This is a genomic window from Blastococcus capsensis (assembly GCF_030165005.1).
Classification (GTDB): domain Bacteria; phylum Actinomycetota; class Actinomycetes; order Mycobacteriales; family Geodermatophilaceae; genus Blastococcus; species Blastococcus capsensis.
This window is the reverse complement of sequence record NZ_JASNNW010000015.1, coordinates 56,396-112,768: the sequence shown is the minus strand read 5'-3', so window position 1 is coordinate 112,768 and position 56,373 is coordinate 56,396. Positions and strand designations below refer to the sequence as shown.

General features: G+C 73.8%; 53 protein-coding genes and 2 pseudogenes (2 of these 55 only partly in view). 22 read left to right on the top strand and 33 right to left on the bottom strand.

Annotated elements, in window-relative coordinates:
* On the top strand, positions 1–393 hold the 3' portion of the coding sequence (locus QOZ86_RS14050; protein WP_284492598.1) for an acyl-CoA dehydrogenase family protein. The gene continues 765 nt to the left of window position 1, outside the view; the window shows 393 of its 1,158 coding nt (coding positions 766–1,158); its start codon lies beyond the left edge, outside the window; it ends in the stop codon at positions 391–393.
* Positions 394–474: 81 nt separating this feature from the next.
* On the opposite strand, the gene QOZ86_RS14045 is transcribed toward QOZ86_RS14050, so the two are convergent.
* The gene (locus QOZ86_RS14045) at positions 475–1,311 is read right to left on the bottom strand and encodes an HDOD domain-containing protein (RefSeq protein WP_284492597.1); all 837 of its coding nucleotides are present in this window, start codon (positions 1,309–1,311) and stop codon (positions 475–477) included.
* Positions 1,308–3,383, bottom strand: coding sequence for a putative bifunctional diguanylate cyclase/phosphodiesterase (locus tag QOZ86_RS14040; RefSeq protein ID WP_284492596.1), 2,076 nt, complete (start codon positions 3,381–3,383; stop codon positions 1,308–1,310). The genes QOZ86_RS14045 and QOZ86_RS14040 overlap by 4 nt, the downstream gene beginning before the upstream one ends.
* Before the next feature lie 291 nt (positions 3,384–3,674).
* On the opposite strand from QOZ86_RS14040, the gene QOZ86_RS14035 reads away from it, so the two are divergent.
* The 5 genes and pseudogenes from QOZ86_RS14035 (at position 3,675) to QOZ86_RS14015 (ending at position 8,248) form a co-directional block, all read left to right on the top strand.
* Positions 3,675–5,237, top strand: coding sequence for a Re/Si-specific NAD(P)(+) transhydrogenase subunit alpha (locus QOZ86_RS14035; protein WP_284492595.1), 1,563 nt, complete (start codon positions 3,675–3,677; stop codon positions 5,235–5,237).
* Complete coding sequence (pntB, locus tag QOZ86_RS14030) at positions 5,234–6,649, top strand: Re/Si-specific NAD(P)(+) transhydrogenase subunit beta (RefSeq protein WP_284492594.1); 1,416 nt, start codon at positions 5,234–5,236, stop codon at positions 6,647–6,649. Before QOZ86_RS14035 ends, pntB begins: the two co-directional genes overlap by 4 nt.
* Positions 6,646–7,097: pseudogene (locus QOZ86_RS14025) on the top strand (MEDS domain-containing protein); the annotation flags it as partial. The gene pntB and the pseudogene QOZ86_RS14025, both read left to right, overlap by 4 nt.
* Entirely contained in the window at positions 7,086–7,490 is a 405-nt protein-coding gene (locus QOZ86_RS14020; protein ID WP_431521223.1) for an STAS domain-containing protein, read from the top strand. The pseudogene QOZ86_RS14025 and the gene QOZ86_RS14020, both read left to right, overlap by 12 nt.
* Positions 7,491–7,810: 320 nt before the next feature.
* A complete protein-coding gene (locus QOZ86_RS14015) occupies positions 7,811–8,248 on the top strand; it encodes a hypothetical protein (RefSeq protein ID WP_284492592.1) in 438 nt (145 codons plus the stop codon).
* Here the strand turns inward: QOZ86_RS14015 and QOZ86_RS14010 are convergent.
* Complete coding sequence (locus QOZ86_RS14010; RefSeq protein WP_284492591.1) at positions 8,242–8,643, bottom strand: hypothetical protein; 402 nt, start codon at positions 8,641–8,643, stop codon at positions 8,242–8,244. The two genes, QOZ86_RS14015 and QOZ86_RS14010, sit on opposite strands and share 7 nt — an antisense overlap.
* Before the next feature lie 320 nt (positions 8,644–8,963).
* Between QOZ86_RS14010 and QOZ86_RS14005 the strand changes: the two genes are divergently transcribed.
* Positions 8,964–10,154 (top strand): glycoside hydrolase family 3 N-terminal domain-containing protein, encoded by a 1,191-nt coding sequence (locus QOZ86_RS14005; protein ID WP_284492590.1) that lies wholly within the window; start codon positions 8,964–8,966, stop codon positions 10,152–10,154.
* Between the two features lie 103 nt (positions 10,155–10,257).
* Here QOZ86_RS14005 and QOZ86_RS14000 read toward each other — a convergent pair whose 3' ends face one another.
* The 5 genes from QOZ86_RS14000 to QOZ86_RS13980 form a co-directional block, all read right to left on the bottom strand.
* On the bottom strand, positions 10,258–11,169 hold the full coding sequence (locus QOZ86_RS14000; protein ID WP_284492589.1) for an aggregation-promoting factor C-terminal-like domain-containing protein: 912 nt from the start codon (positions 11,167–11,169) through the stop codon (positions 10,258–10,260).
* A gap of 452 nt (positions 11,170–11,621) precedes the next feature.
* The gene (locus QOZ86_RS13995; RefSeq protein ID WP_284492588.1) at positions 11,622–12,275 is read right to left on the bottom strand and encodes a class I SAM-dependent methyltransferase; all 654 of its coding nucleotides are present in this window, start codon (positions 12,273–12,275) and stop codon (positions 11,622–11,624) included.
* A gap of 58 nt (positions 12,276–12,333) precedes the next feature.
* Positions 12,334–13,347 (bottom strand): GNAT family N-acetyltransferase, encoded by a 1,014-nt coding sequence (locus QOZ86_RS13990; protein ID WP_284492587.1) that lies wholly within the window; start codon positions 13,345–13,347, stop codon positions 12,334–12,336.
* Between the two features lie 42 nt (positions 13,348–13,389).
* The gene (locus QOZ86_RS13985; protein WP_284492586.1) at positions 13,390–14,232 is read right to left on the bottom strand and encodes an SDR family NAD(P)-dependent oxidoreductase; all 843 of its coding nucleotides are present in this window, start codon (positions 14,230–14,232) and stop codon (positions 13,390–13,392) included.
* Entirely contained in the window at positions 14,232–15,734 is a 1,503-nt protein-coding gene (locus QOZ86_RS13980; RefSeq protein WP_284492585.1) for a flavin-containing monooxygenase, read from the bottom strand. The genes QOZ86_RS13985 and QOZ86_RS13980 overlap by 1 nt, the downstream gene beginning before the upstream one ends.
* Positions 15,735–15,876: 142 nt before the next feature.
* Between QOZ86_RS13980 and QOZ86_RS13975 the strand changes: the two genes are divergently transcribed.
* Positions 15,877–16,530, top strand: coding sequence for a TetR/AcrR family transcriptional regulator (locus QOZ86_RS13975; RefSeq protein WP_284492584.1), 654 nt, complete (start codon positions 15,877–15,879; stop codon positions 16,528–16,530).
* 302 nt (positions 16,531–16,832) lie between these two features.
* Here the strand turns inward: QOZ86_RS13975 and QOZ86_RS13970 are convergent, their stop codons facing one another.
* Positions 16,833–17,345 carry a universal stress protein gene (locus QOZ86_RS13970; protein WP_284492583.1) on the bottom strand — a complete coding sequence of 171 codons (513 nt, stop codon included), beginning with the start codon at positions 17,343–17,345 and terminating at the stop codon, positions 16,833–16,835.
* A 91-nt stretch (positions 17,346–17,436) separates the two neighbouring features.
* Positions 17,437–18,327, bottom strand: a complete 891-nt coding sequence (locus QOZ86_RS13965; RefSeq protein ID WP_284492582.1) for a hypothetical protein — start codon at positions 18,325–18,327, stop codon at positions 17,437–17,439.
* A gap of 254 nt (positions 18,328–18,581) precedes the next feature.
* Between QOZ86_RS13965 and QOZ86_RS13960 the strand changes: the two genes are divergently transcribed.
* Together QOZ86_RS13960 and QOZ86_RS13955 are read left to right on the top strand one after the other, a co-directional pair.
* Positions 18,582–19,727 carry an LLM class flavin-dependent oxidoreductase gene (locus tag QOZ86_RS13960; protein WP_284492581.1) on the top strand — a complete coding sequence of 382 codons (1,146 nt, stop codon included), beginning with the start codon at positions 18,582–18,584 and terminating at the stop codon, positions 19,725–19,727.
* Between the two features lie 52 nt (positions 19,728–19,779).
* Positions 19,780–20,418 carry an FMN reductase gene (locus tag QOZ86_RS13955; RefSeq protein WP_284492580.1) on the top strand — a complete coding sequence of 213 codons (639 nt, stop codon included), beginning with the start codon at positions 19,780–19,782 and terminating at the stop codon, positions 20,416–20,418.
* 100 nt (positions 20,419–20,518) lie between these two features.
* On the opposite strand, the gene QOZ86_RS13950 is transcribed toward QOZ86_RS13955, so the two are convergent.
* From QOZ86_RS13950 to QOZ86_RS13930, 5 genes are all read right to left on the bottom strand, one after another.
* Positions 20,519–20,680, bottom strand: coding sequence for a hypothetical protein (locus QOZ86_RS13950; protein WP_284492579.1), 162 nt, complete (start codon positions 20,678–20,680; stop codon positions 20,519–20,521).
* Between the two features lie 126 nt (positions 20,681–20,806).
* Complete coding sequence (locus QOZ86_RS13945) at positions 20,807–22,381, bottom strand: FMN-binding glutamate synthase family protein (RefSeq protein WP_284492578.1); 1,575 nt, start codon at positions 22,379–22,381, stop codon at positions 20,807–20,809.
* Positions 22,382–22,515: 134 nt separating this feature from the next.
* Entirely contained in the window at positions 22,516–24,042 is a 1,527-nt protein-coding gene (locus tag QOZ86_RS13940) for a GntP family permease (RefSeq protein ID WP_284492577.1), read from the bottom strand.
* A 30-nt stretch (positions 24,043–24,072) separates the two neighbouring features.
* The gene (locus QOZ86_RS13935) at positions 24,073–25,626 is read right to left on the bottom strand and encodes a gluconokinase (RefSeq protein ID WP_284492576.1); all 1,554 of its coding nucleotides are present in this window, start codon (positions 25,624–25,626) and stop codon (positions 24,073–24,075) included.
* Positions 25,627–25,750: 124 nt separating this feature from the next.
* Complete coding sequence (locus QOZ86_RS13930) at positions 25,751–27,082, bottom strand: MFS transporter (RefSeq protein WP_284492575.1); 1,332 nt, start codon at positions 27,080–27,082, stop codon at positions 25,751–25,753.
* 111 nt (positions 27,083–27,193) lie between these two features.
* Here QOZ86_RS13930 and QOZ86_RS13925 point away from each other — a divergent pair, with 111 nt between their 5' ends.
* Together QOZ86_RS13925 and QOZ86_RS13920 are read left to right on the top strand one after the other, a co-directional pair.
* Entirely contained in the window at positions 27,194–27,691 is a 498-nt protein-coding gene (locus tag QOZ86_RS13925) for a cupin domain-containing protein (RefSeq protein WP_284492574.1), read from the top strand.
* A 117-nt stretch (positions 27,692–27,808) separates the two neighbouring features.
* A complete protein-coding gene (locus tag QOZ86_RS13920) occupies positions 27,809–30,688 on the top strand; it encodes an FAD-binding and (Fe-S)-binding domain-containing protein (RefSeq protein WP_284492573.1) in 2,880 nt (959 codons plus the stop codon).
* A 10-nt stretch (positions 30,689–30,698) separates the two neighbouring features.
* Here the strand turns inward: QOZ86_RS13920 and QOZ86_RS13915 are convergent, their stop codons facing one another.
* From QOZ86_RS13915 to QOZ86_RS21335, 13 genes and pseudogenes are all read right to left on the bottom strand, one after another.
* Entirely contained in the window at positions 30,699–31,322 is a 624-nt protein-coding gene (locus QOZ86_RS13915) for a GDSL-type esterase/lipase family protein (protein ID WP_284492572.1), read from the bottom strand.
* Between the two features lie 48 nt (positions 31,323–31,370).
* Entirely contained in the window at positions 31,371–32,138 is a 768-nt protein-coding gene (locus tag QOZ86_RS13910; RefSeq protein WP_284492571.1) for a crotonase/enoyl-CoA hydratase family protein, read from the bottom strand.
* A gap of 131 nt (positions 32,139–32,269) precedes the next feature.
* The gene (fabG, locus tag QOZ86_RS13905; RefSeq protein WP_284492570.1) at positions 32,270–33,043 is read right to left on the bottom strand and encodes a 3-oxoacyl-ACP reductase FabG; all 774 of its coding nucleotides are present in this window, start codon (positions 33,041–33,043) and stop codon (positions 32,270–32,272) included.
* Between the two features lie 102 nt (positions 33,044–33,145).
* Positions 33,146–33,589: an ATP-binding protein gene (locus QOZ86_RS13900; protein ID WP_284492569.1), complete on the bottom strand. Its 444-nt coding sequence runs from the start codon at positions 33,587–33,589 to the stop codon at positions 33,146–33,148.
* Between the two features lie 32 nt (positions 33,590–33,621).
* Positions 33,622–34,899: an AI-2E family transporter gene (locus QOZ86_RS13895; RefSeq protein WP_284492568.1), complete on the bottom strand. Its 1,278-nt coding sequence runs from the start codon at positions 34,897–34,899 to the stop codon at positions 33,622–33,624.
* A 62-nt stretch (positions 34,900–34,961) separates the two neighbouring features.
* Positions 34,962–35,360 carry an ankyrin repeat domain-containing protein gene (locus tag QOZ86_RS13890; RefSeq protein WP_284492567.1) on the bottom strand — a complete coding sequence of 133 codons (399 nt, stop codon included), beginning with the start codon at positions 35,358–35,360 and terminating at the stop codon, positions 34,962–34,964.
* A gap of 63 nt (positions 35,361–35,423) precedes the next feature.
* On the bottom strand, positions 35,424–36,176 hold the full coding sequence (locus QOZ86_RS13885; protein ID WP_284492566.1) for a dienelactone hydrolase family protein: 753 nt from the start codon (positions 36,174–36,176) through the stop codon (positions 35,424–35,426).
* A gap of 109 nt (positions 36,177–36,285) precedes the next feature.
* Positions 36,286–36,828 carry a hypothetical protein gene (locus QOZ86_RS13880; protein WP_284492565.1) on the bottom strand — a complete coding sequence of 181 codons (543 nt, stop codon included), beginning with the start codon at positions 36,826–36,828 and terminating at the stop codon, positions 36,286–36,288.
* Positions 36,829–37,012: 184 nt separating this feature from the next.
* Positions 37,013–37,252, bottom strand: coding sequence for a hypothetical protein (locus QOZ86_RS13875; RefSeq protein ID WP_284492564.1), 240 nt, complete (start codon positions 37,250–37,252; stop codon positions 37,013–37,015).
* A gap of 100 nt (positions 37,253–37,352) precedes the next feature.
* Positions 37,353–38,429: an NrfD/PsrC family molybdoenzyme membrane anchor subunit gene (nrfD, locus tag QOZ86_RS13870; protein WP_284492563.1), complete on the bottom strand. Its 1,077-nt coding sequence runs from the start codon at positions 38,427–38,429 to the stop codon at positions 37,353–37,355.
* A complete protein-coding gene (locus tag QOZ86_RS13865; RefSeq protein WP_284492562.1) occupies positions 38,426–39,463 on the bottom strand; it encodes a 4Fe-4S dicluster domain-containing protein in 1,038 nt (345 codons plus the stop codon). The genes nrfD and QOZ86_RS13865 overlap by 4 nt, the downstream gene beginning before the upstream one ends.
* Positions 39,460–42,180, bottom strand: a pseudogene (fdh, locus tag QOZ86_RS13860) (formate dehydrogenase); the annotation flags it as partial. The gene QOZ86_RS13865 and the pseudogene fdh, both read right to left, overlap by 4 nt.
* Before the next feature lie 12 nt (positions 42,181–42,192).
* On the bottom strand, positions 42,193–42,753 hold the full coding sequence (locus QOZ86_RS21335) for a hypothetical protein (protein ID WP_489433518.1): 561 nt from the start codon (positions 42,751–42,753) through the stop codon (positions 42,193–42,195).
* Positions 42,754–42,937: 184 nt separating this feature from the next.
* On the opposite strand from QOZ86_RS21335, the gene QOZ86_RS13855 reads away from it, so the two are divergent.
* Both QOZ86_RS13855 and QOZ86_RS13850 read left to right on the top strand, forming a co-directional pair.
* Positions 42,938–44,407: a phytoene desaturase family protein gene (locus QOZ86_RS13855; protein WP_284492561.1), complete on the top strand. Its 1,470-nt coding sequence runs from the start codon at positions 42,938–42,940 to the stop codon at positions 44,405–44,407.
* An 86-nt stretch (positions 44,408–44,493) separates the two neighbouring features.
* On the top strand, positions 44,494–44,898 hold the full coding sequence (locus QOZ86_RS13850) for a phage holin family protein (RefSeq protein ID WP_284492560.1): 405 nt from the start codon (positions 44,494–44,496) through the stop codon (positions 44,896–44,898).
* Positions 44,899–44,908: 10 nt separating this feature from the next.
* Here the strand turns inward: QOZ86_RS13850 and QOZ86_RS13845 are convergent, their stop codons facing one another.
* Positions 44,909–45,826 (bottom strand): cytochrome c oxidase assembly protein, encoded by a 918-nt coding sequence (locus tag QOZ86_RS13845; RefSeq protein WP_284492559.1) that lies wholly within the window; start codon positions 45,824–45,826, stop codon positions 44,909–44,911.
* A gap of 207 nt (positions 45,827–46,033) precedes the next feature.
* Between QOZ86_RS13845 and coxB the strand changes: the two genes are divergently transcribed.
* From coxB to QOZ86_RS13805, 8 genes are read left to right on the top strand one after another with little or no spacing between them, the layout of a single operon-like run.
* Entirely contained in the window at positions 46,034–46,993 is a 960-nt protein-coding gene (gene coxB / locus QOZ86_RS13840) for a cytochrome c oxidase subunit II (protein ID WP_284492558.1), read from the top strand.
* A complete protein-coding gene (gene ctaD / locus QOZ86_RS13835; RefSeq protein ID WP_284492557.1) occupies positions 46,990–48,894 on the top strand; it encodes a cytochrome c oxidase subunit I in 1,905 nt (634 codons plus the stop codon). The genes coxB and ctaD overlap by 4 nt, the downstream gene beginning before the upstream one ends.
* A complete protein-coding gene (locus QOZ86_RS13830) occupies positions 48,891–49,499 on the top strand; it encodes a cytochrome c oxidase subunit 3 (RefSeq protein WP_284492556.1) in 609 nt (202 codons plus the stop codon). The genes ctaD and QOZ86_RS13830 overlap by 4 nt, the downstream gene beginning before the upstream one ends.
* On the top strand, positions 49,496–49,981 hold the full coding sequence (locus QOZ86_RS13825; protein ID WP_284492555.1) for a hypothetical protein: 486 nt from the start codon (positions 49,496–49,498) through the stop codon (positions 49,979–49,981). Before QOZ86_RS13830 ends, QOZ86_RS13825 begins: the two co-directional genes overlap by 4 nt.
* Positions 49,982–49,994: 13 nt before the next feature.
* Positions 49,995–50,387, top strand: a complete 393-nt coding sequence (locus QOZ86_RS13820; protein WP_284492554.1) for a c-type cytochrome — start codon at positions 49,995–49,997, stop codon at positions 50,385–50,387.
* Positions 50,384–51,256, top strand: a complete 873-nt coding sequence (locus QOZ86_RS13815) for a c-type cytochrome (protein ID WP_284492553.1) — start codon at positions 50,384–50,386, stop codon at positions 51,254–51,256. The genes QOZ86_RS13820 and QOZ86_RS13815 overlap by 4 nt, the downstream gene beginning before the upstream one ends.
* The gene (locus tag QOZ86_RS13810; RefSeq protein WP_284492552.1) at positions 51,253–52,059 is read left to right on the top strand and encodes a QcrA and Rieske domain-containing protein; all 807 of its coding nucleotides are present in this window, start codon (positions 51,253–51,255) and stop codon (positions 52,057–52,059) included. Before QOZ86_RS13815 ends, QOZ86_RS13810 begins: the two co-directional genes overlap by 4 nt.
* Complete coding sequence (locus QOZ86_RS13805; protein WP_284492551.1) at positions 52,056–53,357, top strand: cytochrome b N-terminal domain-containing protein; 1,302 nt, start codon at positions 52,056–52,058, stop codon at positions 53,355–53,357. Before QOZ86_RS13810 ends, QOZ86_RS13805 begins: the two co-directional genes overlap by 4 nt.
* A gap of 66 nt (positions 53,358–53,423) precedes the next feature.
* Here QOZ86_RS13805 and QOZ86_RS13800 read toward each other — a convergent pair whose 3' ends face one another.
* The 4 genes in view from QOZ86_RS13800 to QOZ86_RS13785 are tightly spaced (at most 5 nt apart) and all read right to left on the bottom strand, a layout consistent with a single transcriptional unit that may run on beyond the window.
* Positions 53,424–53,798: a hypothetical protein gene (locus QOZ86_RS13800; protein ID WP_284492550.1), complete on the bottom strand. Its 375-nt coding sequence runs from the start codon at positions 53,796–53,798 to the stop codon at positions 53,424–53,426.
* Positions 53,795–54,979, bottom strand: a complete 1,185-nt coding sequence (locus QOZ86_RS13795; protein WP_284492549.1) for a cytochrome c-type biogenesis protein CcmH — start codon at positions 54,977–54,979, stop codon at positions 53,795–53,797. The genes QOZ86_RS13800 and QOZ86_RS13795 overlap by 4 nt, the downstream gene beginning before the upstream one ends.
* A gap of 5 nt (positions 54,980–54,984) precedes the next feature.
* Positions 54,985–55,563, bottom strand: coding sequence for a TlpA family protein disulfide reductase (locus QOZ86_RS13790; RefSeq protein ID WP_284492548.1), 579 nt, complete (start codon positions 55,561–55,563; stop codon positions 54,985–54,987).
* Positions 55,560–56,373: the 3' end of a heme lyase CcmF/NrfE family subunit gene (locus tag QOZ86_RS13785; RefSeq protein WP_284492547.1), read on the bottom strand. The gene runs 1,199 nt beyond the window's last position; 814 of the gene's 2,013 nt are visible here — the last part of the coding sequence; its start codon lies beyond the right edge, outside the window — the gene reads right to left on this strand; it ends in the stop codon at positions 55,560–55,562. The genes QOZ86_RS13790 and QOZ86_RS13785 overlap by 4 nt, the downstream gene beginning before the upstream one ends.

Sequence of the window (56,373 nt, the reverse complement as noted above, 5' to 3'; positions counted from 1 at the left end):
GCCGACTACCTCAAGACGCGCAAGCAGTTCGGGGTCACCCTCAACCGCTTCCAGGCGCTCACGTTCCGCGCTGCGGACATGTACGTGTCCCTGGAACTGGCCCGCAGCACCGCGCTGTGGGCGTCGATGGTGCAGGAGGCCGGCGGCGACGTCGTCTCCGCCGCCGACCGGACCCGGCTGCAGAGCAGCCGCGCCGGACGGCACGTCGGCAAGGAGGCGATCCAGCTGCACGGCGGGATCGGGGTGACCGCGGAGTACTCCGTCGGCCACTACACCAGCCGGCTGACCGCGATCGACCACCTGCTCGGTGACGGCGGCTTCGCCGTCGCCCGGCTGGCCGAGCACGTCGGCGAGCGGGAGACGGTCGACCCGCTGGGCGCCCCGTACGCCTGACGCCGCGCAGACGCTGTGCGCAGATGAGCAGTTCGTCACCGCGATCCTGCTCGTCTGCGCACAGCGATCCGGGCGGGGCGTTCAGTCCCCCAGCATCGCGCGCCGGAGCTCGTCGGCGTCGGCCCGCACCGCGTCCAGCACCGGCACCAGGTCGTCCTCGCGCAGCTGACCACAGGTGAGCCGGACGATCGGCACGGTGTCGTAGTCCTCGGTGGTCAGCCGGGCCGCGACCTCGAAGGCCCCACGGAGCAGGGCTCCCTCCATCGACGTGAAGTCGTCGACCTGGTTGAGCCGGCTGGTCATGCTGTGCGGGAAGCCCCACTGCTCGAGGGCGACGGCGGTCAGCCGGAGGCTGTTGATGCCGTACCGACGCAGCTCCGCGGTCCGCCGGGTCGTGAAGTCGTGGTGCTCGGCCATCAGCTCGGCGTAGCCCTCGGCGTCGTTGTGGTGCAGCAGCGCCGTCCCCATCTGGGCGAGCAGGCCGATGCACAGCGCGTCCTGCGGCCGTTCGCCGAAGCGCGGCGCCAGCGAGGAGCAGGCCAGGGCCAGGCTGGTCGTCACGTCCCAGAAGTTCTCCGGCAGGCGGGACTCGTCGTCCAGCTCGGTCAGCGCCACCGTGGCCATGGTCCGCACGGTGGTGAACCCGACGACCGTGACGGCGAACTGCAGCGAGGTCACCCGCCCCCGCATGCCGAAGTAGGCGGAGTTCGCCAGCTTCATGACCCGGCTGGCCAGGGCGACGTCGGAGGCGAGGATGCGGGAGAGCACCTTCGCGCTGGTGTCGTCGGAGTTCGCCACGGAGACGATCTGCGCCGCCACGGGACGCTGGGCGGCCATGGTGTCGATGCTGCTGAGCACCTTCTCCAGGTCGAACTGGGGTGCGGCCTCGGCTCGGGCCGGGAACGGGGTGACGGTCATGGGGTCGACTCTCCCTGCGATGCGAACCAGACGGCAGTGCGGGGACCGGTCATGGGTTGGCTGAGGCTGAAGCCCTGCAGGTACGTCGCGCCCAGGCGGGCCAGCTCCGCGGCCTGTTCGGCGGTCTCCACCCCCTCGGCGACCGTGCTGAGGTTCAGGTTGCGGGCCAGCGCGATGACCGCGGAGGCGATCTCGGTGTGGCCGTGGGCGAGCTCCGCGACGAAGGACCGGTCCACCTTCAGGCAGTTCACCGGTAGGTGCCGCAGGTAGGCCAGCGACGAGTAGCCGGTGCCGAAGTCGTCGATGGCCAGCTCGACGCCCTGGTCGCGCAGCTGGTGCAGGAGCTCGCGGGCCGCGTCGGGATCCTTCATCAGGGCCGACTCGGTGATCTCGATGCTGATCCGGGACGGGTGCAGTCCGTGCCGCTCCAGCGCGGCGGCGACCTGCGAGGGCAGGTTGCCGTCCAGCTGCAGCGCGGAGACGTTCACGTTGGCGCGCGGCGGTGCGGCGGCCCCCATGAGCCGATCCCACTCGGCCAGCTGCCGGCACGTCTCGTCCAGGACCAGCAGCCCCAGGCCGGCGATGAGGCCGCTCTCCTCGGCCAGCGGCACGAAGACGGCGGGACTGAGCGGCCCCCGCTCGGGGTGCGTCCAGCGCGCCAGCGACTCGACCGCCACGGGCCGGCCGTCCGCGGTGCTGAAGATCGGCTGGTAGAGCAGCGTGATGTCCCGGCGCTCGATCGCGTCGCGCAGCTCGGCGACGAGGCGCAGCTTGTCGCGCGCCTGCTCCCGCGCCCGCTGGTCGAGGACGGTGATGCGGCCCTTCCCGCCGGCCTTGGCCTGGTACATCGCGATGTCGCAGTCGCGGATGAGCTCCTCGGCGAAGGAGTGCTCCTCGGTCTGCACGGTGACCCCGACGCTGGCGTAGGGGCGGACGTCCACGCCGCCGAGCCGCACGGGGCGGGCCAGCTCCACCGAGATCCGTTCGGCGAGGGCCACGGCCGCAGCCTGGTCGACGTTCTCGCAGACCACCACGAACTCGTCGCCGCCGAACCGGGCCACCAGGTCGCCGGGGCGGACCACCGAGCCGAGCCGGGCGGCGACCTCGGTGAGCAGCTCGTCGCCGGCCGTGTGCCCCAGCGAGTCGTTGACGACCTTGAAGTTGTCCAGATCGAGGAAGAGGCAGGCCAGTCCCCCGGTCCCCGGGGTGAAGCGGTCCGCGACGTACTGCGCCAGCAGCGTGCGGTTCGGCAGCCCGGTGAGCGGGTCGTGGTTGGCCTGGTGGGCGAGCTTGGCCTCGAAGGCCAGGCGGTCGGTGATGTCCTCGATCGTGCCGACGAAGCCGGCGCCCACCCCCGGCGTGAACACGTGGGCGAAGCGGATCACCGTGGTCCGGATCCCGCCGTCCTCCCGCACCAGGCGGGCCTGGATCTCCGCCTCCTCGCCGTCCAGAGCAGCCGACACCTGCTCGATGACCGCCTCGAGGTCCTCGTCGTGCACGGTGTCGATCCACCCGGTGCCCAGCAGCTGCTCGGCGCGACGCCCCACGAGGCTGCAGAACGCGTCGTTGACGTGCGCCAGCCGCATGCCCTGCTCGGACAGCAGCGTCGGTACCGGGGACCGCTCGGTGAGCGTCGAGAAGCGGCGCTCGTGGGCGTCGGCGGTGGCCCGCAGCGCCCGCTCCTGCTCGTTGGTCGTGGAGACGATGCGGATGGTCCACATCCGGCCACCGGGTGAGGGCGTGGTGGTGACCACGGACTGCACCATGGCCCCGCTGGCGGTCCGCACGGGGAGCGTCATCCGGGCCGAGCGCTCGCGGCGCAGCAGGAGCTTGAGCTCCCCGCCGCCGAGGCTCGGGAAGAGGTGGTCGACCGGCAGGGCGCGCATGTCGTCCACCCCGTAGCCCAGCAGCTCGACCGCTCCGGTGTTGGCCCAGGTCACGCCGGCGCGCCCGGCCACCATCTCGGCGACCACCAGGGCGAGGCTGTCGCTGACGCTGGCGCTGTAGAAGACCGATGCCACGACCGCCGGTGGGACACGGTCGTCGTCGGGCTCGCTGATGATGACGGACACGGTCCTCCCCTCGTCCACACAGGCGCCGACGCTCGGGCCCGCCGCGGACTACTTCGGTCGATGCCCCCTGCCGCCTTCACCCGGGTGCGTGCGAGGCCCCCCGTTCGGGGGAGTACGGCGGCGCGCCCGTATCCCGCCACCCGACGGCCCATGGGCTCGCTCGCATCCGCGGAGCCGAACGCGCGGCGATCCGTCACCAGGCAAGATTCCTCCCGATCCACCAGCACCGCGAACGACCCCACCGCAGGCGGGCAGGCGACGAGGTCTGCCTCCGAGGAACGGAGCGCCACGATGCAGCTCGGAGTCCCGCGCGAGACGCGGCCCCGCGAGACGCGGGTGTCTGCGACACCGGCGACGGTGACCCAGCTGGTGGCGCTGGGCTACGACGTGGTGGTGGAGAGCGGGGCGGGTGCGGCCAGCAGCTTCCCCGACGAGGCCTACGCCGCTTCCGGCGCACGCATCGGCACGGCCGCCGACGCCTGGGGTGCCGAGGTGGTGCTGCGGGTCAACGCCCCGGCGATCGAGGAGATCGACCGGCTGGCCGACGGCGCGATCCTGATCAGCCTGCTGTCGCCGGCACTGGACCCGGAGCTCGTCGACGCGCTCGCCACGCGGCCGATCACGGCGCTGGCGATGGACGCCGTTCCCCGGATCTCCCGGGCCCAGTCGATGGACGTGCTCTCGTCGATGGCCAACATCGCCGGGTACCGGGCGGTGATCGAGGCGGCGAACGTCTTCGGCCGGTTCTTCACCGGTCAGGTGACGGCCGCCGGCAAGGTGTCCCCGGCGAAGGTGCTGGTGGCCGGAGCGGGTGTCGCGGGCCTCGCCGCGATCGGGGCGGCCTCCAGCCTGGGCGCGATCGTGCGGGCCACCGACGTCCGGCCCGAGGTGGCCGAACAGGTTCGCTCGCTGGGCGGCGAGTACGTCGCCGTCCCCAGCGCGGAGGCACAGGTGAGCACCGACGGCTACGCCCGCGAGATGGGCGAGGACTTCAACCGGCGGGCCGCGCAGATGTACGCGGAGCAGGCGACGGACGTCGACATCGTCATCACCACCGCGCTCATCCCCGGCCGGCCGGCGCCGCGGCTGGTCACCGAGGAGATGGTCGCCTCGATGCGCTCGGGTTCGGTGATCGTCGACATGGCCGCCGCACAGGGCGGCAACGTCGCGGGCTCGGTGCCCGACGAGGTGGTGGTCACGCCCAACGGGGTGTCGATCATCGGGTACACCGACCTGCCCGCCCGGCTGCCGGCGCAGGCCTCGCAGCTGTACGGCACGAACCTGGTCAACCTGCTGAAGCTGCTGACCCCCGGCCAGGACGGGCAGCTCGTCCTCGACCTCGACGACGTCGTGCAGCGGACCATCACCGTCGTCCGCGCGGGCGAGAAGACCTGGCCCCCGCCGCCGGTGCAGGTCTCGGCCGCCCCGGCGGCGCCGGCGCCCGTCGCCCCGAAGGCGGAGCCCGCTCCCCCACCCGAGCCTCCCGGACCGGGACGGCGGTTCGCCCTCGTCGGCCTCGGCGCGGCGCTGCTGTTCCTGCTCGCCGCGTTCTCCCCCGACGAGCTGGTCCAGCACTTCACCGTGTTCGCGCTGGCCGTCGTCGTCGGGTTCTACGTGATCGGGCACGTGCACCACGCCCTGCACACGCCGCTGATGAGCGTCACCAACGCGATCTCCGGGATCATCGTCGTCGGCGCGCTGCTGCAGCTCGGCAGCGACGACGGCGTCGTCCGGGCACTGGCGTTCATCGCCACCCTCGTCGCCAGCATCAACGTCTTCGGCGGCTTCGCCGTCACCCGCCGCATGCTGGGCATGTTCTCCCGCGGGCCGAGCGGGAGAGGCGCGACCCGATGACCGCCACCACCGCCGCGTCGGCGGCCTACATCGTCGCCGGCCTGCTGTTCATCCTCAGCCTGGCCGGCCTGTCCAGGCACGAGACGGCGAAGGCGGGCAACGCCTACGGCATCGCCGGCATGGTCATCGCGCTGGCCGCGACCGTCGGCCTGGCCACCCGGGACACCTCGGCGACCGGGCTCGTCCTGCTCGTGGTCGCCGTGGCCATCGGTGCCGCGATCGGGCTGTGGCGGGCGCGCAAGGTCGAGATGACCGGCATGCCCGAGCTCATCGCGCTGCTGCACAGCTTCGTCGGTCTGGCCGCGGTCCTCGTGGGCTGGAACGGCTATCTGTCGGTCGAGGGCGCCGCGGGGCAGGACGGCGGCCCGGTGCTCGACGGGGCCGAGGCCGGGATCCACTCGGGCGAGGTGGTGGTCGGCGTGTTCATCGGCGCGGTCACCTTCACCGGCTCGATCGTCGCCTTCCTCAAGCTGTCGGCGCGGATCAAGAGCAACCCGCTGATGCTGCCGGGCCGCAACTGGCTGAACCTGGGTGCGCTGGCGCTGTTCGTGGCGTTCACCGTGGTGTTCGTCGTCGAGCCGAACCTGGTCGTGCTGTCGGTGGTCACCGTGCTGGCGCTGGCCCTGGGCTGGCACCTGGTGGCCTCGATCGGTGGAGGCGACATGCCGGTCGTCGTCTCGATGCTCAACAGCTACTCGGGCTGGGCGGCCGCTGCCTCGGGCTTCCTGCTGGGCAACGACCTGCTGATCATCACCGGCGCCCTGGTCGGCTCCTCGGGTGCCTACCTCTCCTACATCATGTGCAGGGCGATGAACCGGTCGTTCCTGTCGGTCATCGCCGGTGGTTTCGGCAACGAGGGCAGCGTGGGCTCCGCCGACGTCGACCACGGCGAACACACCGAGATCAGCGCCGCCGACACCGCCGAGCTGCTGCGGGACGCGAAGTCCGTGGTGATCACCCCGGGCTACGGCATGGCCGTCGCACAGGCCCAGGGTCCGGTCGCCGACCTCACCCGCAAGCTCACCGAACGCGGCGTCGAGGTGCGGTTCGGCATCCACCCGGTCGCCGGACGGCTGCCCGGTCACATGAACGTGCTCCTGGCCGAGGCCAAGGTGCCCTACGACGTCGTCCTGGAGATGGACGAGATCAACGACGACCTCGCCGCGACCTCCGTCGTCCTGGTGATCGGCGCCAACGACACGGTGAACCCGGCCGCCACCGACGATCCGGGCAGCCCCATCGCCGGCATGCCGGTGCTGCGCGTGTGGGAGGCCGAGCGCGTCGTGGTCTTCAAGCGGTCGATGAACACCGGCTACGCGGGGGTCCAGAACCCGTTGTTCTTCCGGGACAACACCAGGATGCTCTTCGGTGACGCGCGCGAGCGGGTGGAGGACATCCTCAGGGCGCTGTGACGGCTGGGCCGTCGGGGGACGAACGGGCGCACGACCACGTCTGCTGGGTGTACCTCGACGAGCGCGAGCTCGACGAGGTACCGCTGGACTTCCTCGGTGGCGGGCTGGCCCGGGGGGAACGGCTGCTCTGCGTCGGGGACCGGGTGGTCGAGGGGCTGCACCGCTTCGCCACCGCCTTCGGCGGCGTCGCCGCACTGATCGAGCAGGGCACGCTGCAGACCCTCACCGTGGCCGAGGCCTACGCCGCCGCCGGCGCCTCCAGTGCCGAGCGGCAGCACGCCTTCTGCGATGCCGCCACGGCGCAGGCGCTGGCGCTGGCTACCGAGGGCTGCGCGTCCTCGCCGAGGTCGGTGCGCTGGCCGCCGACCCGGAGGTCCAGCCGGAGCCGGTCCGCTGGGAGCACGTCACCGACGAGTTCGTCGCGCACGGGCCCGGCATGACCGCGATGTGCGCCTACCGCGCCGATCTCCCGGCGAACACGCTGACCGAGGCCTCCGCGGTGCACCCGGTGGTGCGCGCACCAGGTGCTCCCCCGGCGTTCCAGGTCTTCTTCGACCAGCAGCGGGTCGTGCTCGTCGGCGACGTCGACGCGCTCGGCGCCGAGCAGTTGGCCAGGGTGCTGGCGACCTCACCGGTCACCGGCGGCACGTGCCCCCTCGACGTCTCGCAGTTGCAGTTCGCCGACGTGGCCGGGTGCCGGGCGATCGCCGTGTGGGCCCGCAGCCTGACCCAGCGGGGAGTGCGGCTCGAACTCTGGGACGCGCCGGCGCTCATGCGGCGGACGTGGCAGGTCCTCGGGCTCGACGAGTGGGCGTCGGTGTCGTTCGCCCCCGCTGCCTGAATCTGGCGACCACCGAGCAGGCCACGTGCATCCTGCCAGCGGAGTTCGCCGCCGAAGCCGCGGGGAACGGCTGCGACAGCGTGTCCTCCTGCCCCTGATGGTGCAGGACGCCGGAGAACGAGCCGAGTCCTGAGCCCGGTCGGACCGGGTGGCAGCACCGGGGCATGCGCGAGCCGTCGAGTGGGCACCCACGCGTCACGGCAACCGGTGCCGCGCGCAGCACCGGACGGCCCAGATCCAGCGGTCGAGCACACGGCCGCTGGGTCGCCCCTCCGGCCGGTCGGGTTGCGTCCCGGGCACCGGTCGTCGACGGTCGTGGGGTGGATCCCTTCCGCGGCCTCGGCATTCCCCGCATCCCCGGGTTCGCCGAGCTGCTCTCCCTGCTGCAGACGCAGACCGAAGCGCTCGCCCAGCTCCCCCGCACCCTCGCCGACCTCAACGGCACGGTGCGCGAGCTGACCGCCGCGACGACGTCGGCCCGCGAGACCATCGCGTCGGCGCAGCGGATGGCCGAGCGCCTGGAGTCGCTGGTCGAGGAGCTCGAGGAGCCGGTGCGGGCCCTGCGCCCCGGGATCGAGCGGGTGAGCCGGGTGCTCGACGACCCGGCCGTCGACACGGTCCCCGACACGCTACGCCGGATCCACGACGACCTGATGCCGCTGATCTCCGGGCTGCGGCAGGCGCAGACCAGGATGGGCTCGGTGACCGGCCTGCTGCGCCGTCGACCCCAGCCCGGGGACGAGGACGACGGCTACTGAGCCCGCTCGCCGCTCTGGCGTCGCTCGCCGTCGCGACGGACGAAGTCGCCCACGGCCTCCTCGAGACGGGCCCAGGTGGAGCTCCACTCCACCAACGGGTCGAGGATCCGCTCGAGGACCTCGAGCTGCTGGTCGAAGGCATCCAGCTGGGCGCGCATCGCCGCGATGGAGCTGCGCTGGGCGCTCACCATCTCGGCGATCGCCCTGACCTGGGCGGCCGACAGCGCGCCCGGCGGGCTGGGCAGAGCCGGCAGCGGGAGCCGCGCCGTGGCGTTGCCCGCCAGACCACGCGCGCGCTCGGTGAAGCCGCGCAGCTGGGTGACGAACTCGTCGATGGACCGGCCCACGAGCCCGCTCTGCGACGCGGCTCGCCGGCTGTCGTCGGCCTCGGTCATCGCTCCCCCTCTGCCGTCCGGTCGCTCGTCCCCGACCTTAGGCATGACGCTGCACCGGCGCCCCCTCGAACGGGAACGGCTCCGGCGGAGGTCTCGCTCCAGGGAGCCACGACCCCGTCTCGCTGACCGAAGCGCTGCAGGTGGTCGCCCACGACGTGCTCCACGCGGCCGACCCCTCGGCGGTGCGGCAGGTGCAACGGCAGCACCCGCACGGGTCGGGTGGGGCGGGCGGGATCCGCTCCGGCGCGTCGAACCGCGGATCCCCGGACGGTCCGGTCGATGGTCGTGACCGAATCCCGTACCGACCCTCTGGGAGACCCGTGCGACTCCGCGGCGGCCTGTCGACCCTGGCCTCTCTGGCGCTCTGCGGTGTGCTGGCCGGCTGTGCCGGCACGCCCACCCGTCTCGCGTCTGCGACGGCGGACGCCGCCGCTGTGCGGACGGTGGCCCCGGAGCGCGCCGCGGCCGCCCAGGGCCCCGAGGCGGCCGTCGACGCAGCGCTGACCGGGCTGGACCGCCGGGCCCGGGTGGCGCAGCTCTTCGTCGCCGGGGTCCCGCTCGACGAGCTGGGAGCAGCCGACGATCTGGTCCAGCAGGGCGCGGGCGGGGTGTTCCTCGCCGGGCGCTCCACCACGGCTGCCGCCGAACTCGCCGCCACCGCCACCGACTGGCAGGAAAAGGCCCCGGGTCCGCGGCTGTGGCTGGCCGCCGACCAGGAGGGTGGCAAGGTCCAGACGCTGCGCGGTCGCGGCTTCGACGCCCTGCCCACGGCGGTCGAGCAGGGCGCGCTGCCGGCCGAGCAGCTCGCCGCGCTCGGCGACGGCCTGGGGGCGTCGATGGCCTCGGCCGGCCTCAACCTCAACCTCGCGCCGGTCGCCGATGTCGTGCCGGCCGGCACCGAGGCGGGCAACGAGCCGATCGGGTACTTCGAGCGGCAGTACGGCAATACCGGCCCGGAGGTGGCCGTGGACGCCGCTGCCATCGCCGATGGACTGGCCGCCCACGGCGTCGTACCGACGCTCAAGCACTTCCCCGGACTCGGCCGGGTGGCCGCCAACACCGACACCAGCGCCGGCGTCGTCGACACCGTGACCACGGCCGGAGACGAGCAGGTGACCGCATTCGCGGACGCGCTGGCCCGCACGGCGGCCGACCCCTTCGTGATGGTGTCGTCGGCGATCTACACCCGGCTCGACCCGGCGAACCAGGCGGCGTTCTCCCGGACGGTCGTCACCGACCTGCTGCGCGACCGGCTCGGTTTCGACGGTGTGATCGTCTCCGACGACCTCGCCAACGCGGCCGCCGTGCGGGACGTCCCACCGGGCGAGCGCGCCGTCCGCTTCCTCGCCGCCGGGGGCACGCTCGTGCTCAGCGTCGACGCCGGGCTGATACCCGGGATGATCGACGCCGTCCTCGCCCGCAGCGCGGTCGACCCGGCCTTCGCCGACACCGTCGACGAGGCGGTCCGCACGGCCCTCACCGCGAAGGCCGAGGCCGGGCTGCTCGACTGACTGCGCGCCGGTCCCGTCGCGAGCGTGCATGGGCGGGAGGACGGCGGCCCCTCTGCAGGGCCCCGCGCCGAGTCCGCGAGGCGTCGGGGGCACAGGGGACCTCTCAGTACCAGCCCTTGTTCTGCGAGTGCGCCCACGCGCCGCAGGGCGAGCCGTAACGGTTCTCGATGTAGATGAGCCCCGCGTCGATCTGCCGGTAGCCGTCGGAGGTCTTGGCGATGCCCGTGCCGGCCCAGGTGGAGTCGAGGAACTGCGGGATGCCGTAGGCGGTGCTGCGCGGGTTCTGCGCGTCGGGGTTCCAGCCGCTCTCCTTGCCCCACAGCTTCTCCAGGCAGCCGAACTCGCTGCCGGAGCCACCGAGCTGCTGCATGGCGTAGCCCTGGTAGGACCCGGACGGCGCGGTAGGTGCAGCCGGTGCGGCCGCGGCCCGGCTCGGACGAGCCGCAGCCTCGGCCTGCCGCGCGGCCGCCTGACGGGCAGCCTCCTCGGCCGCCTGGCGGGCGCCCTCCTGGCGGGCGGCCTCCTGGCGGGCGGCCTCCTGGCGGGCGGCCTCCTGGCGGGCGGCCTCCTGGCGGGCAGCCTCCTGGCGGGCCGCCTCCTCGGCAGCCTGGCGCGCGGCCTCCTCGGCCGCGATCCGCGCCGCCTCCTCGGCAGCCCGACGGTCGAGCTCGGCCTGCTCGGCCGCGGCCCGGGCCTGCGCCGCGGCGGTCTGCTCGGCGGCGCGCTCGCTGCGGCTGGCGGCGAGCCGCTCCAGCGACTCGGCCGCGGTGTCGGCGACCTCGGCCACGTCGGCGGGCGCCCCGGCCGGGATGCCGAGCTGCTCGGCGACGCTCACCGACGCCAGTCGCGGCTCGGCGTGCGCGGCCGGCTCGTCGGCGACGACGACGCCGGCGACGAGGCCGCCCGCGGCAGCGACCGCCAGCAGGAGCCCCGCGCGGCGGGCCGGCCCGGGGACGCGGCGGCGACCGGCCGTCGGACGCAGTGCACGGGCGATCGAGGTGACGGGAAGGTTCATGGGGAGGAACTGCTCCTGGTACGAGGCACAGCAGGCGGCCCGGATGCGGCGGGCTGCTGCGGGATGGTCGAGGCAGCGGTGAGGCGGGACGCCTGGGCTCAGCGCGGGGACGGCGCCCGCGAGTCTGCGTGCCTGCGGCGGTTCCGTGCCTGGTGGCCCTGTGGGCTCGCCATGCGGCGGCGCTCCGTTTCTTCCGATGGCCGCCTACCGGTGGGGACGGATTCGGCGGGAAGCGGCCCTACCCGCGCCGCGACGTGCGCGGCGCGCGATTCACCCCAGTGCTGCGGTGGGTCCCCGGCTCGCCCGCGGCACGATGACTGCGGGCGACTCGGCGGCGCCCGGGCCGACCTCCCCGGATGGGGAGGGAACGACCGGCCGGGCGGAGCCACGGTAACCATCGTTATCGGGCCGTGACAATCCCCCGGTGACAAGAGCTCGGCGGGCCTGGGGTCTCAGGGCAGCCGCCACACCGTCGTCCGGCGCACGCTCGTGGGTTGCGTGGGCGAGGGCTCGGTGTCGGGGACGTCGTACACCGCCAGCGCGATCAGCCGGTCCTCCGGCAGGTAGATCCGCCCCGGGTCGCCGATCAGCACGACGGCCCCTCCCGCGCGGGCGGCAGCCAGGAACGGCAGCACCCGGTCGGTCATCTCGCGGTCGTAGCAGACGTCGCCGGCCAGGACCAGGCCCACGTCGGGCGGCCCGTCGCCCAGCACGTCGCCCACCGGCGTGATGCCCGCCGTCCCGTTCAGCTCGGCGTTGACGGCGACCGCGGTCAGCGCGAACGGATCGACGTCACTGGCCAGCACCGCGGCTGCACCGGCCCGGATGGCGGCGACGGAGACCAGCCCGCTGCCGGCACCGAGGTCGAGGACCCTGCGCCCGGCGACGAGCTCGGGATGATCGAGGACGTACCGCGCGAGCGCCTGGCCACCCGGCCACGCCGCGGCCCAGAATGGTGGATCGGTGGAGGTGCGGCCGAGCTCGGTCTCCATCGCCTCCCAGAGGGCGACGACGTCGGCGGCGACCAGCAGCTCCACCTCCGGCACCAGCGCGGGCCGCACGGGACGGGTGTGGGCGCGGACGAACTCCGGCGGAACGGTCAGCACCCGACCAGTCTGCGGTCCCGGGGCCGCCGGGTGCCGCCGGCACCCGGCGACGGCGCGGTCACAGCCGGAGCGACCAGGACGACAGCTGCCCGGCGAGCCGGAAGCCGAGGGCCTCGTTGACCGCCACCATGGGCGTGTTGCTCTCGGAGTTGTACGTGCTGATCCGGCGGACCTCGGGGAACCGCGCGGCCAGGTCGCGCAGTACGGCCGCCTTGATCCGGGCGCCCAGCCGGCGCCCCCGGTGCTCACGGAGGACCAGGGTGCCGCCCTGGTGGGCGCGCTCGGGCTGTCCCAGCGACACCTGCAGATCGGTGAACGCGACCAGCCGCCCGTCGCCGGTGACCGCACCGGTGGAGAGCACCGCCCGCCCGCGGGCGACGTGGGACCGCTCGTGCTCGCGGATGCGCTCGCCGTCCCACTCCTCCTCCTCGACCGGCAGGTCGCCGTGCGGGGCGTCGGTCGTCATCCGCCGTTCCAGCAGAGCACGGTCCTCCAGCAGCGGGTCCGGGGTGCGGTCGCGCCAGGTGACGATCCTGTACCCGGCGCTCGTCCGCGCCGCCTCGGCCTCGAGGGCCGACAGCCGGTCCTCGTCCACCGGCAGCACCAGGTCGCGGCGGGTCTCGGTCAGATCGCACGCCCAGCCGTGCCGCTCCGCGAACGTCCGCCCCGGCGCACCCGGCGCCGCCTCGTCGACCTCGGCGATGAGCACGGTGCGGCCGCGTTCCGTGGCGAGCGCGCGGCCCACCGCCAGCAGGTCGCTGCCCAGGCCCCGCCGGCGGTGCGCGGGGTGCACCGCGACGTCCAGGACGGCGAGGGAGGTGTTGTCCTTCAGCGGGAAGATCACCCGCAGTGCCCCCACCACGGCACCGTCGGCCACAGCCGCCCGGTGCACGCCGTCCCGCGAGCCGCCGGGTGCGGCGAGCTCACGGCCCAGCGCGACGTGCTCCTGCGCGGGACGAGGGGGGTCGTCGGGGCGGTCGGCTCGCTGCGCGGCCGCCCACACCCGGCACCACGAGGTGAACGGGTCGTCGCCGGGACCCAGCTCGACGATGCGGGACGCGGGGGCGGTCACCTCCTGGTTCTACCGCCCGCCGCAACCGCTTTTCGGCTGCCCTCAGGCCCCGGCCGGCTTCGCCGGCGCCGCCCGCCGGGCGATCAGCCGCCAGTAGGTGCCGGGCATCAGCCGGACGAGCACGTCGGGCACCTTCGCGCTCCAGCCGATGAGCAGTCGCGGGCGCCGCTTCCCGATCGCCGCGACGATCTGCGCCGCCGCGTCCTCCGGGGGCATCCGGAGCAGCCTGGCGAACTGCTTGCGCCCTTCCTCGTACTCCTCGACCGAGACGCCGGAGCCGGTCCGGGCGCTCTCGGCGATCCGGGTGCGGATGCCCCCAGGGTGCACCACGGTGACGCCGACGCCGTCCTCGGCCAGCTCGTGGCGCAGCGACTCGCTGAACCCCCGGACCGCGAACTTGCTGGCCGAGTAGGCCGCCTGCCCGGCCGGGGCGAAGATGCCGAACACGCTCGACACGTTGACCACGTGAGCGCCGCGGTTCGCCTTGAGCACCGGCAGCATGGCGTGGGTGAGCCGGACGACGGCGGAGAAGTTGATCGCCATGACCCAGTCGAACTCCTCCAGGGTCACCTGGTCGAAGCGCCCGCCCAGCGCCACCCCGGCGTTGTTCACCAGCAGCGTCGTCTCCGGGTGCTGGGCGGCGAGCCGCTCGCCGGTCGCCGCCGTTGCCTCGTCGTCCGCCAGGTCGACCACGTGCGTGCTCACCCGCAGGGCCGGGTGGGCGCTCCGGATCCGGCCGGCCACGCCCTCGAGCCGTTCGGCGTCGCGGTCGAGCAGGACCAGGTGGCTGCCGCGTGCGGCCAGCTGCACCGCCAGGGCCTCGCCGATGCCGCTGGCCGCGCCGGTGACGATCGCCGTTCCCTCGGCGAAGTCGTAGGGCTGCATCACGCCACCGCCCGCTCGGCCGCCGCGCCGGAGAGGACGCCGGGCGTGGTGCGGGACCGGAAGGTCATCCCATGGTCCTCGAGCGGCCCGCGGCGCATCACCGCGACGTCGCGGAGGTAGTTCTGGTGCAGGCGCCAGGGTGCCCGGCGCCCCTGCTTCGGCAGGCCGCCCAGGCTGCGCTGCACGTAGCCGGCCGCCAGGTCCAGGAACGGCGCGTCGGCACCCTCCGGCGGAGCCACCGGTGTCGCCGACGCGTAGCCGTGGGCGTCGAGGTGGTCGAGCAACCGGCAGACGTAGCCGTTGACCAGGTCGGCCTTCAGCGTCCAGGAGGCGTTGGTGTAGCCGACGACCATGGCGAAGTTCGGGACGCCGGAGATCATCATCCCCTTGTAGGACACCGTCTCCGACAGGTCGACCGGCTGCCGGTCGACCGCGAGGGTCATGCCGCCCACCGGCAGCAGGTTCAGGCCGGTGGCGGTCACGACGACGTCGGCGTCCAGGTGCCGACCGGAATCCAGCTCGATGCCGTGTTCGGTGAACGTGCGGATCCGGTCGGTGGCGATCGACGCGGTCCCCTTGCGCAGCGCGCGGAACAGGTCCCCGTCGGGGACGAGGCAGAGCCGCTGGTCCCAGGGGTCGTACGGCGGGTTGAAGTGCGTGTCGACGTCGAATCCGGCCGGCAGCTGCTTGGCGGTGAGCCGGCGGATGAGGGAACGCACCAGAGCGGGCCGGTGGCGGCTGAGCTGGAAGATGGCCGTGGACGTGAGCACGTTCTTCCACCGGACGATGGGATAGGCCACCTTCGCCGGCAGCTTCGTGCGCAGCGCCTGCGCCAGCGGGTCGCGGCTGGGCAGCGACATGATGTAGCTGGGCGTGCGCTGCAGCATGGTGACGTGCTCGGCCCGCTCGGCGAGGTTGGGCACCAGGGTGACGGCGGTGGCGCCGCTGCCGATGACGACGACCTTCCTGCCGGTGACGTCGAGGTCCTCGGGCCAGTGCTGCGGGTGCACCAGCTGCCCGCGGAAGCGCTCCTCCCCCTCGAAGCGGGGACGGAAGCCCTCGTCGTACCGGTAGTAGCCCGAGCACACCGACAGCCAGGTGCAGGTCAGCTGCACCGTCTCACCCGTGTCGGTGCGTCGGGCGGTCACCGTCCAGCGCGCGTCCGCCGACGACCACTCCGCCGAGACCACCCGGTGGTGGTACCGGATCTTGTCGGTGACGCCGTACTCGCGAGCGGTGTCCTCGATGTAACGCCGGATGGCCGGACCGTCGGCGATCGACTCGGCCTCGTCCCACGGCCGGAAGGAGTAACCGAGGGTGAACATGTCCGAGTCCGAGCGGATCCCGGGGTAGCGGAAGAGGTCCCAGGTTCCGCCCAGGGCGGCCCGGGACTCCAGCACCGCGTAGCTCGTGCCCGGCCGTCGGGTCTCCAGGTGGCAGGCCGCGCCGACGCCGGAGAGGCCGGCGCCGACGATCAGGACATCCACGTGCTCGCTGCTCATGCGCTCTCCGGGTGGGTCTCGTCCGGCCGGGCCGGAGCCCGGTCTGGGCGTGGTCGAGGCTGGGCCACCGACCGTATCGACGGACCGTCGAAAGAGTCAACACGCTGTCGAGACACGCACGTCGGGGGCTATCCTCGCTCCCGTGTCAGCTGCTCCGGACGACGCCCCCAGCGCCGGGCGCGGCCGTCGGGCGGCCCGGCTCTCCGGCGACGACCGGGAGCTGGCGATCCTCGCCACGGCCGAGCGACTGCTCGCCGACCGGCCGTTGGCCGCCATCTCCGTCGATGACCTGGCCCGCGGGGCCGGCATCTCCCGGCCCACCTTCTACTTCTACTTCTCCTCCAAGGACGCCGTCCTGCTGTCCTTGCTCGACCGCGTCGTCGCGGAGGCGGACACCGCGATGCGGGAGGTCTTCGGCGCTCCGGCGACCACCCCGCGGGACGGCTGGGCACGGGCGATCGGGACCTACTACGAGACCTTCCGGGCACACCGGGCACTCACCGTCGCGTGGGCCCGGGCCCGGTCGACCAGCGACGAGGTGCGCGCGCTGTGGTCGGAGGTCTTCGAGCGCTGGGTGCAGCAGTGCGCCACCGCCATCGACGCCGAGCGCGCCCGCGGAGCGGCCCTGCCCGGGCTGCCGTCGCGAGACCTCGCGGTCGCCCTGACGTCGATGAACGAACGAGTGCTCTACGCGACGTTCAGCGGGGACGGCCCGGCGATCGCCGAGTCCGACGTCGTCGACGTCCTGCTGGGGATCTGGCTGTCGGCCATGTACGGCGCCCAGACCCCCGGCTGACCGGCGGCGGAGGCGCAGACGAGCAGTTCCCCGTTCCCGGGGAGCTCCAGGCCCAGCGGTCGGCCGGGCACCCGCGCGATGGTCTCGACCGGGCCGCCCGCCCCGGCCAGCCGCACGATCCGCCCGTCGGCCGGACCGGTGCAGAGCAAGCCCGCCGCCGTCCACGAGGACGCCCCCGGGACCCTCGCCCACCGGGACCACCGTGGTGCCGCCGGAGCCGCGCACGGGAGTTCCCCCTTCCGCAACCGGTCGGTCCGCCGGTCAGCGGCAGTGCGTTCCACCGCCACGGGGGGCGGGAACACTCACTCCCCGACGACCGCGGACCCCGCCTCCGCCGCCGCGAAGTCCCGGCCACCGGCGCCGGTGCGCACGACCGTCACGGGACAGGCGGCATGGTGCACCAGCTGGTCGCTGACCGAACCGAGCAGCAGACCGGCGAACCCGCCACGACCACGGGCGCCGACCACCAGCAGGCTGGCTCCCTCGGCGGCACCCAACAGCCCCTGCACCGGCGCCCGGTGGACCACGTGACAGGTGACGCGGACGGCCGGGTCCAGCCCCGCTGCGGCCACGTGCGCGGTCAGCTCGTCACGCACGGCCTGCTCCCAGTCGGTCAGGGGCGGCACGTAACCGGGCTGCCAGCTGCTCGGCTGCGGGGCGGTGGTCATCGACCAGGCGCGCACCACGTGCAGGCCGACGTCGGCCCGGCGGGCCAGCCGCGCCGCCCAGCGGAGCGCCTCCTGCGCGCACTTGGAGCCGTCGTGGCCCACCACGACGCCACCGTCGACCTGGACGACCTCACGGACCTGGTCCACCGCTGCCCTCCCTGATGTCGCGTCGCGGTGCCGTCACCGCTGCGGCCAGCTTCTCACCGGGCCGCCGCCGCCGGTACCCGGCGGCGGGTCGTCAGCCCGAAACGGGTTCGGGCCGGCCACCCATCAGCACCAGCTCCTCGGCGGGCGGCACCCCGACCGCCTGCAGCGCGGCGCCGATCCGGTCGGTCAGGCAGCGCAGGGACTCCCGGGCCTGGTCCCGCTGGCGGCACAGGTCCTCCACCTCGCTGCGCACCGCGGCCAGCCGGGCCGCCGCGGCGCCGTCGTCGGCCGCCCGGTCCCGCTGCGCCTGCTCGGCCAGCGCCGCCCGTTCCGCTGCCCCGACGGTCGCCATCCGGTCGCGCTCCACGGCGGCGGCACGCAGCAGTTCGGCGGCGTCGGCCTGCGCCTTCTCCAGGAGGGCGGCGGCATCGGCCTCCGCCTTCTCCAGGACCGCCGCACCCTCGGCCCGGTCCCGCTGGGCGTCGACCCGCAGCTGGTCGGCCACCTCGATCGCCAGTTCCTTGATCTCGTGGGCCTTCCGCAGCCGGGCGTCGGCCTCGAGCCGAGCCTCCGCGCGCACCTGTGCGGCCTCGGCGTCCGCGGCGTCGAGCACCTGCGCCGCCTGGTCCTCGGCGAGGCGCAGCACCTCGACCACCCGCGCGCTGACCACGGGCCGCTCTCGTCCGGCGGGCTGCTCGGCGAGCAGCCGCCGGGAGATCTCCAGCTCCGTGCCGCAGGCGACGACCCGGTCGAGGAGGTGCTCCCGCTCGCACTGCGCAGCCGCGAGCTCCCCCTCCGCCCAGGCCACGTAGTTGTCCACCTCGAGCCGGTCGTAGCCGCGCAGCGAACCGCGGAATGCCGGCCGTTCATCCAGCAGCGTCTCGAGGGCGCCCGGCGGCCGCGGTGCCCGGGGATCGGACCCCTCCGGCGGCACGCTCTGGTCCTGGACACGGTTGGCGACGAACTCGACATGCCGGAGCATCCGGATGGCCCCCCTGGGAAGTAGGTGAGGCGGAATCTGCCAGAGGGCCGCGCGGCGCGTGCGGCACCGTGATGGCTCCGTGACCCGTGTCGGGAGCGGCCCGGCGATGCCACGGCGGCGCGTATCGGAACGACTACGGGGCGCTGCCACAGAGCGCCGTCCACCCCATCGGGCACCTCGGGCATAGGTCGCCGGTGCAGCGCGTTGACCCGGCAGAGATAATTGCGCTCTCAACCAGATGCGGAGAGATCGAGATGCAGTTCGGCGTCTTCACCGTCAGCGACATCACCACCGACCCCACGACCGGCCGCACGCCCAGCGAGGCCGAGCGGCTCGAGGCGGTCCTGACCATCGCACAGAAGGCCGAGGAGGTCGGGCTGGACGTGTTCGCCCTGGGCGAGCACCACAACCCTCCGTTCTTCTCCTCCTCCCCCACCACCACGCTCGCCTGGATCGCGGCGAAGACGGAGAAGCTCCAGCTGTCGACGGCCACGACGCTGATCACCACGAACGACCCGGTGAAGATCGCCGAGGACTACGCCATGCTCCAGCACCTGGCCGGTGGCCGGGTGGACCTGATGATGGGCCGCGGCAACACCGGCCCGGTCTACCCGTGGTTCGGGCAGGACATCCGCAACGGCATCGAGCTCGCCGTCGAGAACTACGCGCTGCTGCGCCGGCTGTGGACCGAGGACGTCGTCGACTGGCAGGGCAGGTTCCGCACGCCGCTGCAGGGCTTCACCTCCACGCCCCGGCCACTGGACGGCGTCCCGCCGTTCGTCTGGCACGGCTCGATCCGCAGCCCGCAGATCGCCGAGCAGGCGGCGTACTACGGCGACGGCTTCTTCCACAACCACATCTTCTGGCCGCCGGAGCACACCCAGCGGATGGTCGAGTTCTACCGCCGCCGCTACGAGCACTACGGCCACGGTGCCGCCGACCAGGCGATCGTCGGCCTCGGGGGGCAGGTGTTCATGCGCAAGAACAGCCAGGACGCCGTGGACGAGTTCCGGCCGTACTTCGACAACGCGCCGGTCTACGGCCACGGACCGTCGCTGGAGGACTTCAGCCGGGAGACCCCGCTGACCGTGGGTTCCCCGCAGCAGGTCATCGAGCGGACGCTGGGCTTCCGCGACTACGTCGGCGACTACCAGCGCCAGCTGTTCCTCGTCGACCACGCCGGCCTGCCGCTGAAGACGGTGCTCGAGCAGCTGGACATCCTCGGCGAGGAGGTCGTCCCCGTGCTGCGGAAGGAGTTCGCCGCCCTGAAGCCCGCGCACGTGCCCGACGCGCCCAGCCACGCCACGCGGGTGGCCGCGGCCGGCGGCACCGAGGACGCGACGGTGCACGCCCCCGGCGACAGCGTGACGGGGCGGGCGGCGGAGGCGGTGGGTCGATGAGGCGCCTGGCAGCACGGCACAGCCGTTCCGCTCCTGCACCGGAGGTGGGTCGATGAGCACCCGGACCCTCGCCGTCGTCAGCTCGGGGCTGGGCGTCCCGTCGTCGACCCGGCTGCTGGCCGACCGCCTGACGGCGGCGACGGCCGACGCCCTCCGCGAGCGGGGGGTGGCCGCCACCGTCGAGGTGGTGGAGCTGCGCGAGCACGCCCGCGACCTGGCCGACAACCTGGTCACCGGCTTCGCCAACTCGAGCCTGCGGGGTTCGATCGACACCGTCGTCGGCGCCGACGGGCTGATCGCGGTGACCCCGATCTTCTCGGCGTCCTACAGCGGGCTGTTCAAGACGTTCTTCGACGTGCTGGACAAGGACTCCCTCGCCGGGAAACCGGTGCTCCTGGGGGCCACCGCCGGCACCGCCCGGCACTCCCTGGCACTGGAGCACGCGATGCGCCCGCTGTTCGCCTACCTGCGGGCCACGGTCGTCCCGACGGCGGTGTTCGCGGCGTCGGAGGACTGGGCCGGGGGCGACGCGACGAGCCCGGCCCTCACCGACCGCGTGCACCGCGCCGCCGGGGAGCTCGCCGACCTGGTCGCCGGCCGCCCGCCCGCGGCGCCGGCGGACCCGTTCGCGGACCCGGTGACCTCCTTCGGGGACCTGCTCCGCGGCTCGGAGCCTGGCTTGCGGGGCTGACATGCCTGCGGCCGGCCCCGTGGGGAGCCGGCCGCAGTGCACGGATGCTCGACGCTTCGCGAGGTGGTGCCCACGCCGAGGCGTCGATGGAAGGGGAGGGTCAGTCCGCCTCTTCCTCCTCGAGGGGCTGCTCCTCCACGACACCGCCGTCCTCGAGGGGCTCCTCCTCGGCGCAGGCGGCCATCGTGAACGATGCGGCGGCGATGGCGATGCCTGCGGCGGCCGAGCGCAAGCGACGGTTGGGCAGAGAGGTGCGGCTCATGTGGTTCTCCTCCTGGACGGCCGGCCGCAGCCAGCAACGGAATTGGTGTCAGGGGGCATGTGTCCGCGACCGCCCCGTCCCACACCGACGTTCACAGATCCGTAATACGGACCGCGACGGTCCGGGTCAGCCGACGGCGGTCGGGGACGGCGGCGCGGTGCCGCCCTCGGGGGCCTCGCCGGTCATGATCTCGGCGATCGCGGCCCGGTCGGCCGGCGAGGGCAGTCCCCAGCCGGGTTCGTAGTCGTAGATCTCGCGCAACGGCCGCGACGCCGTCCGGCCGGTGAGCACCTCCACCGAGTCGGTATCGATCAGCCCGGGGTGCTCCACCCCGCACGCCTCGGCCACCTTGAGCAGGTCCCGGCGCAAGGTGCCGATGTAGTTGGCCGCGCGGGTGGACTTCAGCGCGGGATCGAGCCCGCGCACCAACCAGGCGTTCTGCGTCGCCACCCCGGTCGGGCAGGTGTCGGCGTGGCACTTCTGGGCCTGGATGCAGCCAATGGCCAGCATCGCCTCGCGGCCCACGTTGACCATGTCGCAGCCCAGCGCGAACGCGACCACCGCGTTGTCGGGCAGGCCCAGCTTGCCCGCACCGATGAACACCACGTCGTCGGCCAGACCGGCCCGTGCGAACCTCGAGTGCACCCGCGCGAAGCCCAGTTGGAAGGGCAGCGACACGGAGTCGGTGAAGATCAGCGGCGCCGCCCCGGTGCCACCCTCACCGCCGTCGACGGTCACGAAGTCCACGCCGCGCCCGGTGTCGGCCATGAGACCGGTGAGCTCCTCCCAGAACTCCATGTCGCCGACGGCGGACTTGATGCCGACCGGCAGCCCGGTCTCCGCCGCCAGCAGCTCCACCCAGTCCAGCAGACTGTCGGCGTCGGAGAACTCCGCGTGCCGCGACGGGCTGATGCAGTCGACGCCCTCGGGCACCCCGCGGGCGGCGGCGATCTCGGCGGAGACCTTGGCCGCCGGCAGCACCCCGCCGAGGCCGGGCTTCGCGCCCTGGCTCAGCTTGATCTCCAGCGCGCGGACCGGTGCACCGGCCACGAGATCCTTGAGCCGGGTCAGGTCGAACCGGCCGTGCTCGTCGCGGCAGCCGAAGTACGCGGTGCCGATCTGGTAGACCAGCTCCCCGCCGTGCCGGTGGTACCGGGAGACCCCACCCTCGCCGGTGTTGTGCAGGCACCCGGCCAGGGCCGCCCCGCGGTTCAACGCCTCCACCGCGGGCCCAGACAGCGAGCCGAAGCTCATCGCGGAGATGTTGACGACCGAGCCGGGCCGGAACGCCAGGGCGCGCCCGCGCGCGGCGCCCATCACCTTGGCGCAGGGCAGCGCGACGTCCTGGCCGGCCTCCACGTGCGAGGCAGGCACCGCCCGGCCGAACGTGCGGTGCTTGATCACCGGGTACCCGGCCGTGTACTCCAGGTCGTTGTCGGTGCCGAACCCGAAGTAGTTGTTCTCCCGCTTGCTCGAGGCGTACACCCAGCGCCGCTGGTCCCGGGTGAACGGCCGCTCCTCGTTGTTGCCCGCCACCAGGTACTGGCGCAGCTCGGGCCCGATGGACTCCAGCAGGTAGCGCGCGTGGCCGACCAGCGGGAAGTTGCGCAGCAGGGTGTGCTCCCGCTGCATGAGGTCACGGACCGCCACCCCGGCCAGCACGGAGAGACCGGCCGCGGCAGCACGCGAGGCGAGCGTCATCCCCTCACCCTGCCACGGACCGGCCACCCCGACAGCCGGAGGAACGCCGGGCATGGAGAGCTATGCCTACGGGATCGGCGCCGTCCCCATGGGCATAGCTTCCTGTGCCTGGCGCGTGGGAGAAGCGACCGCTCTCAGAGGAACAGGCTGAGCACGAACGCCAGCACGAAGCCGATCGTGCCCAGCAGCGTCTCCATCACCGTCCAGGTCTTCAGCGTCGTCTTCTCGTCCATCTGGAAGAACCGGCTGACCAGCCAGAACCCGGAGTCGTTGACGTGCGACAGGACGGTCGCGCCGCCGGCGATGGCGATCACGATCAGCGCGCGGTCGGCGGTCGACACGCCGTCGGTCGCCGCGATCACCGGCGCGATCAGGCCGGCGGTCGTGGTGAGGGCGACGGTCGCGGAGCCCTGGGCCACCCGCAGCAGGACGGCGATGACGAAGGCGGCCACGATCACCGGGAGCCCGATGTCACCGAGCACGTCGGCCAGCGCCACGCCGATCCCGCTGGCCCGCAGCACGCCGCCGAACATGCCGCCGGCCCCGGTGATGAGGATGATCGCGCAGACGGGGCCGAGGGCGCTGTTGACCACCGACTCCACCTCGGCGCCGGAGCTGCCGCGGTGCTTGCCGAGCACGTACGAGGCGACGAGCACCGTGATGAGCAGCGCGATGGGCGTCGCCCCCAGCAGCTGGCCGGTCCGGACGAACCACGTCTCCTCGTCCACCGCGCCCCCGGTGGCCAGCGTGCTCAGCCCGGTGTTGAGGAAGATCAGCAGCAGTGGGAGCAGCAGCAGGGCGAGCACCGTGCCGAACGCAGGCGGCCCGGCCGTCCCGCTCGTGGGCCGGTCGCCCCCGCCCGAGGGCGCGGCGACCGCCGGGGCCGTGCCGGCCACGGCGCCCCCGGGCGCCGGCGGGACGGCGGCCGGTGCCGGCGCGGTGCCCTGGCCGGGGGTGTCCGGTGCGCCGGCGGCGTCCGGCCCGGTGCGGCCGCCCGCGGACAGGATGTCGGGGACGGCGATGTCGTACCGGCGCCCAGCCCACAGGCCGAACCGGTAGCCCCCCAGGTACCAGGTCGGCAGGCCGATGAGGAGGCCGAACACGAGGACCAGCCCGATGTCGGCGCCGACCAGCTCGGCGGCGGCCACCGGCCCGGGGTGCGGGGGCACGAACGCGTGCATGACGGCGAACGCCCCGGCCACCGGCAGCCCGTAGGTGAGCAGCGAGCCGCCCAGCCGCCGGGCCACGGTGAACACGATCGGCAGGAAGACGACGAGCCCGGCGTCGAAGAAGATCGGGAAGCCGAAGAGCAGTGCGGCCACGCCGAGGGCCAGCGGCGCCCGCTGCTCGCCGAAGCGGCGCACCAGGCTGTCGGCCAGCACCTGGGCCCCACCGCTGAACTCCAGCAGCCGGCCGAGCATCGCGCCCAGACCGACGAGCAGCGCCACGGAGGCGAGCGTGCTGCCGAAGCCGGTGGTCAGCGTGCCCACCACGTCGGCCAGCGGCACCCGGGCGGCCAGCGCGACGAGCAGGCTGACCAGCACCAGCGCCAGGAAGGCGTGCAGCTTCAGCTTCATGATCAGGAAGAGCAGGAGCGCGACGCCCGCCGCGGCGATGAGCAACAGCGGACCGGCACCCAGGGCGGGCTCGACCTCGGGCATGGTTCCTCCTCCAGCGGCGGGTGGACGTGGCTAGGTCTGTGTGGTGGGGAGCGCGTCGTCCAGCGCGTCCAGCGTGGTGAGCACGTCGGCCAGCGCACGGGTGGACCGCTCGGCGAGCGGACGCAGCTGCCGGTACACCGCGACGGCGGCCGGATCGGGGAGGACCGGGTCGTCGACCGCGACCAGCGCCGTCACGGCGGTCAGGTCGGGCAGCGCCCCGAGGGCGTGCCAGCCCAGCAGGCAGGCCCCGAGCCCCGTGCCCTCCGGCGACTCGGCGACCCGGACGGGCAGGTCGAGCGCGGCCGCCAGCGTGCCGATCCACAGCGGCGAGGCCACCGCGCCGCCGGTCGCCCGCACCTCGCACACCGGCAGCCCGGTCGCGGCGAAGGCATCGCGCACCAGCGCCAGCTGCTGGCAGACACCCTCGACCGCGGCCCGCACCAGGTGCTCACGGCGGTGCTCCCGGCGCAGGCCGAGGTAGGCGCCGCGCAGCCCCGACCGCCACCACGGTGCCCGCTCGCCCAGCAGGTAGGGCAGGCACAGCAGCCCGCCGCTGCCCACCGGCACCGTCTCGGCCTCGGCCAGCAGCCGGGCGTCGAGCTCGTCCGCGGCCTCCCCCACCAGTTCGGGCGCCGGGTCGAGGCCGGCGGCGAGCGCCTGCGCGGCCCACCGCACCACCGACCCGCCGTTGTTGATCGCGCCGCCCACCACCCACGCCTCGTCGGTGAGGGCGTAGCAGAACAGCCTGCGGTCGAGGTCCACCGTCGGCGCCGGGACGACGACGCGCATGGCACCGCTGGTGCCCAGCGACACCGCGGCGACATCGGGGCGCACCGCCCCGATGCCGAGGTTGGCGAGCACGCCGTCCGACGCCCCGATGACCACCGGCAGGTCCACCGGCAGGCCGGTGGCGGCCGCGACGTCGGGCCGCAGCCCCAGCACCGCGGTGGTGGGCAGCACCTCGCCCAGCTGGTCGGCGCGCACGCCGGAGATCTGCAGCGCTTCGGCGTCCCAGTGGCCGGCCCGGATGTCGTAGAGCCCGGTGGCCGAGGCACAGGAACGGTCGACCGCGTGCCGGCCTCCGCAGAGGGCCGCCACCACCAGCTCCTTGACCCCGCCCCAGCGCGGCACGTGGCCGACCCGGTCGGGGTCGGCCGCCCGCTCCCACGACAGCTTCACCAGGGGCGACATCGCGTGGACGGGGGTGCCGGTGCGGGCGTGCAGGTCCGGCGCCCGGCCGTCGGCGACCAGCGCCTGCGCCCACTGCGCGGCGCGGTCGTCGGCCCAGGTCACCAGCGGTCCGAGCGGCCGGCCGTCGTCGTCCATGGGCACCAGCCCGTGCATGGCCGCGCTGAGGGCGACGGCGACGACGCGGTCGCCCCGTTCCCGAGCGCGCCCGACGACGGCGGTCAGTGCCTCGACCGCGGCGCACACGAGCTCGCCGGCATCGAGCTCGGCGCGGCCGGGGGCGGGCACGAGCAGCGGGTAGCCCACGCTCACGACGTCGCGGACCGTCGCGTCGGCGCCGGCGGCGACCGCCTTCGTCGCCGTCGTCCCCGAGTCGAGACCGACGACGACGTCCACGGCACCCCCTCCGCGGCCAGTCGGTGCGCTTCCCGCATCCTGCCCGGATGGCGGGCCAGGGGGCAACCGCGAGGGGCGCGCCGCCCACCGCCCGCCGTCGTGACCGGAGTGCGGCCCTGACCGCTCAGCGGTAGGCGGAGGTGCTGCGCAGCCTTGCCCGCACGGCGGCGTGCAACGGCGTCAGCACGACGCCGTCCCGGGCCAGCCGCGCACGGAGCTCCCGTCGATGGCGGAGGACACCCACCAGGCCGATGGCCCAGAACAGGTACTGGGTGGCGAACGCCGCCCGGAAGGCGTCCAGGTCGTAGTCCGCCGAGGCGCCCGGGGTGAGGACGTCGAGGACCGCCCCCACGGCCAGGATGGTGAGCAACGAGGCCACGAACCCGCCCACGTTCACCACGCCGCTGGCGCTGCCGTGCCGCTCCGCCGGGTTCTCCGTGCGGGCGAAGTCGAAGCCGATCATCGAGCCGGGCCCGTTGGTGCCGAGCACCGCCACGAGCAGCACGAGCAACGGCAGGGGCGCGCGTCCGGGCCAGAGGAGGACCACGGTCCACACCGTCGCGGTCGCCGCCAGGATGCCGAAGACCAGGGCCGAACGGCGCAGCGGCCAGCGGCCGCACAGCCGCCCGAAGACCGGCCCGACACCCATGCCCACGAGGACCAGCAGGGTGAGCAACCCGGCCGCCGTGCCGGGGGCCAACCCCTGCCCGACGACGAGGAACGGGTAACCCCAGAGCAGCGCGAACACCGTGCCCGAGAACTGCGTGACCAGGTGCGTGTACAGGCCGATGCGGGTGCCCGGCTCCCGCCACGTCTCTCCGAGGCCGCGGCGCAGCTGGGCCAGCCCGGTCGCGGCCGGCCGCGGCGTGCCGTCCGGGGCATCGCGCAGCGCGAGCAGCACCAGGAGCGCCACCAGCACGCCGGTCGCCGCGGCACCCACGAACGTCGCCGTCCACGACGTCGCGTGCAGCAGCGTCACCAGCGGGTACGCGGCGACGATCGAGCCGACCTGCCCGAGGATGCCGGTCAGCTGGGTGACCAGCGGGGCCGCCGTCCCGGGGAACCAGAGCGAGACGATGCGGAGCACGCTGATGAAGGTCATCGCGTCGCCGGCGCCCACCAGCACCCGCGCAGCGACGGCCGTGGGGACGTCGGTGGCGAGGCCGAGCAGCAGCTGACCGACGGCCATCGTCACCGCACCGGTCAGGATCATCCGGCGCGAGCCCCACGCGTCCAGCAGCACACCCACCGGCACCTGCAGCCCGGCGTAGACGGCCAGCTGCAGCACCAGGAAGAGCGACACCGCCGAGGCACCGGCGGAGAAGCGCTCCTGCGCCTCGACCGTCGCCACGCCGAGCGAGGAGCGGTGGAACACCGCCACCGCGTAGGCGAGCAGTCCGATTCCCCACATCGCACAGGCACGGACCGACGGCCGGGTCGCGGGGACGGAGGTCACCTGGGGATGACACCGGAGGGTGTCCAGCCCTTCCCGGCGGGCGTGGTGAGTTCACTCACCACCGCGTCCGACGCGTGCTCCGCACCGCCGGGTGGCCGACGACTACTCCCGGTGCCGACCGGGCAGGAGCAGGCCGTCACCGGCCCGGTCCGCCCCGAGGTGGACCGGACCGCAGCCGCCGCCCGCGAGACGAGAGGAGCGCCGTCCATGGCGTCCGTCATCCACTACACGATCGCGACCGAAGCAGAGAAGAGCCCCGACTTCCGCCGGGTCCTCTGGACCGGCACGAACACCCAGCTGGTGATCATGACGATCCCGAAGGGCGGGGAGATCGGCGAGGAGACCCACGAGGACATCGACCAGATCCTCACCTTCGTCAGCGGGACCGGCAAGGCGATCATCTCGGGCTCGGAGAAGAACGTCGCGCAGGGCGACCTCGTCGTCGTCCCGGCCGGGACGAAGCACAACTTCGTCAACACCGGTGAGAACCCGCTGATCCTCTACACCGTCTACGGCCCGCCCGAGCACGCCGACGGCGCGGTGCACAGGACGAAGGACGAGGCCGACGAGGCCGAGGAGTCGGGCGAGGACGAGCCCCCCACGGCCTGAGCGACCCGCACCCACCACCGGCGGCGGCCGGGCACTCCGGCGCCCGGCCACCGCCGTCTCCGGGCACCCGCCACCCGGGTGCGACCGGCCTCCTGCCCAGGGACCAGACTCCTCGCCATGAGCGCTCCGGTCACCGGCTCCCCGACTACTCGTGAGGAGGCGGGCCGCACGGTCGTCGCCGAGCTCCGCCGCGCCGGCATCGGCGACGTCGACGACTCCGGGCTGGCCCGGGCCCTCTACTCCTCCGACGCATCGCTGTACCGCGTGCTGCCCCGGGCCGTGGTCCGGCCCCGGCATCCCGACGAGGTCGTGGCGACGCTCGAGGTGTGCCGGTCCCTCGGGGTCCCACTCACCGCCCGGGGTGCCGGGACGTCGATCGCGGGGAACGCCGTCGGCACCGGCGTCGTCCTGGACACCAGCCGGCACCTCGACCGGGTGCGTGCCATCGACCGGGAGGCCCGGACGGCCACCGTGGATCCCGGGGTGGTGCAGGCGGCGCTGCAGACCGCCGCCCGACCGTACGGGCTGCGCTTCGGCCCCGACCCGAGCACGCACAACCGCTGCACCGTCGGCGGGATGATCGGCAACAACGCCTGCGGCTCCCGGGCGCTGGGCTACGGCCGGACGTCGGACAACGTGGTGGCCCTGGACGTGGTCACCGGCAGCGGCACCCGCCTGACCGTCGGCCCGGGCACCGGGCCGCGCGACGGCGTCCTCGCCGACCTGCACCGCCTGGTCGCCGCCGAGCTCGCCACCATCCGCACCGAGTTCGGCCGCTTCGGCCGGCAGGTGTCGGGCTACTCGCTGGAGCACCTGCTGCCCGAGCGGGGCTTCGACGTGGCCCGGGCGCTCGTCGGCAGCGAGGGCACGCTCGCGGTGGTGCTGGGCGCGACGGTGCGGCTGGTCACCGACGCCCCGGTGCGCGGCCTGGTCGTGCTGGGCTACCCCACGATGGCCGACGCGGCCGACGCCACCCCGGGGCTGCTCCCGCACGAACCCACGGCGGTCGAGGGACTCGACTCCCGCATGGTGCAGCGGCTGCGGGACGTGCCGGCGGCCACCGTCCCCGAGCTGCCCCGCGGGGAAGGCTGGCTGGTCGTCGAGCTGACGGGGGAGACCGTGGCCGAGGTGGTGGACAAGGCCCGCGGGGTGCTGGCCGACGCCGGCGCGCTGGACTCCCTCGTCGTCACCGACCCGGCGGAGGCCGCGGCGATCTGGCGGATCCGCGAGGACGGCGCCGGGCTCGCCGCCCGCACCAGCGACGGGCACCCCGCGCACGCCGGCTGGGAGGACGCCGCCGTCCCGGTGGAGCGGCTCGGCGCCTACCTGCGCGAGTTCGACGCCCTGCTGGACCAGCACGGTCTGCAGTGCGTGCCGTACGGCCACTTCGGCGACGGCTGCGTGCACGGCCGGATCGACTTCCCCTTCGGCTCGGACTCCCGCCCCGACCGGGGACGGAGCGCCTACCGGGCCTTCGTCGAGGACGCCGCCCGGCTGGTCGCCGGTTATGGGGGCTCGCTGTCCGGGGAGCACGGCGACGGCCGGGCCCGCAGCGAGCTGCTGCCGCACATGTACTCCCCCGCCGCCCTGTCGCTGTTCGAGCGGGTCAAGGGCCTGTTCGACCCGGCCGACGTGCTCAACCCGGGGGTGCTCGTGCGCCCGGCCCCCCTCGACGAGGACGTGCGGATGGCCGCCGCCCCGGTGCTGCGGAGGACCGACCTGCCCACCCTGGCCCTGGCCTACCGGCACGACGGCGGCGACTTCTCCGCCGCCGTGCACCGCTGCACCGGCGTCGGCAAGTGCCGGGCCGACCTGCAGTCCTCCGGCGGGGTCATGTGCCCGTCCTGGCCGGCGACCCGCGAGGAGAAGGACACGACCCGCGGCCGGGCGCGGGTGCTGCAGGAGATGCTCGCCCCGGGCGGCCCCGTGAAGGACTGGCGGTCGCCGGAGGTGCACGAGGCGCTGGACCTCTGCCTGTCCTGCAAGGGGTGCTCCCGCGACTGCCCCACCGGCGTGGACATGGCCTCCTACAAGGCGGAGGTGCTGCACCAGTCCTACCGGCGCCGGCTGCGGCCCCGCGCGCACTACACGCTGGGCCGGCTGCCGTCCTGGGCCGACCTCGCCGCACGGGCCCCCCGGGTGGTCAACGCCGTGCTCACCTCGCGCCTGGGCGGACGGCTGGCCAAGTGGGGGGCGGGCATGGACCAGCGGCGGGACGTTCCGCCGTTCGCGCCCCGCACGTTCCGGCAGCAGTGGGCCGAGCAGCCGCTGCGCGGCGACGGCGGGGTGGGCGGGCAGGCAGTAGCGCTGTGGGTCGACTCGTTCACCGACCACTTCGCTCCCGAGGTGGCCGTCGCCGCCGCGCGCGTGCTCACCGACGCGGGTTACCGGGTGGAGGTGCCCGGCGCGGACACCTGCTGCGGGCTCACCTGGATCACCACCGGCCAGCTCGACTCCGCCCGGCGCATCCTGGGCGGCACCGTGCGCGCCCTCGCCCCGCTCGCGGCGGCCGGCGTCCCGGTCGTCGGCATCGAGCCCTCCTGCACCGCCGTCCTCCGCAGCGAGGCGCTGGAGCTGGTGGGCGGGCCGGAGGCCGAGCAGGTCGCCGCCGCCACCCGCACCCTGGCCGAGTTGCTCGCCGCCACCCCCGGCTGGACGCCGCCGTCGCTGGACGGGCTGGAGATCGTCGCCCAGCCGCACTGCCACCACGCCTCGGTGCTCGGCTGGCAGGCCGATGCGAAGCTCCTCGAGCAGGCCGGTGCCCGCGTGACCCGGCTCGGCGGCTGCTGCGGGCTGGCCGGCAACTGGGGGGTGGAGCGCGGCCACCACGACGTCTCGGTGGCGGTCGCCGAGCAGCAGCTGCTACCCGCCGTCCGTGATCTGGCGCCCGACGCGGTGGTGCTGGCCGACGGCTTCTCCTGCCGGACGCAGCTGGACCAGCTGGCCGGCCGGCGGGGCCGGCACCTCGCCGAGCTGCTGGCGGAGCGGCTGCCCTGACCCGACGGGCTCAGGCCGCGGCGTCGTCCCGCCGGGCGCGGGCCGCGGTCAGGACGTAGGGGGCCAGGACCTCGGCGATGCGCCCGTAGCCGGCCGACGACGGGTGGAACCGGTCGCCGGAGAACAGCGCCGGATCGGTGACGAACGCACGGGCCACCTCGGCCGCCACCGCGGCGACCGTCGCGCCGCCGGCCAGGGCGACCTCGGCCTGCCGCTGCTGCAGGACCCCGCAGGCACCGCGGACGAGGGGGCGCAGCGCCGGGGGGACGAACGGCACCATCGACATGTCCGGTGCCGGGACGACGACGACATCGGTGCCGGCGGCACGCAGCGCGGTCACCGCGGCGGACAGTGCAGCGGCGGCCTGCTGCGCCGGCACGAAGCGGGCGAGGTCGTTGGCGCCGACGACCACGACGGCGAGGTCGGCGGCCAGCGGCAGCACCCGGCGGACCTGCGCGGCCAGGTCGCCCGAGACGGCACCGGGAACGGCGAGGACGTGCAGGTCGACGTCGAACCCGTCGTCGGCGAGCACACGGGTCAGCCGTGGGCCGAGGGCATCGGACGGTCGGGCGGCGCCGGTGCCGAACGCGAGGGAGTCACCGAGGAGGGCGAGGCGGAGAGCTGTGCGGACCACGCCCGGTGCAACGCCGGGTCGGGCGCCGGCCATGCCGTTCCGGGCGGGTCAGCGGCCGCGCCAGACCGGCGCCCGCCGCTCGGCGAACGCGGTCGAGCCCTCGCGGGCGTCCTCGGAGGTGAACACCGGCCCGACGACCTCGTCGTGCCGGGCCCAGGCCTGCTCGGGTGACCAGCCGGGCGCCTCCTGGACGATCCGCTTGGTCGCCGCCACCGCGAGCGGACCGTTGGCGGCGATCGTCCCGGCGAGCTCCACGGCGGCGTCGACGGCGCCACGGTCGTCCACCAGGCGGTTGACCAGCCCGACGGCGGCCGCCCGCTCCGCGTCGATCGGCTCGCCCGTCAGCAGCAGCTCCAGCGCCACGGCGCGCGGGACGCGCTGCGGCAGCAGCAGCGCGGCGCCGCCGGCGGCCACCAGCGACCGCTTGACCTCCGGGACGCCGAACCGCGCCGCCCGGCCGGCGACGACCAGGTCGCAGGCGAGGACCAGCTCGAAGCCGCCGGCCAGCGCCCAGCCCTCGACGGCGGCGATCAGCGGCTTGCGCGGCGGCGTGCGGGTGATCCCGCACAGCCCCCGGCCGGGCAGCGACGGGCTCTCCCCGCGCAGGAACGCCTTCAGGTCCATCCCGGCCGAGAAGGTGCCTCCGGAGCCGGTGAGCACGCCGGTCCGCAGCTCCTCGTCGGCGTCCAGCTCGTCGACGGCGGCCGCGACCGCCGTGGCGACCTCGGCGTCGAGGGCGTTGCGCGCCGACGGCCGGTTGATGGTGATCACCTGGACGGCGCCGCGGCGCTCCACCAGGACCTTGCGCTCGTCCATGACGCCTCCTCGAGGGAAAAAAAGCGGAGCCGGGCGGCCGGTCCGGCCGCCCGGCCCACGCGACGGGATGGAACGGCCCCCGTGCAGGGCCCCGCCGCGAGCTCGCGAGCGGTGGGGGGCACGGGGTCCTTCTAGGCCTTGGGGCCACCGGCGGCGTAGACGACCTGCCCGGAGACGAAACCGGCGCCCTCGCTGACGAAGAACGACACCAGGTGCGCGATGTCCTCGGGCTGGCCGACGCGGGCCACCGGGATCATCGACGCGGCGCCCTTGATGAAGTCGTCGAACGGCACACCCATGCGGTCGGCGGTCGCCTTGGTCATCTCGGTCTGGATGAACCCCGGGGCGATGGCGTTGGCGGTGACGCCGAACTTGCCCAGCTCGATGGCGAGGGTCTTGGTGAAGCCCTGCAGGCCGGCCTTGGCCGTCGAGTAGTTGGCCTGCCCGCGGTTGCCCAGCGCCGAGGTGCTCGACAGGTTCACGATCCGGCCCCACTTGGCCTCGATCATGTGCTTCTGCGCGGCGCGGGTCATGAGGAAGGCACCCTTGAGGTGCACGTTCATGACGATGTCCCAGTCGGACTCACTCATCTTGAACAGCATGTTGTCGCGCAGGACGCCGGCGTTGTTGACCAGCACGGTCGGCGCACCCAGCTCGGTGGCGATGCGCTCGACGGCGGCCTCGACCTGCTCGGCGTCGCTGACGTCGGCCCCGATGGCCAGGGCCCGGCCGCCGGCGGCCTCGATCGCCTCGACGGTGCCCTTGGCCTGCCCCTCGTCCAGGTCGAGGACCGCCACGGCGAAGCCGTCCTGCGCCAGCCGCTGGGCGGTCGCCGCGCCGATGCCACGCGCCGCACCGGTCACGATGGCCACGTGGGGTGCCCCCGTGGTGCCTGCCTCGCTCATGAGAGTTCCCTTCGTCTCGGATGCCGACGGTCACCGGGGCGGGGAGCCCCGGCCCGCGGCGAGCTGTCCCCGACACGTTACGGCCGCGGGTACGGGGGTCCGTCACATGGTCAGGGAAGGGCTCTCCCCGGCGGACGGGCCGCTGCGGCTCCGGACGACGTCGACGCGGGCGAAACCCTCGTCGGTCGAGGGCGGGACCAGCCGGCCCCGGGTCCCGTACAGCCCGGCGAGCGGCACGCGTGCCCGTCCCTCGCGGCGGGCGTTGCGCTCCAGGCACAGCTCCAGCGGGGTGTCCAGCCACACCGCGCGCGCCGGTACGCCGGCCTGCCGGGCGAGCGCGACCAGCGGTGCCCGGTCCTCCGCTGCAGCATTCGTGTTGTCGACCACCACGCTGCGCCCGCCGGCCAACAGCTCCGCGACGACGCGCCGCTGACGGGCCTCGCGGCGCCGCGCGTTGGGCCAGTGGTCCTTGCTGACGACCGCGTGCGTGCCCGCGAGGTGGGCGGCGACCCACGAGGATTTGCCGCTGCCCTGCAGGCCCACCATGACCACGAGCTCCTGACCGGGCGCGGGCGCGGTCAGTCCTTCCCCACCACCTCGTCGGCAGGCTCCGCCACCCCGCGGGAGTGCAGCCGGCGCATCGAGGCCAGCGTCGCGTGCCGGTCGGCCATCCGCCGGCGGGCCCGCACGGTGCGGGGAGCCCGCGGCTCTTCCCGCAGCAGGGCGTCCAGCCAGTGTCCCCGCGGATCGACGTCGACCAGGAGCGCCTTCACCAGCAACGTCAGCGGGATGGCGAGCAGGGCACCGAGCGCGCCGAGCACCCAGCCCCAGAACAGCAGCGCGACGAAGGTGACGGTCACGGACAGGCCGACCGAGTCCCCCACGAACCGCGGCTGGATCAGGGTCTGGACGACGAAGTTCAGCAGCGAGTACACGACGAGGACCGCGACGAAGTCGCCCCAGCCACCGGCCAGCAGGCCCAGCACGGCCGGCGGCGCCACTCCCAGCAGGAAGCCGATGTTGGGCACGTAGTTGGTGATGAAGGCCAGCAGTCCCCACAGCGGCGCGGCCGGGACGTCCAGGAACGCGAGGGCGATGGCGTCGCCGACCGCCACGATCGCGCCGAAGACCGTGCTCACCAGCAGGTAGCTGCGGGTGCCGCGGGTGAACAGGGTCACCGCCACGGGCAGGTGCGGGCGCTCGGCACCCACCAGTGCCATGCGGCGGCGGACCCCACCGGACTCGATGGCCATGAAGACCAGGGCGGTGAGCAGCAGCACCAGGGTGCTGGCGGCGTCGGTGAGCCGGGCCAGCAGGCCGGTGGCCAGGCCGACCAGCGCGCTGTAGTCGAGTTGCGCGACCAGGTCGGAGAGCTGCCCGGAGAAGATGCCGGCGTCGTTCAGATCGGCGACGACGTCGTTGATCAGGGTCTGCGCCTGACCGGCGTAGTCCGGCAGCAGGGCGGCGAACTGCGCCACGGACACGACGAGCAGCGCGACGAAGGCCAGCAGCACGGTCCAGACCAGCAGCAGCAGGACCGTCGTCGCCACCCAGCGCGGCACGCCCAGCCGGCGCAGCCAGTGCTGCACCGGGGTGAGTGCGACGACGATCACCAGGGCGAGGAATACCGGAGCCACCAGCCAGGCGATGGCGCGCAACCCCGCGATGCCCAGCGTGGCGGCGGCCACCCCACCGACCAGCAGCAGCCAGCGGGGAACCGCCGGGGCCGCGCCGGTGGGCTCCGCGGGGACGGCGGCGGCCGCGGACAGGTCGGGACGGCTCTCCACGAGCCGGTCGGCCTCACGCCGACCCCGCGGCGGCGGGCCGGCGTCCGGCGCCTCAGGCCGTGCTGACATGCCGCCCTCTCCCTCGGTGGCGCCCCGCCTGTGGTCGGTGCCCACCGGCGGCCGGTCCGACGTTAGCCGCGCCCGTCCAGGAGCGCCGTCATTGCGGGGAGCTCGAAGAACTGCGCCGTCGCCCGGGCGCTCGGTACGCCGGCGTCGGGCTCGGCACCGGCGGCCACGAGCGCCTGCACGGTACCGGTCGACTGCTTGAACACCGCAGCGGCCAGCGCCGTCTGACCGCGGTCGTTCACCCGGCCGTGGTCGGCGCCGCGGGTCAGCAGCGCAGCCACCGTGTCGGCGTGCCCGTGGTAGGCGGCCAGGATGAGCAGGGTGTCGCCCTTGTCGTTGGTGAGGTTCACCGGCACGCCGGCGTCCACGTAGGCGGCGAGCTCCTCGGTGTGCCCACCACGGGCCAGGTCGAAGACCCGTCCGGCGAGTTCGACGACTCCGGGATCGATCGGCTGGCCGCTCACGACGCCCAGCCTAGGAGACCGGCGCCGTCCCGGCCGGGGACGACCGCGGGGCGGCGGCCGGGCTCACCGGCGGGTGACGCGGTCGGTCAGCGCCAGCACGTGCTCCCACGCGTCCCGGCAGGCGTCGGCCCACTCGTCGGAGGAACGGTCGAAGAAGGAGTGCGGCGCCCCGTCGTAGACGACGGCGTCCACGTCGGTGCCGGCCGCGCGCATCCGATCGGCCAAGGCCAGCTGGTCGTCGACCGGTGTCGCGGTGTCGGCCCCGGCGATCAGCATCACCGTTGGCAGCGCGGCGCGGTCGGCAGCGTCACCGACCAGCGAGGGCCGGCCGTAGAACCCCACGCACCCGGCGAGGTCCAGCTGTCCTGCGGCCAGCCGCCAGGAGTGGCTGCCCCCGAAGCAGAATCCGACGGTGACCACGGGGAGGTCGGCGCCGGCGCGGGCGCGCAGGTGCGCGACCGCCGCGGTGACGTCGGCGTCGATGCCCTCCGCCGTGGTCCGCGGGATGTGCGCCTGCCAGTCGAAGTCCTCCGGCCGCACGCCGTCCGGGCAGACCCCGGCCGTGCGGCCGAACCAGTCGATGGCCACCGCGGCCAGCCCGGCCTCGGCGAACCGCTCGGCCAGGGCCACGTAGTAGGGGTGCAGGCCGCGGATGTCGGGAAGCACGACGACACCCACCCGAGGTGGGGACGCCGGCGCGGCGTACGCGGCGGAGAACGCGGAGTCGTCGGCCGCCGTCAGGGTGAGCAGGCCGCGTTCGGCGACCTCACCGCTCCGGGGTGGTGCGGGTGGGCGGCTGTCGTGGGTGTGGCACACGGTTCGGTTCTACCGCGCCGGAGGCATCGCCGCCTGGTCCCGGCGGTACCGGTGCGCGGCCGCCGGGACGCCGGCGCAGGCCGGCAGAGGCGTGGCGACGCCGAGGACGTCAGTCCCCGGCAGCCTCGTCCGCGGACTCGGGCCGACCACCGAACACGTCGGCGGCGACCTCGCGGCGGGCATGGGTCAACCACTCGTGCTGCCTGTTGGCCTGCTCGATCAGCCCGTCGATGACATCCACGTCGACGCGGTCGTCGACCGCCGCCACCTCGCGCAGCGTCTCGAAACCGCTGCGCTTGGTCCGGACGGCGGAGGCGAGGAACTCGAACTCCACGAGCGAGCTCAGCGGCGAGCGGCTCATCAGCCGGCCGTTGAGCTTGATCCGGCTCAGCTTCTCCCCCACCCAGAGGCCCGCCTGCTTGTACCAGCGGATCGACAGCCCCAGCTCGGCCATGACGCCCTTGAGGAGGTCGTGCTCCTCGTGCAGTTCGTCGAGCAGTTGCTGGAGTCGCCCTCCGTAGACGCTGCCGCGGTGCGCTCCGATCATCCGCTTGACCAGTTCGATACCCCCCACCGAGGCAGCCAGGTGGTCGTTGCAGTAGATGGTCAGCAGCTCGGCATGGCGAATCCCGCCGCGGGTGGCTTCGGACACGGGAACTCCTTGGATCGTGACGGCCAACGGCCTGATTGTCATCGGCAACCGGTGACGTCGCACGCCAGCGACGAACTCTGCGGGCAGCCGGCCGCGCAGGAGCACCGTGACGGGCACGGATGCGGCCGCGCATGGTGCGCCGACGTAGGTGACGGCCCCTCAGGGTCGCGACGTGCGCGAGCGTTCAGAACCGCCAGGTCATCGGCGCGGCGCTCGTGACCATCCCCTGGTCCGATGCCCCATAGCCGGCATCCGCGCTCGCTCTGGCGGCGAAGTAGATCACCAGCCAGATCACCAGGACCACCAGGATGACGCCGACGACGAGCGCGAAGAGACGCCCCAGCGACCGTGGTCTGCGCTGCTCGGGATCGGCCGGCCGGCGGTTCTCGCGCCGGTGACCGGACCCGTCGGCCGGGCTTCCCATGAGTCCTCCTCCGGGGCGGGTCAGGTCGACGTGCCGGTACCCCGGTTCGTCGCCTCGTCGACAGATGGACCGCGGGCTGTGCGCCCGGAAGGGCACCGGGTCATGGCCCCGCCCCGGTGACCGCGGCCTTGCCCGATCCGGCGGTGTCCCGCTCACGGGCACGTGCTCGCTGCGGTTCGACGGTGTACTTGGGATCCCGCGCGCTGGCCATGCCGGCGTCGAAGATCCCGAACCGGGTGAGTACCGACCCGGTCGTCACCAGTGCCCCGCTTCCCACCGCGGCAGCCCGGCTGCGGCCGGCCAGGAGGGCCAGGCCCGCCCCGGTGGCCGTGCACCCGCGCGCCGCCTTCAGCAGCTTCCCCGCCCGGCCGGTCCGGTACGGCTCGCTGACCAGGCCGTGTCCGTGCTCGACGCGGTGCATCGCCGCGAGCTCGATCGCCGCGCCCATGGCCGCGACCTTGCGTGCGGGCCCCGCCTCGTCGAGCGGCGTGAGGGCCATGGTGATGCCCCCGCCCGCGGCCATGGCGGAGCCGGCGAAGACGAACGGCAGTTCCCGGTGCGCCTCGTGCCACGACGGGACGGCGGTGTTGGTCAGCAGTGCCGCCGTGTACGTCGTCATCGGCCCGCCCAGGACCGCTGCCCCGACGCCCGTGAACCGGCGCAGCAACGGGAACCAGCCCAGCAGGTGAGCGCCGGCCGTCGCGGTGGTCAGCGCGCTGAACGGCGCCAGGATCCACGACCCCACCGACAGCGGTGAGGTCGTCTTGAGCACCCGCAGCATGTTCAGGAACCGGCTCGGCTTGCCCAGGTCGTGGATGAGGAACCCCACCGAGGCGAGTGCCCCGCCGCCGGCGGTGAGATGCGCGACGCGGGCCAGCGCCGGGCGGCGCGTCCCCTCGGCCAGGGCGCCCAGGACGGCGGACGTCCCGGCGGCGCCCCCGAGGAACAGGTAGAGCGGCACGTCCGGCGTCTTCCACACCGGTGGCTTGATGACCGGCCGGCCGTAGTACGAGGTGAACTCGGCCTCGTCGACCATCGGGATCTCGCCGCGGCCTCCCCGGCGGCCGCCTCCGCGGCGCCGCCGCTCGCGGTCCTGCGCCGGCGGACCGTCGGCCCGCCGCCAGCCGGCACCCGGCACCCCGACTCCGGAGCCCTCGGGTGCTTCCCCCGCGGTCATCGACGCCGTCCCACGAAGGCCGAGGCGACCAGCCCGAGCACCATCGCCGCACCCGCGCCGACGGACTTCCACATCGCCGGCAGGTCGCGGGTGGTGACCACCGGGTCCGGTGGCAGGCCGTAGACCTCCGGTTCGTCCAGCAGCAGGAAGAACGCCCCCGCTCCCCCGACGCCGTCGGTCTCGTCCCGCCCGTAGAGCCGCGCCCCCTCCACGCCCTTGGCCTGCAGCGCCGCCAGCCGCTCGTCGGCGCGCGCCTGCAGCGCATCGAGATCGCCGAACTGGATCGACTCGGTCGGGCAGGCCGACGCGCAGGCCGGCTGCAGGCCGTCGGTCAGCCGGTCGTAGCAGAGCGTGCACTTGAACACCCGGCCGTCGTCCTGGCGCTGGTCGATCACCCCGTACGGGCAGGCGGGCACGCAGTAGCCGCAGCCGTTGCAGATGTCCTCCTGCACCACCACGGTGCCGAACTCGGTGCGGAACAGCGACCCGGTCGGGCAGACGTCCAGGCAGGCCGCATGGGTGCAGTGCTTGCAGACGTCGGAGGACATCAGCCAGCGGATCTCCCGGTCCCCCGAGGACGTCTGCAACGGCGCCGACTGCTCCGCCGTCGTCGCCGACGCGGGCACCTGCGGATGCACGACCGGCGGGTCCTCGAGCGGCCGCTGCCCGCCGGCAGCGCCCGGGAGTCCGACCGTGGGCATCGGCAGGTCCACCGCACGGCTCTGCTCGACGAAGGCGACGTGCCGCCAGCTGTTCGCGCCGAGCATCCCGGTGTTGTCGTAGGACGCCCCGGTCAGGCCCAGGGCGTCGACCGTGCCCTCAGCGTCGTCCATGGGCAGGAGGTTCCACTCCTTGCACGCCACCTCGCATGCCTTGCAGCCGATGCACACCGAGGTGTCGGTGAAGAAACCGACGCGGGCGGGGTGGTCGTCGGCGTAGCCGCGGTCGCCGGTGACGTCGGGAACCGGGCCGAACAGCCGGTTTCCCGGATCCTCGCCGGTGAACGCCGCGCTGGCCGAACTGATCGTCGTCATGACCGCTCCTCGATCGGGGCTCGTCCGTTGGGGCCCAGCCGGCCGCTCGCGACCCCCGCCCGCCGGCGGTAGCCCTCCACGAACTCGACCAGTTCCGGTCCCCGCGGCCGCCGGCCGGGCCGGATGTCGCAGGTGGCGACCTTGGACTCCTGGATGTGCACGTTGGGGTCCATCACCACGCCGAGCAGGTCGTTGGCCGAGTCGCCGGTCGTGATGCCGTTCTTGCCCCAGTGGTACGGGAGGCCGATCTGGTGCACCTCCCGCCCGGCGACCCGCAGCGGCCGCATCCGCTCGGTGACCAGGACCCGCGCCTCGATGGCGCTGCGCGTGCTGACCAGCGTCGCCCAGCCCAGGTGCTCCAGCCCCCGCTCCGCGGCCAGCTGGGGGCTCACCTCGCAGAAGAACTCCGGCTGCAGCTCGGCCAGGTACTCCAGGGTCCGGCTCATCCCGCCGGCGGTGTGGTGCTCGGTCAGCCGGTAGGTGGTGACGACGAACGGGAACGCGTCGCTCATCGCGGGGTTGGCCCGGTTCCAGGCGCCCCGGAGCTCCTTGCGCGACGGGTTCGCCTGCCGGGAGTACAGCGGGTTGGGCACCGGCGACTCGGCCGGCTCGTAGTGGGTCGGCATCGGTCCGTCGGCCAGCCCCGCCGGCACGAACAGCCAGGCCTTGCCGTCGCCCTGCATGATGAACGGGTCGGTGCCACCGAGGGCGTCCTCGGCCTCGGCGCCCTCCGGCGGCACGTGGTCCGGCCGCTTGGTGGCCTGGAAGTCCGGGACGTCGGGGCCGCTCCACCTGCCGGCGTCCTCGTCCCAGTAGACGTACTTCTTGCGCTCGCTCCACGGCTTGCCGTCCGGATCGGCGGAGGCCCGGTTGTACAGGATCCGCCGGTTCATGGGCCACGCCCAGCCCCACTCCGCCGCCACCAGGTCCTGCTCGAGGTGTGGCTTCTTGCGGTTGGCCTGGTTCACCTCGTCGGCGAACACCCCGGAGTAGATCCAGCAGCCGCAGCTGGTCGAGCCGTCGTCCTTCAATGCGGTGTAGCCGTCCACCGCCGTGCCGTCCGGTCCGGTGCCGCTGATCTCGCGGAGCACCCCGTGCGCGCTGGGCTCGGCCAGGGGGCCGTGGGTCGGGTAGTCCCAGGTGAGGTCCAGGATCGGCCGGTCCCGCGGGTCGGTCGACCCGGCGAGCTTCTCCCGGATCAGCCGACCGAGGTGGAAGTAGAACCACAGGTCGCTGCGGCAGTCCCCGGGGGGCTCCACCGCCTGGGAGTGCCACTGCAGGAGCCGCTGGGTGTTGGTGAACGAACCGTCCTTCTCCACGTGCGCGGCGGCCGGGAGGAAGAAGACCTCGGTGCCGATCCCCTCGGTCGTCAGCTCACCGGTCTCGATCTCCGGGCCGCTCTCCCAGAAGGTGGCCGACTCGATCAGCTGCAGGTCGCGGACGACGAGCCACTCGAGGTTGGCCAGCCCGAGCCGCGCCATCTTGGCGTTGGCGTGCCCGACCGCCGGGTTCTCCCCGACCAGGAAGTAGCCGGGCACGGTGCCCTGGATCTGCTGGGCGACCGTCTGGTACGAGCTGTGGTCGCCGGTCAGCCGCGGCAGGTAGCCGAAGCAGAAGTCGTTCTCCGGCTGCGCGGCGTCGCCCCACCAGGCCTTCAGCAGGCTGACCGCGTACTTCTTCATGTTGCCCCAGTAGCCGACGGAGCCGGCCGCCTCGGCGATGAAGTCGTCGAAACTGGCGTCCTCGCGGGCGTGCGGCATCGGGATGTAGCCGGGAAGGATGTTGTACAGCGTCGGGATGTCGGTCGACCCCTGGATGCTGGCGTGCCCGCGGAGCGCCAGGATGCCGCCGCCGGGCCGGCCCATGTTCCCCAGCAGCGCCTGCAGGACGCTGGCGGCGCGGATGTACTGGACCCCCACGGTGTGGTGGGTCCAGCCCACCGAGTAGACGAAGGCGCTGGTGCGCTCGCGGCCGGAGTTGCTGGTGAGCGCCTCGGCCACTTTCAGGAACAGCTGTGGCTCGATGCCGCACACCTCGTGCACCATCTCCGGGGTGTAACGGGCGTAGTGCCGCTTGAGCACCTGGAAGACGCAACGCGGGTGCTGCAGCGTCTCGTCGCGCCGGGGCTTCCCGCCGACGGGGATGCCGCCACTGCCGGACTGCTCCGAGGCGCCCTGCTCGTGTTCCTCCGCATCCGAGTCCTGGCCGGACTCGGCACCGACCGAGGCGCCGGAAGCCCCCGGCTTGGGCGACTGGCGCTGGCCGGCCGCGGCGGTGACCTCGACCCCCTCGTACTGCCAGGTGGTCTCGTCGTACTTCCCCTGCTCCGGGTCGTAGCCGGAGAACAGCCCGTCGAGGTCCTCGGTGTCCTGGAAGTCCTCCCGCAGGATCGCGGCCGCGTTGGTGTAGGCGGCGACGTACTCGCGGAACTCCAGCTCGTGCTGCAGGACGTAGTTGATCAGGCCACCGAGGAAAGCGATGTCCGAACCTGCGCGCAGCGGCACGTGCAGGTCGGCCAGCGCGCTGGTCCGGGTGAACCGCGGGTCGACGTGGATGACCGTGGCACCGCGCGCCTTGGCCTCCATCACCCACTGGAAGCCCACCGGGTGGGCCTCGGCCATGTTCGAGCCCTCGATGACGATGCAGTCCGAGTTGGCCAGGTCCTGCTGGAACGTCGTGGCGCCGCCACGACCGAACGAGGTCCCCAGACCGGGGACCGTCGAGGAGTGCTATATGCGGGCCTGGTTCTCGACCTGGACGGCGCCCATCGCCGTGTAGAGCTTCTTCATGAGGTAGTTCTCCTCGTTGTCGAGGGTCGCCCCTCCGAGGCTCGCTATCCCCATCGTCCGGTTGACCGGCTTGCTGTCCTGCTCGTCCTGCCAGGTCTCGCGGCGGGTCTTCAGCACCCGGTCGGCGATCATGTCCATCGCCGTGTCCAGATCGAGGTCCTCCCACTCCGTCCCGTGCGGACGGCGGTACCTGACCGTCGTCTGGCGGGTGGCGCTGGTGACCAGGCTCTTGCTGGCCGCACCCTTCGGGCACAGCCGGCCGCGGCTGATCGGCGAGTCCGGGTCGCCCTCGATCTGGACGACCTGCTCGTCCTTGACGAACACGCGCTGCGAGCAGCCGACGGCGCAGTAGGGGCAGACGCTCTGGACGACCCGGTCGGCGGTCGCGGTCCGCGGCGTGAGGGTGTCGGTCCGTTTGCTGCGTACCGACTCACCGCGACCCGAGGGATCGGAGCCGGTCAGCTGCCGGAACACCGGCCACGCATCCAGCCAGGTCTTCATGAAGTCCTCCCGTGGCAGTTCTCCCCGTGGACGGCGGACGGGTCGCCGGCGGTGCCGGCCCGGTACCGGCCAGAGCAGCCCGCCGCCGGCCCGACGTTCCCGACCCTAGTTCCGGCCCGGCCTGCCCGCATGTCCCCGGCCGGCCCGGTGGCCGGCCGGGCCCGGCTCGCCGAACATGGGCCGGATGAACGGGAAGCCGGATGCCGTCGTCGTCGGAGCTGGGCCCAACGGGCTGGCCGCAGCCCTGCGCCTGGCGGCCGCCGGGCTGCGGGTCCAGGTCGTCGAGCGGAACGCACGGGCCGGCGGGGGGATCCGGACGGCGGAGCTGACCCGACCTGGCTTCGCCCACGACATCTGCGCGTCGGTGCACCCGATGGCCGCCGCGGCCCCGTTCTTCCGTGAGTTCGACCTCCCCAGCCGGGGGGTGCGCCTGCTCCACCCGGACATCCCCTACGCCCATCCGCTCGACGGCGGGCGCGCAGCGCTGGCCCGACCATCGCTGGAGGAGACCGCGGAGGCTTTCGGGCCCGACGGGCCGGCCTACCGGCGGCTCCTCGGCCCGCTGGTCGAGCACGGCGACGAGGTGGTCGACTTCATCCTGGGCAGCGCGTTCCGCCGGCCTCCGACGCACGGCATCCCGGCGCTCGGGATGTTCGCGGTCAACGGGTTGCCCAACGTCCGGTGGCTGATGCGTCGCTGGTTCCGGACCGATGAGCCGGGAGCTCTGCTCGCCGGTGCGGCAGCCCACGGGATGCTGCCCCTCACGCGCGCCCTGACCGGAGGGCTGGGGTTGCTGCTGGGCATGCTGGCGCACCACGCGGGCTGGCCGCTGGTGCAGGGCGGGTCGCAGCGGATGGCCGATGCGATGGTGACCGCCCTCGAGGAGCAGGGTGGCGAGGTGGCCACCGATCACGAGGTCACCGACCTGCGCGAGTTCGACGGCGTGCCCGCCGTCCTGCTGGACACGACACCCTCGGCCTTCGTGCGGATGGCCGGCGATCGCGTGCACGAGGGCTACCGGCGTTGGGTGTCCCGCTACCGGCACGGGCCCGGGGTCTTCAAGGTGGACTGGGCACTGTCCGAACCGGTGCCCTGGACCAACCCCGCGGTCCGCCGGGCCGCCACCGTGCACCTGGCCGGAACGCTCGAGGAGACGGTCGCCGCCGAGTCCGCCGCGGCGGCCGGCCGGCACGCCGAGCGGCCGTTCGTGCTCGCCGTCCAGCCCACCGTGGTGGACAGGACCAGGGCGCCGTCCGGCCGGCACGTGCTCTGGGCGTACGTCCACGTCCCGCACGGTTCCGACGTCGACATGACCGATCGGATCGAGGCGCAGATCGAACGGTTCGCCCCCGGCTTCCGGGACACCGTCCTCGACCGGCACACCACGAACGCGCGGCAGCTGGAGGCGTACAACCCGAACAACGTCGGCGGTGAGATCTCCAACGGTGAGGCCTCCCTGTGGCAGATGCTCGCCCGCCCGGTGCCGCGGTGGAATCCCTACAAGACGCCCCTCCGGGGCACGTACCTGGCATCCGCTGCCACCCCGCCGGGACCTGCGGTGCACGGGATGTGCGGGGACAACGCCGCCCGTGTGGCGTTGCGCGAGGTCTTCGGCGTCGGGGAACCCCCTCCGCTGCGCCCCGCTCGTCCCTGACCCCGGGCGGGGGGCCCCGGCATCGGTTGGCGCGGGCACCCACGGGTAGGCCAGACCGGGTAGTTCCCAGCGCCGAGGAGGACCCGATGACCGAGAGCACGCCGGGCAGTTCGACCAGCGAGCTGCTGCAGTCGCTGAGCGCTGACCTCAGCGCCCTGGTCCGCCAGGAGCTCCAGCGGGCTCAGCAGGAGGTGACCGGCAAGGCCCGGCAGGCCGGTCGGGCCGGTGCGCTCCTCGGTGCCGCCGGGGTCCTGGGCGCGATGGCAGTCGGCAGTTCGACGGCTCTGCTGGTGCGCCTGCTGGACCGTCGGCTCTCCCCTCCCGCGTCGGCCGCCCTGGCGACCGGTCTGTACGCCGGCGGTGCCGCCGGCCTGGTGGCCGGCGCCCTCGCGGAGCTGCGCAGGGCCTGGCCGCTCGTGCCGGAGGAGACGGTGGCCGGCTTGCACGACGACGTCCGGGCCGCGGCGCCTCCCGGACGCCCGACGAGCTGAGAGGCCGCCGTCACGCGTCCAGCGACGCCCGCCGAGCCCCCGGGACCACGCGCTCCGAGGGACCCGGCACGGACGGGACGGGCGACTGCCGCTCCGTGTCACCGCCGGCACGGACCACCCGCCACAGCAGGACGACGACGGCCAGCAGGTAGACCGGCATACCGGCCATCCACATGACCGCACCGGCCACCTGCTGGTCGACCACCGCGTCGAAGCCGTGCTCGGCGGCCGTTCCGACGTAGACGTCGTACCAGGGCGTCGTCGAGAACAGCATGACGCCGCCGAGCACCGCCTCGCCCAACGCCGGGATCAGCACGGCGACCAGACCCGCCACCAGTTGCCCCAGGCGCCGGCGCGGAACGCGGAGCACGTTCCACCAGAAGACCAGGGCGGCCACCAGGAAGGTGAGGTGCTCCGCGATGTGCACCGGCGTCGACAGGACGGCGGCCTCGTACGCGGCCGGCAGGTGCCAGGCCAGGACGACGGCCAGGTAGAGGACCGCGACGACCAGGACGACCGCGGGGTGGCGGGCCCCCCGCACGAGCCGCGCCCACGGCCGGGCGACGAGCGACCGGGCCGGCTCGGGCAGGGCCGCGATGATCCGGGGCAGCGGGTCGGCGAGCACGAGCAGCGGTGCGACCACGAGGGTAAGGAGCAGGTGCTGGACCATGTGGGCCAGGAGGTAGTCCTCGCCGAGCCGATCGATCGGTGAGGCCAGCGCCGCAGCGAGCGCGACGATGCCGAGGACCCATGCCACTCCCGGCCCGGCGGTGGTCCACGGCGACCGGCGGCGCGGCGCCGCCCAGGCGAGCAGGCACGGATAGCCGACGGCGACCGACCCGAGGAACGCCAGCGGCAGCACCGGCCAGTCCGCCGCCGCCCCGCCCACGTGGGCGAGGACGCTGCCCGTCGTCCTGTCCTCGGTCACCGGCGTCCTCTGGTCATGGCCTCGTCGAGCACCCCGTCCGTCTCCAGGATCTCGTGCCGGCCACCCACCGCAGCCGGTCGACCCGCCCAGGTGTTCCGGGTCCGTCACCTGCGGTTGTGCTGCGGTGCGGAGCCGCTAGGGTCGCAACGGTACGGGGACGGCGCACCCGGCCGCCCTGCGCACCGGCACGACAGGGGGTCTGCGATCTTGTCCACCGAAGCCCTGCCGGTGGCGGCGCCGGCGCCGGGCTCGGTGCTCGATCCCGTGGGCCCCGACGCCGCGTCCATCGCGGGTCTCACCTGGTTCATGATCGTCCTCGGGGGCCTGCTGTGGCTGGCCACGGTCGTGTTCCTCGTCCTCGCGCTGCGGCATCGTGCGCACCGGGCACCCCGGCGCAACACCCGGGGCGCCAAGGCCTTCATCGCGGTGTGGGGCGTGGTCATCCCGATGATCGTCCTGCCCGCGGTGTTCGCCTACAGCCTCGTGGTGGGCATCGGCATCTCCCGGCCCGCACCACCGGAGGCCCTGGACATCGAGGTCGTCGGCTACCAGTTCTGGTGGGAGGTCCGCTATCCCGACAGCGGCGTGGTCACCGCCAACGAGGTGCACGTGCCCGTCGGCCGCCCGGTCCAGCTCCAGCTGACCTCCGCTGACGTGATCCACAGCCTCTGGGTGCCGCCCGTCTCCGGCAAGGTCGACCTGGTGCCGGGCCGGGAGAACACGATGACCTTCCAGGTCGACGAACCCGGCACCTACCTCGGCGAGTGCGCCGAGTTCTGCGGCATCCAGCACGCGCGGATGCAGTTCGTGCTGGTGGCCCTGCCGGAGGAGGAGTTCCAGGAGCACCTGCTCGCCTTGCGGCTGGCCTCCGGAACGCCGGACACCGACCTGGAGAGAGCCGGCCGGGACGTGTTCCTGGCCGCCTCCTGCGGCGACTGCCACCGCGTCGAGGACGTCAGCGAGGGAGGGGTGGCCCCGGCCCCCGACCTCACCCACCTGGCCTCGCGCGAGACGATCGCCGCCGGGATGCTGGAGAACAACCGCGGCAACCTGGCCGGCTGGATCCTCGATCCGCAAGGTCTCAAGCCGGGCGTGCGCATGCCGCCGAACAACCTCGGCGGCGACGAGCTGCAGGCGCTCCTCGCCTACCTGGAGAGCCTGGAATGACGCTGCTGCAGGCCCGACCCGGCACCGAGGACCGGCTGGCCGCGGCCTGGGCCACGCCCCGCGGTCTGGCCGGATCCCTGACCGCGCTCAACCACAAGCAGGTCGCCCAGCGATTCCTCGTCACCGCGTTCGTCTTCTTCGCCCTCGGCGGCATCCAGTCGCTGTTCATGCGCTGGCAGCTGGGCAGCGCGGAGAGCACGTTCCTCGACGCGCAGACCTACAACGAGCTGTTCACCATGCACGGCACGACGATGATGTTCCTCTTCGCCGTGCCCGTCGGCGAGGCCTTCGCGATGTACTTCCTGCCGCTGATGCTGGGCACCCGCGACCTGCCGTTTCCCCGGCTGACGGCGTTCGGCTACTACATCTACGTCTTCGGCGGGATCTTCCTCTACGCCAGCTTCCTCTTCGGCGAGGTGCCGGACGGCGGCTGGTTCTCCTACGTCCCGCTCACCGGCGCGGAGTACTCCCCCGGCTCGTCCATCGACTTCTGGCTGCTCGGCGTCACGTTCGTGGAGATCGCGACCATCGGCGGGGCCATCGAGCTGGTGGTCCTCATCCTCCGCAACCGGGCGCCCGGCATGAAGATCAGCCGGATGCCGCTGCTTTCCTGGAACGTCCTGGTCACCGGGGTGTCGATCATCTTCGCGTTCCCGCCGCTGGTCGTGGCCAGCGTGCTGCTGGAACTGGACCGCACGGTCGGCACCCACTTCTACGACCCCGCCACCGGTGGCGATGCGTTGCTGTGGCAGCACCTGTTCTGGTTCTTCGGGCATCCCGAGGTCTACATCGTCCTGCTGCCCGGGCTGGGCATCGTCTCCACGATCGTGCCGGTCCTCGCCCGCACCCGGATCGTCGGCTACAGCCTGATCGCCGTGTCGACCGTCGCGATCGGCATCCTCGGTTTCGGCGTCTGGGTGCACCACATGTTCACCACCGGCCTGCCCCAGCTCGGGCTCGCGTTCTTCTCCCTGGCCAGCCTCTTCATCCCCATCCCGAGCGCGATCCAGATCTCGGCGTGGATCGCGACCCTGTGGCAGGGACGCGTGGTGTGGAAGACGCCGCTGCTCTACATCGTGGGCTTCATCGTCATCTTCGTGGCCGGTGGCGTCACCGGCGTGATGGTCGCCTCCGTGCCGTTCGACCAGCAGGCGCACGACAGCTACTTCGTCGTCGCGCACTTCCACTACGTCCTCATCGGCGGGATGCTCTTCCCGGTGCTGGCCGGGCTGTACTTCTGGTTGCCCAAGATCACCGGCCGCATGCTGTCCGAACGCTCCGGCAAGGTGAGCTTCTGGCTCACCTTCGTCGGGTTCAACCTCACCTTCTTCCCGTTGCACATCACCGGGCTGCAGGGCATGCCCCGGCGCGTCTACACCTACGCGGAGGGCACCGGCTGGGAGACGACGCAGGCGCTGTCCACGATCGGCAGCATCGTGCTCACAACCGGGCTCCTGGCGACGCTCGGCAACGTCATCTCCAGCGTGCGGTACGGGGAACGGGCCGGCGACGACCCCTGGGGCGGCGAGACCCTCGACTGGTGGGTGAGCTCGCCGCCGCCGGCCTACAACTTCCGGGCCGTCCCGGAGGTCGCCGGCCGCTCCCCGCTGTGGGACACCCGGCCGTTCCAGCCGCGGTACGACCCGTCGACGTGGCAGCAGGAGCTGCTCGAGCCACCGGGCCAGGTGCGGCAGGTCGTGCTCACCAGCCTGCTCGACGCGGTGCCCGAGGAGGTGATCACCCTGCCGAAGCAGTCCTGGTGGCCGCTGCTGATGGCGTTGTTCCTCGTGCTGGCCCTGGGCGGCGTGCTCGTCTCGGTCTACCCGCTCTCGCTCGCGGGCCTCCTCGGCGCGGTGTGCGTCGGGATCGCGTGGACCTGGAGCAGGGAGGACGGATCGTGAGGACCAGCGGGTACGCCGGCGACCCGGCGCCCCGGCCCGCCCCGGCCATCGCGAGGGACTCCGGCTGGTGGGGGATGCAGCTGACCCTCTGGGTGCTGATCTCGATGCTGGCCGCGCTGATCTTCTCCTACTACTACCTTCGGTCCGGCGCCCAGGCATGGCCGCCGCCGCCGGCCGAGGACCCGGTCCTGTGGCGCACCGGGATCGCCTCGGCGCTGCTGGTCCTCAGCGCGGTGCCGACCGTGGTCGTCCACGTCGCGGCACGCTCCGGGCGCGCCGGTGGGCGGCTGCCCGCCGCGCTGGCCGCCGCACTGGTCCTCGGCGCGGCGTTCCTGGCCATCCAGTTGGCCGACTACCCGGCCAACGACATCGATCCGCAGCGGGACGTCTACGGCTCGCTGGTCCTGGCTCTCGCCGGGTTCCACCACATCAACGCCGTTCTCGTCCTCATCGGGTTCGCCGTCGTCGCCCTGAAGGTGCGCGGGGACCGGATGCGGCCGCGCGAGCAGCAGATGGCGGTCATCGTGGCCCACTACTGGTACTTCGTCGTCGGTTCCTGGCTGGTGATCGCCTTCACCCTCTACCTCACCCCGAGGTTCTGGTGACGGCGGCGACCCCGGAGACGAAGCGGCCGGGCGTCCGGCCGATCGTCTTCTGGTTCGCGGTGGCGGGTGGCACGGCTGCCTGGCTGCTGCACCTGCTGGTCGGCTACTGGACGATCGAGCTGAGCTGCCCGACCGAGGGCCTCGGGCTGCCGGTGTTCCTCGTGATCCTGACGGTGGTCCTCACGGCCGCCGTCGCCGCTGCCTGCTACGCGGCGTGGTGGACGCTGCGGCACCTGCCCGACCCCAGGACCGGCGAGGTGGAGGCCCCCGTCGCACCACGGCCGCCGCTGTGGCCGACGAGCGAACGCCGTCGGGTGCAGCGCGAGCAGGCGCGTGAGTACCCGGCCCGCGCCTGGGACGCCGTGCCGGACACTGCGCGCAACCGCTTCCTCGTCACCGGCGGCCTGTACATGAACCTGCTGTCGCTGGGCATGGTCGGGCTGGGGATCGTGCCCGTGCTGGCGATCGGACCGTGCTGGTGAGGGGAGCGTGCTGGTGACCGGGCGATGGCGCGCCGGCGCGCCGACGGCGGCAGGCCTGCTGGCCGGGATCGTCGTCCTGAGCGGCTGCAGCAGTCTCACCGAGGACACCGGGGAGCCCCCCGGCGCCCCCCAGGCGGGGCAGGAACTGCTGCGCGAGTACGGCTGCCTCGCCTGCCACCAGGTCCCGGGGGTGCCCGGACCGCAGGGCAGCGTCGGTCCCCCGCTGGGCGGCATCGCCGACCGCCGCACCATCGCCGGAAGCCTTCCGAACACCCCGGACAATCTCGCCCTGTGGATCCTGGCCCCGCAGGAGATCAACCCCGACACCCTCATGCCCGACGTCGGCGTGACCGTCGAGGACGTCGACGACATCGTCGCCTACCTCTACACGCTGGAGCACCCGTGACCCCGTCCGACCGACGGGGACAGCGGCGGGGCGGAACGCTGCTCCCCCTGCTCGCGCTCGTTGCGGGATGCGTGGGGCTGACCCTCCTGGTGCAACCGGCCGACGCCGCCCCGGCGCCCGAGCCGGCGATCGTGGACGTCACCGCAGGTGGATCGCTGTACCAGCGGTACTGCGGGCTGTGCCACGCCAACAACGGCAGCGGCGTCCCCGGGACCGGGGCCGCCGCCGGGCCGGACCTGCGCGGCCTGCCGGTGGCGTACGTGGATCTCACGATCCGGACCGGCCGGATGCCGATCGTGCACGACGAGGTGGGCGCGATCGAGGAGCAGCTGACGGCGGAACAGCGGCGTGCGGTGGTCGCGTGGATGACCGGTGCCTTCGACCTCGAAGGGGTCATCCCCGAGGTGCTGCCCGGCGATGCCGGTCGGGGCCAGCTCCCGTGGCTCACCAACTGCGCCCCCTGCCACAGCGCGGCCGGGCAGGGCGGGATCTCCGCGGACGGGTCACTGGCCCCCGACGTCACGGACGTCGACCCCACCGGCGTCGTCGAGGCCATTCGGGTGGGCCCGTTCGAGATGCCGCAGTTCGGGGACGAGACGCTCAGCGAGCAGGAGGCCGCGGACATCGCGGCCTACGTGCAGGAGCTGGCGTCCGCCGACCCGACACCCCTGGGGCTGACCGGCATCGGCCGGGTGTACGCGGGCGCGGTCACCGGCGTGCTCGCCCTGGTCGTGGTGGGCGCGCTCGTCCTCGTCGTGCGGACCAGGCGGCAGCCGGCGGTCCCTCCGCCCGGCGTGCCCCCGGCCGACGACGTGCCGCAGAGCCCCGAGGGCCCGGCCGCAGGCGACGACGCGGGAGCCCGGAGGTGAGCGCGGCCGGCCCGGACGCCCCCGATCGGAGTGTCCTGCGCGGCCCCGTCCCGGCCGCGGTCGCCGGAGCCACGCTGCTGCTGGTCGCCGCCTTCGTGGTCGGGCTGGTCGCCGGGTGGCCGACCGAGGTGATCGGCTCGGTCCTGGGCATCGGCCTGCTCGGCGCCGCCTTCTTCGTCGCCCAGGTCCGGCCGCGCACCACCGCCGAACGGGTCTGGCCCGACGAGCGCCGGGCCGGGGACGCCCCGGTGGCGGCCGCGGTCGCCCGGCACCCGGTGCGCCGCCGGTGGGTCCTCGGTGGCGCCGGGCTCGGCGCGCTGGGCGGCATCGGGCTGCTCGCCTGGCTGGGGCGGGACGAGCCCCGCGGGACCCCGTGGCGGCGCGGCGTCCACGTGGTGACCGCCGACGGCGATCGCATCCGGGCGGACGAGGTCCCCGTCGGTGGCTTCGGCACGGTGTGGCCCGAGGGCTCGACGCGTGTCGACTCCGCGTCCGCCGTCCTCGTCCGGCTGTCCGGTGATGCCGAGCCCCCGACCGTGCTCGAGTGGGTGGTGGGTCGGCGCATCGTCGTCTACTCGAAGATCTGCACGCACGCCGGCTGCCCGGTCGGGCTGTACCAGGAGACCTCCGACCAGCTGTTCTGCCCCTGCCATCAGGCGACGTTCGATGCCGCGCACGGCGCGGTGCCGACGTTCGGACCGGCCTCCCGCCCGCTCCCCCAGCTGCCACTGGGCGTGGACCGTGCGGGCTTCCTGGTGGCGACCGCGGGCTTCCCGGTGCCGGTGGGACCGGTGCGCGGATGACCGTCGTCGAACGACAGGAGACCCCCGGCCGCTGCGGCGACCGGACCGCCCGGAACGGCGCGCCGCGGTGGCTGCGCGAGCTCGTCGTCCCCACGCACTGGTCCATGCTGCTCGGGCCGGTCGCGGTGGTGTGCTTCCTGGTGCTGCTCCTGACCGGCGCGGTCCTGACGTTCTTCTACGCACCCTCCGCGCAGCCGGTGGTCCACGACGGGTCCTCGGCGTTGTACGCCGGACGCGAGCTGCCGGCCGCCTTCTCCTCCGTGGTGACCATCAGCGAGGACGTCCCCGGCGGGCAGCTGCTGCGGCGGGTGCACCGGGTGGCCAGTTACCTGTTCGTCGCGACGATCCTCGGCCACCTGCTGCGGGTGTTCCTCGGCGGGGCCTTCCGCGGGCGCCGGGTGACCAACTACCTGATCGGCCTGGTGCTGCTCCTGCTGGCGATCGTGCTGGGTTGGACCGGGCAGAACCTGATCTACGACGTCGTCACCGGGAGCAGCGTCCGGATCGGCTACACGATCGCCTCCAGCATCCCCTGGCTGGGCCCGGAGCTGGCCGATCTGGTGTTCGGTGGACCGGACGCCTCCGACGCCGTCCCACGGCTGTTCTGGTTGCACGTGCTGGTGCTGCCGGTGGTGTTCGTGGCCGTGCTCGGCCTCCACCTGTGGCTGGTCGTCCGTCACCGGCACACCGTGCTGCCGGGACGGAGGATACCGGGCGGCCGGACGGCCGTCGCCGCCCCCAGCGGCGAGGGGCTGCGTTCCCGCCTGCTGCTGCTCGCCCTGCTGACGACCGCGGTGCTCGTGCTCGCCGCCGTGCTGGTGCCCTTCAGCGACGTGGTGCACGTCGGCCCGTACGTGGCGGGCGCGGCCAGCAACGACATGTACCCGGACTGGTACATGCTGTTCGCCGAGGGCGGGATCGCGCTGCTGCCCGCGGTCGACGTCGCCGTCCTGGGCACCACGATCACCAACCCGCTGCTCGGGGGGATCCTGCTGCCGGGGCTCATCGGCGTCGCCGTCCTGGGCTACCCCCTCGTGGAGCGCCTGTTCCGGCGGCGGCCGGCGGCCGAGCTCGACGTGAACGAGAGTGCGGTCGAAGCACCCGGCCGGGTCGCGTTCGTCACGGCGGTCGCGGTCCTGGTCACGGTCCTGTCCCTCGGCGCGGCGAGCGCCACCATCGCCGAGATCCTGGTCGTCTCCCCGCAGACGGTGATGCGGGTCCTGCGGGTCGCACTGGTGGCCGCGCCGCTCCTCGCGGCCGTGGTCGCCTACTGGTACGCGAAGCGGCAGCGCGGCTGAGAAAGGACCCCGTCCTCCTCACCGCTCGCAAGCTCGCGGCGAGCCTCTGGACGGGGCCTGGCTGTTTCACCTGGCGGCGGCGACGCTCACCGAGGCGTGCATACCGGCCGGGGAGTGGCCCGTCAGCGTGCACTCGAGGTGGACCGGGCTGCCGCGCGCCACCTGGACCTCGAGGATCTGGCGTTCCCCCGGGGGCAGGACGGCGCTGCGACCGATCTCCCGGTCGCCCTGCCTCAGCACGACGTCGTGGGCCGCGCCGCCGGCGTTGGTCACCACGACGGTGACCGGTCCGGCCTCCAGCGTGCCCACCGACAGCGAGAACGCGTACTCCTGCATGCCGATCCGCAACTCGCTCGCCGGCGGCCCGGCGGGCACCGGCGCGGGGTCGGTCGTCCCGCAGGCGGCGAGGAACAGCGCCGCCACCGCGGCCAGGGATCTCACCGGTCCCCCAGCAGCGCCCGGACGCCGGGAGCCGCCGGAGAGTTCGGGGCGAGCTCGAGGAAGCGGCTCAGGGTGTCGATCGCCTCGTGCGCCCCGGCCGCCTCCTGCGCCAGACCGAGGACGAGCAGGACGTCCGGGTCGTCGGGGTACCGCCCGGCGAGTTCCCGCATCGCCGGCAGCGCCTCCGCACCCCGGCCCGCCCGGACCAGCACGTTGCCGCGGAGCAGGGCGACGTCGTCGGCCGCCGGCTCCAGCGCCAGTGCCCGGTCGTACGCCTCGACCGCCGGGTCGACCTGCCGCGCGCGGTCGAGGGCACGGCCGAGGGCCAGCCACGCGGCCGGATCCTGCGGTCGGGCTTCTGCCTCGGCCCGCAGCGCCGCGACACCCGCCGCGGGGTCCGCCGCCCCCGGGACGTCCCCCGTGACCGGATCCCCGGTGCCCCGGTCTCCCACCGCCAAACCCACGCCCACCCCCGCAGCCGCGAGCAGGACGACCGCCGCCCCGGCCGTGACCACCCGTCGCGGCAGCACTGCGCCGGGAGCCCGCACCCGCGCGGACGTCTCCCGCGCGCGGTACCGACGGACGGCCGCGGCCAGCCGCCGGTCGGCCCCGGCCACCGCCTCGGCGTCGGCCGGGTCGTCCTCCGCCGCGGCCAGCCGGGCATCCAGGGCTTCCCGCAACGACTCGCCGGCCGGGGAGTCGTCCGGCACCAGCGCACCGGCACGGTGCGCCGCGAGGGCCCGGCGAGCCGCTCCTCCCACGGCGTCCTCCGCCGGTTCCGCCGGCGCGCTGCGCGCCCGGTGCAGCCAGCGCCAGGCGAAGACCCCACCGGCCGCGACGGCCAGGGCCGGCAGCAACCAGGCCAGCAGTCCGGCGCCGGACGCATCGGGGCTGAGCAGGACCTGCTCCCCGTAGCGGTCGACGAAGTACTGCCGGACCTGGTCCGGGGTCCGGCCTTCCCGGAGCTGGTCCTCGATCACCTGCCGGGCGCTCGCGGCGAGGACCGACGCGCTGTCGGCGACCGACTGACCCTGGCAGGTCGGGCAACGCAGGCCGGCCGCCACGGCCTGGACCTGTTCGGGGATCGACGGGGAGCCCTGCGGCGCGGCGGCGCGCAGCAGTCCCAGCACCGCGAGGACCACCACCCCCACGACGACCGCCGCGCCCGCCGCCCGACGCACGGGCATCACGGTGCGTCGACACCGAGCAGCGGGACCACCTGCTCGGTGATCCAGTCCGCGTCGACCTCGCCGATCGTCTTGGCCACGACCGTGCCGTCCCGGCCGACGAGGTAGGTCTCGGGCAGCGCGAAGGTTCCCCAGGCGACCGCGTGGGTTCCCTCCGGATCGGTGACGGTGGGCCAGCGGGCTCCCCCGAACTCCGCCAGGAAGGCGCGGGCATCGTCGGGGTCGTCCCGCACGTCGACCCCCACGATCCGCAGGCCCCGCGGTCCGAGGGACGCCGCCGTGGACGTCAGCAGGGGGTGTTCGCGCCGGCAGGGCTCGCACCACGATGCCCACAGGTTGACCAGCACCACCTCGCCCCGCCAGTCGGCGAGGTCGAACCGGCTCCCGTCGAGCGTCTCCCCTGCCAGCGGCGGGGCGGGCTGCCCGATCAGCGCCGAGGTCGACGCCGGGGAGTCGCCGCCCAGCCGCGCGGCGAACAGGCCGCCGACCAGCGCGACGACCGTGACGAAGACCAGGACGGCCGGCCAGCGGCGGCGTCGAGGTGCCGGCTCGGACGAGACGCCGGTCGGCGTGGTCACACCTTCACCTCCTCGGCCTGGTGTGCCGGGTCCCGGGGCAGCGCCGCCGCGGCCGGCTCGCGCGGCAGCCGGCGGGGCCAGCCGGCCGCCACCGCACCCACGATCATGACCGGGACCGACATCCACAGCCACAGCACCATCGGGTTGACCACCAGCCGCACGGTGGCCGTGCCGTCGTCCGGGTCCACCTCCGTGAGGACCAGGTAGGCGTCCTCGGTGAGGGTCGTCCGCACCGACGGCGTCCCGACCGCCTGGGTGAGCGTCGGATAGGTGCTCAGCTGCGGGGCGTGGACGCCGACGTCGCGACCGTCCTCGCGCAGCAGCAGGTCGGCCGCCACCGACGTCCGCCGGTCATCGGCCGACCGCCGCACCTCCTGCAGGGTCGCCGTCCAGTTCCCGACGCGCACGGTGTCGCCCACCGCCAGCTGCTGGGTCGCCGAACTGCTGTAGGTCGACGACGCCGCCACCGCCACCGCCGCGAGCACGAAGCCCAGGTGCACGAGCAACCCGCCGTAGGTGCGCCGCCGGTCGAGCAGGGTCCGCCCGGCCGCGCCCGCGAGGGGGCCCGGTCGCAGCGCCCGCGTCCGCGCCACGTCCAGCACCACCCTGGTCAGCGTGGCCCCGGCGACGAACACCGCCAGCCCGAAGGTGAGCAGTGCGGGGACCCCGCGCAGCCCGGACAGGCCCAGCAGACCGACGGTGGCCAGGCCGGCGAGGGCGGAGGGCAGCAGCTGCCGGGCCACGCGCCGGCCCTGGGCCCGCCCCCACGGCAGGAGGGGGCCGATCCCCATCAGCAGGATGACGAGGAGC

Excerpts from the sequence above, each read along its gene's own strand:
- QOZ86_RS14045 (WP_284492597.1), bottom strand. The coding sequence starts at position 1,311 with ATGACCGTCACCCCGTTCCCGGCCCGAGCCGAGGCCGCACCCCAGTTC.
- QOZ86_RS14035 (WP_284492595.1), top strand. The coding sequence starts at position 3,675 with ATGCAGCTCGGAGTCCCGCGCGAGACGCGGCCCCGCGAGACGCGGGTG.
- pntB (WP_284492594.1), top strand. The coding sequence starts at position 5,234 with ATGACCGCCACCACCGCCGCGTCGGCGGCCTACATCGTCGCCGGCCTG.
- QOZ86_RS14020 (WP_431521223.1), top strand. The coding sequence starts at position 7,086 with ATGACCGCGATGTGCGCCTACCGCGCCGATCTCCCGGCGAACACGCTG.
- QOZ86_RS14010 (WP_284492591.1), bottom strand. The coding sequence starts at position 8,643 with ATGACCGAGGCCGACGACAGCCGGCGAGCCGCGTCGCAGAGCGGGCTC.
- QOZ86_RS14000 (WP_284492589.1), bottom strand. The coding sequence starts at position 11,169 with ATGAACCTTCCCGTCACCTCGATCGCCCGTGCACTGCGTCCGACGGCC.
- QOZ86_RS13985 (WP_284492586.1), bottom strand. The coding sequence starts at position 14,232 with ATGCAGCCCTACGACTTCGCCGAGGGAACGGCGATCGTCACCGGCGCG.
- QOZ86_RS13980 (WP_284492585.1), bottom strand. The coding sequence starts at position 15,734 with ATGAGCAGCGAGCACGTGGATGTCCTGATCGTCGGCGCCGGCCTCTCC.
- QOZ86_RS13965 (WP_284492582.1), bottom strand. The coding sequence starts at position 18,327 with ATGCTCCGGCATGTCGAGTTCGTCGCCAACCGTGTCCAGGACCAGAGC.
- QOZ86_RS13960 (WP_284492581.1), top strand. The coding sequence starts at position 18,582 with ATGCAGTTCGGCGTCTTCACCGTCAGCGACATCACCACCGACCCCACG.
- QOZ86_RS13955 (WP_284492580.1), top strand. The coding sequence starts at position 19,780 with ATGAGCACCCGGACCCTCGCCGTCGTCAGCTCGGGGCTGGGCGTCCCG.
- QOZ86_RS13950 (WP_284492579.1), bottom strand. The coding sequence starts at position 20,680 with ATGAGCCGCACCTCTCTGCCCAACCGTCGCTTGCGCTCGGCCGCCGCA.
- QOZ86_RS13945 (WP_284492578.1), bottom strand. The coding sequence starts at position 22,381 with ATGACGCTCGCCTCGCGTGCTGCCGCGGCCGGTCTCTCCGTGCTGGCC.
- QOZ86_RS13940 (WP_284492577.1), bottom strand. The coding sequence starts at position 24,042 with ATGCCCGAGGTCGAGCCCGCCCTGGGTGCCGGTCCGCTGTTGCTCATC.
- QOZ86_RS13920 (WP_284492573.1), top strand. The coding sequence starts at position 27,809 with ATGAGCGCTCCGGTCACCGGCTCCCCGACTACTCGTGAGGAGGCGGGC.
- QOZ86_RS13910 (WP_284492571.1), bottom strand. The coding sequence starts at position 32,138 with ATGGACGAGCGCAAGGTCCTGGTGGAGCGCCGCGGCGCCGTCCAGGTG.
- fabG (WP_284492570.1), bottom strand. The coding sequence starts at position 33,043 with ATGAGCGAGGCAGGCACCACGGGGGCACCCCACGTGGCCATCGTGACC.
- QOZ86_RS13900 (WP_284492569.1), bottom strand. The coding sequence starts at position 33,589 with ATGGTGGGCCTGCAGGGCAGCGGCAAATCCTCGTGGGTCGCCGCCCAC.
- QOZ86_RS13895 (WP_284492568.1), bottom strand. The coding sequence starts at position 34,899 with ATGTCAGCACGGCCTGAGGCGCCGGACGCCGGCCCGCCGCCGCGGGGT.
- QOZ86_RS13875 (WP_284492564.1), bottom strand. The coding sequence starts at position 37,252 with ATGGGAAGCCCGGCCGACGGGTCCGGTCACCGGCGCGAGAACCGCCGG.
- nrfD (WP_284492563.1), bottom strand. The coding sequence starts at position 38,429 with ATGACCGCGGGGGAAGCACCCGAGGGCTCCGGAGTCGGGGTGCCGGGT.
- QOZ86_RS13865 (WP_284492562.1), bottom strand. The coding sequence starts at position 39,463 with ATGACGACGATCAGTTCGGCCAGCGCGGCGTTCACCGGCGAGGATCCG.
- QOZ86_RS21335 (WP_489433518.1), bottom strand. The coding sequence starts at position 42,753 with ATGAAGACCTGGCTGGATGCGTGGCCGGTGTTCCGGCAGCTGACCGGC.
- QOZ86_RS13855 (WP_284492561.1), top strand. The coding sequence starts at position 42,938 with ATGAACGGGAAGCCGGATGCCGTCGTCGTCGGAGCTGGGCCCAACGGG.
- QOZ86_RS13850 (WP_284492560.1), top strand. The coding sequence starts at position 44,494 with ATGACCGAGAGCACGCCGGGCAGTTCGACCAGCGAGCTGCTGCAGTCG.
- ctaD (WP_284492557.1), top strand. The coding sequence starts at position 46,990 with ATGACGCTGCTGCAGGCCCGACCCGGCACCGAGGACCGGCTGGCCGCG.
- QOZ86_RS13805 (WP_284492551.1), top strand. The coding sequence starts at position 52,056 with ATGACCGTCGTCGAACGACAGGAGACCCCCGGCCGCTGCGGCGACCGG.